This is a genomic window from Cellulosimicrobium sp. EB106-03-01-XG111, from assembly GCF_058792115.1.
The window spans coordinates 219734-275489 of record NZ_JBYTEQ010000002.1 but is presented as its reverse complement, the minus strand read 5'-3'; the positions used below and the strand labels follow the sequence as shown (position 1 = coordinate 275489).

Sequence of the window (55756 nt, the reverse complement as noted above, 5' to 3'; positions counted from 1 at the left end):
GCGTCGATGAGCCCGCGCCGGCCCCGCCTGGGGGTGATGGGTGGCACGTTCGACCCCATCCACCACGGCCACCTCGTCGCCGCGAGCGAGGCCGCGGCGCGGTTCGACCTCGACGAGGTCGTGTTCGTGCCCACGGGCAAGCCGTCGTTCAAGCAGCACCAGACCGTCAGCCCGGCGGAGCACCGCTACCTCATGACCGTCATCGCGACCGCGTCGAACCCGCGGTTCACGGTGAGCCGTGTGGACGTGGACCGCCCCGGGCTGACCTACACGGTCGACACGCTGCGCGACCTGCGGGCCGCGCGACCGGACGCCGAGCTGTTCTTCATCACGGGTGCGGACGCCGTCGAGCAGATCCTCACCTGGAAAGATGCCGACGAGCTGTGGAAGATGGCACACTTCGTGGCTGTCTCCCGCCCGGGTCACCAGCTGAGCGTCGAGGGCCTGCCTCCGGGCGTGGTCACGACGCTCGAGGTCCCCGCCCTCGCGATCTCGTCGACGGACTGCCGTCGGCGCGCGGAGGCCGGACAGCCGGTGTGGTACCTGGTTCCGGACGGCGTGGTCCAGTACATCGCCAAGCACGGTTTGTATCGAGGTCAGCACGATGAGTGACAACGGCAGCAACATGCAGCCCGTCCGCCCGCTCACACGGCGCGAGATGCGCGAGCGCGAGCAGGCGGCCGCCGCCGAGCGGTCCGGGCAGGGCGCCCCGCCCCCGCCGGCCCCGGCACCCGGTGCGGGCGGCTGGCAGCAGCCGGCGCGCCCCGCGGCGCCGTCCGGCCCGCCGCCGTCGCGCCGCACCCTGCGCGAGACGACCGGCCCGGCCGACCACCCGGTGCAGCCCTCCGTCGTGCGGCCCCCGGCCGCCTCGGGCGGCATGCGCGGCCTGGACGAGACCGGGCGCCTCACGCCGGTCCAGGAGACCGCCGAGCGCGTCGCGATCCGCCCTCCGGCGCCGACGCCGGTCGTGCCGACGCGCACGTCCTCCCGCCCGCCCGCCGGGACCCCGCGCCCGTCGGTGCCCGGCGCCACCGGGCCCGTGCGTCCCGCGACGCCGTCCGCGCCCGTCGGCGGCCTCGGCGCGGGTGCCGCACGCCCCGAGCCGACGCAGCCGCCGCGCCTGTCGGCGTTCTCGGCCCCGCCGACCAGCCCGGCCCCGCCGGGGACGCCCGCGCCGGCGCCGGCGCCCTCCCCGTGGGGAGGCACGCCCGCGCCCGCTCCCGAGCGGACCCCCGCTCCCGCGCCGCCCGCCGAGGCGGCCGGCGCCGCCCTGCCGTGGTCGGCGATCACGGCCGGCTCGGCGCCCGAGCCCGCGAGCGCGGCGCAGCAGACGTCGCCCTTCGGCGGCGTGCGCGAGACCGCGCCCGCTCCCGCCGGCGGGTCGGACGAGCTCTTCCCCCGCGTGCGCGGTCGTGCCGCCGAGCCCGAGGAGTCGGCCGACGACGACCTCGAGGACGAGCGGCGGGGCCCGTCGTACACGTGGCTGCACTACCTGATCCTCGTCGCCGTCGCGTTCGTCCTCGGCCTGCTCGTCTGGACGCTCGTGTCCCGCGACGACCCGGGCCTGGCCGTGGAGGACGCGAGCGCCTCGGCCGCCGCCGTGCGGACGTGGGACGACCCCGGCACCCTCGACACCGGCCGCTGAGCGGCCGCACCACGAACGGAGACACGTGACCGCCACCGACCGAGCCCTCGAGCTCGCCGTCATCGCCGCCCGGGCGGCGTCCGACCGCAAGGCCGAGGAGATCATCGCGCTCGACGTGAGCGAGCAGCTCGTCCTCACGGACGTGTTCCTCATCGCCTCGGGATCGAGCGAGCGCCAGGTCTCGGCGATCGTCGACGCCGTCGAGGAGGCCATGCACAAGGCCGGGTCCAAGCCGATCCGCCGCGAGGGCAAGCAGGAGGCCCGCTGGGTCCTGCTCGACTTCGGGGACGTCGTCGTGCACGTGCAGCACGCCGAGGACCGCGTCTACTACGCGCTCGAGCGCCTGTGGAAGGACTGCCCGGTCGTCGAGCTGCCGGAGGACGCGCGCGGCGGCGACGGCACGGCCGACGACACCGACGACACCACGCGCGGCGACGGCGCCATCCGCCTCTCGGGGGAGCCCCTGGCGTGAGCGCCGGCACCCTCGTCCTCCTGCGCCACGGCCGCACCGCGTACAACGCGACGATGCGCCTGCAGGGGCAGGTCGACATCCCGCTCGACGCCGTCGGGCAGTGGCAGGCGGAGCAGGGCGCGAAGGCCCTCGCGAGCGCGCACCGCGCGACGCGCGTCGTCGCGTCCGACCTCGTGCGCGCCGCCGACACCGCGCGCGCGTACGCGGCCGCGATCGGCGCGGACGTCGCGTACGACCCCCGTCTGCGCGAGCGCGGCTTCGGGGAGTGGGAGGGCCTCACGGGGCCGGAGATCGCCGAGCGCTGGCCCGAGGAGTACGCGGCGTGGCGCCAGGGCGAGGAGCCCGCACGCGCGGGCGCGGAGTCCAAGGCCGACGTCGCGGCTCGCCTCGTCGCGTGCGTCACCGAGCACGTGGAGTCGCTCGAGCGAGACGACACGCTCGTCGTCGTCTCGCACGGCGCCGCGATCACGCTCGCGGTCACCGCGCTGCTCGGCCTCGACCCGGAGGGCTGGCGCGGGATCTCCGGGCTGCACAACGTCCACTGGTCCCACCTGCACCGCTCGGCACCCGCCGCGACGCCCGCGTGGCGCCTCGTGGCGCACAACGTCGGGGCGGGGTTCCCGCTCGACGAGTGGAACGCGGGACCGGATTGGAATCTGGAGCCGGTTTCTGCGTAGACTAGCGACGCTCCGCAGGACGGGAAACCGCCCGGAGGAGTGCATGACCTGGATCTTCACGGATCCACGGGGCTGTGGCGCAGCTGGTAGCGCACCTGCATGGCATGCAGGGGGTCAGGGGTTCGAGTCCCCTCAGCTCCACCATAAGAGGCTTACTGCAATCGGCGTCCTCGTAAACGCCGCCAGGCAGGTCAAGCCAGAGATTTTGTAGTTCAGCCAGGCCGCCCTTCGGGGCGGCTTTTGGCGTTTCTGGGCCGGTGTGGCGGCCTGCGCGGCATGACGGGCCTGGCCGGGTGTTGCGCCCGCTGTGAGGGCCTCCCAGCCGCGTTGAGCGGCGAGGAGTTCCCGGAGCGGCGAGCGGATGTCGTCTCCGACGACCTCGTCGTGGGCGACGTAGACGTGGGCGAAGATCGCCTGGTTGAGCTTGCGGCGGGTGGCTTCGCTGGCGTGGAGGTACAGCTCGTAGGGGTTCTCGAGCAGGTTCAGGTGCGCGTCGAGGAACGCGCGGCCGCTGGAGAGGTCGCCGTGTACCTGGCTGAGCTGGTCAGTGACGCGCTGCCGGTCGCGGGCGATCTCGCGGAGCCGCTGCCGGATGCGCTCCTGCGGGAGTGAACCGTCGGCGGCGAGGTCGAGGAGGTTGTCCTCCTTGGTTGCGAGCTGCGCCAGCTGATCCTCCAGGTTCTTGCGGAGCAGTTGCTGCGCGGCGACCTGGTCGTTCAGCGCTGCCTCGATGTGGCTGCGGACAGCTGTGACGAATGCCGGGCTGAGGCGGATGGTCTTGTAGTGCTCGGCGACGGCGTCCTCGACGCGGTCGATGCTGGAGTACGGGGCGTCGCAGACGTGGTCTTGCACGCCTCGGCAGAAGAAGTACCCGTAGTCGGCGGTGCCGTGCCTGCCGGTGGTGCGCATGAGGATGGGGCTGCTGCACGATTCCGTGACAGTTGGTTAGGCAGCTTGGTCGGCGGCCTGGCTCATGATGATCTCGAACTCGATCGGGGTCAATCGTGCGAGTCTGGCCTGGCGTCGGCGACGGTGGTAGGTCCGTTCGATCCAGGTCACGATCGCGATCCGCAGCTCCTCTCGGCTGGTCCATCTCTGCCGGTCCAGGACGTTGCGCTGAAGCAGGCTGAAGAAGCTCTCCATGGCGGCGTTGTCACCGGCTGATCCGACCTGGCCCATGGATCCGCGCATCTGGTGGCGCCAGAGGGACTGCTGCAGCTTTCGGCTTCGAAACTGGCCGCCGCGGTCCGAGTGCAGGGTGCAGCCGGCCACGCGCACCCCGCGGCGCGAGACCGCCGATTCCAGGGCGTCGACGGCCAGCTGGGACGTCATGCGATCGGCGATGGAGTACCCCACGATCCGGTTCGACCACACGTCCTTGACCGCACACAGGTAGACCTTGCCTTCGCCGGTGGGATGCTCGGTGATGTCCGTCAACCACAACCGGTTCGGGCCAGGCGCCGTGGATTCGCGACGCACCAGGTCATCGGGCGCGCCGGGCCGCCCATTCTTCCCGCGGCGCTTCTTTCCGAACGCGCACCACCACTGGTTCGCCGAGCAGATCTTCCACACCGTGTGCTCACTGACCTTGTTCCCGGCGGCGTTCACCTCGTCGAACAGCAGCCGGTAGCCGAACTCGGGGTCCTCACGGTGGGCATCGAAGACCGCGTTCGCGAGGTACGCCTCCTTGAGCTCGCCGCCGGTGACCGGCTGGGCGAGCCAGGCGTAGTAGTGCTGGCGGTGGAGCTTGAGCACCCGGCACGCCACCGCGACCGGCACCCTGATCGGGGCACCGGCCGCGGCGAGCTCTCTCACGAGCGGGTAGAGCCTTTTCCCGGCAGCTGAGCCTGGGACAGGTGCGCCGCCGCCCGCCGCAGGACCTCGTTCTCCTGCTCCAGCAACCGAATCCGACGTCGAGCCTCACGCAACTCCCGTGCGTGCTCCGAGGTGACGCCGGGCTTCACGCCGTCCTCGACATCGGCGGCACGCAACCACTTCGTGATCGTCATCTCATGGACCCCGAAGTCCTGGGCGATCTGCGCCAGCGTCACACCGGGACCACGGTTCCGGGCGACCCGCACGACGTCCTCACGAAACTCACGGGGATAGGGCTTGGGCACAGCAACATCCTTCCAGCCTGCTCGGCGAGCAAGCGATCTCAGATGTCACAGATCCGTGCAGCAGCCCCGTCAGGATCAGGAGCACCATCGCCCCGAACAGAAACCAGCCGACTGGCGTGAGATCGGGCGCGAGACGCACTACGCGCGGACTCCCGAATCACCCCCTCGTGAGACGAGGATGCATGAACTGCTGGAGATGGTGTGGTGGAAAGCCAGACGCATTACTGCTCTGGAATATAACACGAATCGATTACTGAGAAAATACTGAAAGCGCCTTTCGTCAGGCATTTATCCGTGGCTTTGCGATATTCCTATTCCGGCAAATTGCGGATTATGAGAGAATAGAAGGTAGATCGCAGCGTCCCGGTCGAGCCGTCCGGCTCCCGCCTGCGACAGCTCGACCCGCCCGAGCGGCGCGGCACCCTAGCAGTGTCGGAGGCTGCCGGTAGCGTGGGACACGGCACTATGAGCACAACTTAAGACGCGCCCTCGGCGCGGAGGAGCACAACCCGATGAAGCGCAGAGCGGCACGATCACCCCGCCGCGGCGACCGGCTGGTCGCCGCGGCTTCGTTGCGCTCCGAGGGCGTCGAGCGGAGGTCTCATCGATGAACCTCCCGTTGACCGACTACCAGGCGAAGTATTACGCGCACGAGCTGCAGCGTAGCTACGCGAACGATCACGTCGGCAAACTCGCCGGGCTCCTGTTCGACGCCCAGGTGGAGCCGAAGCCGCACCAAATCGACGCCGCCCTGTTCGCTCTGCAGACACCGTTCCTGCCGGGCGTGATCCTCGCTGATGAGGTTGGCCTCGGTAAGACGATAGAGGCGGGCATCGTCATCTCGCAGTACTGGGCGGAGCGCCGCCGCAGCATCCTGATCGTTGCCCCGTCAAGCCTGCGGCAGCAATGGCAGCAGGAGTTGTACGAGAAGTTCCTGATCCCGTCCGCCATCCTCGATCCGAAGTCGAAGGACTCGCTGCTTGCTGCAGCAGGCGGACGCTCGGCACAGGTGCTGATCTGTTCCTACGAGTTCGCGCTCCGCCACGAGACCTCGCTGCTCAGGGCGTGGGATCTCGTCGTCGCAGACGAGGCGCACCGGCTGCGCAACTACTGGACGGGCAAGACCAAGGCCGCTGAGGCGGTGGCACACGTCGTGTCAGGTGCGCACAAGACGGTGCTGCTGACGGCGACGCCGCTACAGAACAAGCTCGAGGAACTGTACGGGCTGGTGTCGATCTTCGACCCGAACTACTTTTACTCGCTCGATGCGTTCCGCGAGCGGTACGTCAAGAACCGCGACCTGGGTGGCGATGACGACCTGGTGGAGCGTGTCGCGACCGTCTCGAAGCGCACGCTGCGGCGCGACGCTGACAAGTACATTCACTTCACCAAGCGCCTGCCCCTGACGGTCGAGTTCACGCCGTCGCCGGATGAGGCGCGGCTCTACGACCTCGTGAACGACTACCTGCAGCGTGATGAGCTGTTCGCCTTCGCGGGCAGCCAGCGTCACCTCTCTGCCCTGATCATCCGTAAGCGCCTCGGATCATCGACCTACGCGGTCGCGAGCACGCTGGAGAACATCGCGAACCGCCTGGCTGACGAGGTTGCGGTCGGGCAGCGCCGCGATGGTCGTGGTGGCCTCGTGGCAGCCGACTTCGCCATCGACGATGAGATCACCAGCGAGGAGCTGGAGGAGGCCGAGGAGATCGAGGGAACCGCCAACGGCTCCCGCCCGTCGTCGTTGCCGCTTGACGAGTCGCTACTGGAGGCGATGCGTGCTGAGGTTGCCGAGCTGCGCGAGTACGCGGCGCTTGCCCGTTCGATCACGGAGAACCAGAAGGCCGTCAAGCTCGGTGAGGCACTCGACCTGGGCTTCGAGCGGCTCCGCGAGTTGGGCGCTCCCCAGAAGGCCATCATCTTCACCGACTCGACCAAGACGCAGGAGTACATCGCTCGTTCCCTGCGTGAGGCCGGGCGTGGCGACGGACTCGTCTTGTTCAACGGCTCGAACAATGGGCCGGAGCAGACCGCGATCTACCAGGACTGGCTCAAGGCCAACCAAGACGGCGACCTGATTACCGGCATTGCCGCCGTGGATCGCCGCAAGGCGCTGGTGGATTACTTCCGCACCGAGGGAACGATCATGATCGCGACCGAGGCCGCTGCCGAGGGCATCAACCTGCAGTTCTGCTCGATGCTCGTCAACTACGACCTGCCGTGGAACCCGCAGCGCGTCGAGCAGCGCATCGGTCGCGTGCACCGTTTCGGGCAGAAGCACAACGTCGTCGTCGTGAACTTCTCGAACAAGGGCAACATTGCCGAGCAGCGCATCCTGGAACTGCTGACGAACAAGTTCCAGCTGTTCTCCAGCGTGTTCGGTGCAAGCGACGAGGTGCTCGGCGCGATCGAGGACGGGCTGGACTTCGAGAAGACGATCAGCGACATCCTCACCCGCTGCCGAACCGCCGACGAGCTGGACGCCGCGTTCCGCGAGCTCGAGGGGCAGTACGCGGGCGAGATCTCGCGCGAGATGGCCAGCGCCAAGGCGAAGGTCTTCGACAACCTCGACCCGCACGTCCAGGATCGCCTCAAGGCGTATGACACGCAGTCCGGCGAGGTGCTCAACAAGTTCGAGCGCCTGCTGCTCGCGGTAACCCGGTATGAGCTGGATCGATTCGCCACCTTCGAGGGCGACGGCCGCACGTTCGTGCTGACCGAGGCGTCGGTCAGGGAGGCGCCGACCGGGCGCTACTTCTTCAAGTCGCAGCCGCTCGACAACGCCCACCAGTACCGCTACGCGAGCCCACTGGCCCAGTACGTCGTCGACACGTCGAAGGGACATGAGACCCCGGCACGTGAGCTGACCTTCTCGCTTGGACAGTCAGACCGCGTCAGCAGCGCGATCCGGGCACTGGAGGGCACCAGCGGCGAGCTGACTGTGAACCTCGCGACCTTCCGCATGAAGGCCCGCGACGAGGATGTCTCCGAGTCCTACATGCTGGCCGGTGCCCTGACCGATGACGGCCAGTGGCTCGACGAGGAGTACGTCGCGGACATCCTCGACCTGGCCTGCATCTCAGTCGGCGAGCAGCCCGTTGCGATCGACGCGGCACGCTTCGCGCCGCACCTTGATGCACGACGGGCGGAGCTGGAGAAAGAAGTCCAGGGCCGCAACTCCCGCTACTACGACCAGCAGGAGGAGCTGCTCTACCGCAACCAGCAGGATCGCAAGGCCGAGCACGAGGGTGCCATCCGCGACTACCGGGCGAAGGAGAAGGAAGCCCGCAGGCTCGCCCGGCAGGCCGATGATCCGATGGAGCAGCTGCGGTTCAAGAAGGAAGCCCGCAAGTGGGAGCAGCGTGCCGAGGAGGCCGACGAGGACTTCCGGGACACGCGCAAAAAGCTCCGCGCCGAGGCTGACAAATACCTGGAACTGATCGAGCAGTCGCTCCAGGGAACCCAGGAGACCGAGCACCTGTTCACGATCCGATGGCGGATCGCCACATAGACCACCGGGCATTCACAAACCCGACACGAATTGTTAAAATCATGAAAGAGAATCACCCGAATGACTGACGAGATCTACGAAACACCATCCACCACTCCGAACTTCCAGACCGAGCTGGCAGCGCAGCTTGCCGATCTGATTCCCGAGGCCATCGCCGACGGCAAGGTGGATGTCGAGAAGCTCAAGGAACTGCTCGACGGTGACGCCGCTGACGGCAGCGAGCGGTTCGGGCTGTTCTGGCCCGGCAAGAAGCGTGCCCTCCGCGCAGCGCAGGAGCCGACAACTGCGACGCTGAAGCCCGATTTCGACAATTCGAAGGACTGGGACACGACACAGAACGTCTTCATCGAGGGCGACAACCTGGAAGTGCTCAAGATCCTGCAGAAGCACTACCACGCCAAGATCAAGCTAATCTACATCGACCCTCCGTACAACACCGGCAAGGACTTCGTCTACCCGGACAACTACAAGGAAGGTCTCGACACCTACCTCGAATGGACGCGCCAGGTCAACGAGGAGGGCAAGAAGGTCACGACCAACGCCGAGACCGAGGGACGCTACCACTCCAACTGGCTCAACATGATGTATCCGCGGCTCAAGCTGGCGCGGAACTTGCTCACCGACGATGGTGTCATTTTTATTTCAATCGATGACCATGAGATCGACAATCTACTTCGGCTAGCGAAGGAGGTATTCGGTGAGTCGAACGTGTCGACGACCTTCATTCGTCAGAAGAAAAAGAAGCCTTCGTTCCTGCATGCAAATGTTGGCTCAATGACTGAGTATCTCGTTTGCATCACTCGAAACAAGGCCTTTACTTTTCCATTCTCAGTCGACACGACGACTGCAGGAAAGAAATATCCAATCAACAATGCGGGGAACTCGCTCGGCAAGTTGACCTTCCCGGCAGGCGCAGTGCGCTTCTCTCAGCAGCTCGCCGAATATGAGCCGCAAGACATGAGTGAGGGGAACATCGTTACTCGGCTTCTTGATCGTGTTGTGGTCTCGGAGGGGTTCAACCGGGACGCCTTCACTCTTGAAGGAGAGTGGCGATACAGTCAGGCAACGCTCGACGAGTTCATTGCTGCCGGAGACTCGATCACCATCTCTAAAGCACCATTCCGGCCGAATCATGTGAAGGCGGGCGGTGAGATCAAGAAGATGCACAATCTTCTGACCCCGTCTACCTATGGAGTCGGGACCAACGAGGATGGGACTGCCGAGTTGGAGGATTTGATGGGAGGCTCGTACTTCGACAACCCCAAACCCACCAGCCTCGTTCGCGTACTCGCTCAGGCAGTCACCTACGACGATCCGAGCGCGATTGTGTTGGACTTCTTCGCAGGTTCAGGGACAACTGCTGACGCAGTGTTCCAGCTGAATGCACAAGATGGCGGAAGCCGCCGAACTATCTCTGTTCAGCTCCCCGAGCCTCTTGACGATGGGACCGAAGCATGGGCCGCGGGGTATCGCACGATCTCGCAACTTGCAAAGGAACGAATCCGGCGGGCTGGAGCAAGGGTCTCGGGTCGTGAGGCACTACTCCTTGAAGGGCGTGGAGTTCCGCTCGACATCGGCTTTCGGTCCTACAAGCTCTCCGACACAAACTTTTCCAAGTGGCGGTTGTCCAGTGATGTTGACGAGGACGCGCTCCAGCAGCACCTGCTTAGCCTTCGTGACAGCGCAACTGACGATGCGACTGCCGATGAGCTGCTCACCGAGATCCTGCTCAAGCAGGGCTACTCGCTGACCGAGGCCGTCTCGCCTGCCGAGGTCGCTGGGCTCGACGTCCGGTTTGTGCGTGACCGTGATGGCGACGTTGCCGTGCTCGCCTATCTGAATGAGCACGTCAAGCCGACACTCGAGCAGCTCCGCGCGCTTGTCGATGAGGCGCCGACGCGGATCATCGTGCTCGAGGACGCCTTCCAGGGCGACGACGAACTCAAGACCAACCTGTCCCAGCTCGCGAAGAGCAAGGGCATTGAGCTCTGGACGGCGTGATGAGCGGATCAGGGTTTCAGTTCGACGCCAGTCAGCCGTATCAGCTGGATGCGATTGCGTCCGTGGTCGACCTGTTCGACGGGCAGCCGAAGGATGCAGAGAAGCTGGTCACGACGCTGCGCGGTGCAGCGGTGCTGCCTGAGTCCGATCAGGCCGCGCTCGACATTGACCTCACGCAGGAGGTCGGAGCGGTCGGTAACAGCCTCGTGCTTGACCGCGACCTGATCCTCGCGAACCTGCAGCGCGTGCAGGACCGGAACGGCCTTGAGGTCGCGCTGTCGCTTGCGGGCGACGCGCTCGACTTCGATATCGAGATGGAGACCGGTACGGGCAAGACGTATGTCTACCTGCGCACGATCTTCGATCTGGCCGTCCGATACAACTTCACGAAGTTCGTGATCCTCGTGCCGAGCGTGGCGATTCGCGAGGGTGTCAGCACGAGCATCCGGCTCATGCGCGAGCACTTCGAGAACCTCTACAAGCCGCAGGGCATCACCTTCGATGCCTCGATCTACAGCGGCAAGAGCGCCGAGGAGGTGCAGTCGTTCGCGACCTCGACGAACGTGCAGATCCTCATCATGACGATCGACTCGATCCGTGGCAATGCGAACACTCGCATCATCCACCAGACGCGCGACAAGCTGAACGGTCTGCGCCCGATCGACTACCTGAAGGCGACCCACCCGGTCGTGATCATGGATGAGCCGCAGAACATGGAGTCGCAGCTGTCGCAGTCGGCCGTCGGTGAACTCGACCCGGTGTTCACGCTGCGCTACAGCGCGACCCACAAGAAGCAGCGCAACGTCGTCTACCGGCTCGACCCCGTCGACGCCCACGACCTGGGCCTGGTGAAGCAGATCGTTGTGGCCGAGGTAGCCCAGCAGGGTGCCGATGCGACGCCGTATATCAAGCTGGTCGAGGTGCGGCGTGAGCCGTCGTGGTCGGCCCGACTGGAGCTGTCCTGCCGCAAGGCCGATGGCTCGCTTGAACGGCGCATCGTGAGCGTGAAGCAGCACCAGGAACTGTCGGATGCCCGACTCACCAACAACCCGATCTACGAGGGCTGGCGTATCAACGAGATGAGTATTGAGCCTGCCTACGTCGACCTCACCTTGCACGGTTTCCTCTATGAGGGCGAGAGCATCGGTGCCTCGGCCGGCGCGATCTACAAGGAGATGATCCGAGAGACCGTCCGCGAGCACCTCCGTAAGGAGTCGATGCTGCGCGCCAAGGGCATCAAGGTGCTCAGCCTCTTCTTCGTCGATAAGGTTGCCAGCTACTTGGGTGACGGCACGAGCAACGACGACGCGAACGGTGACTTCGTGCAGTGGTTCGATGAGGTCTTTGTCGAGGAACGCGCGAAGTCGGCGCGCTACCAGGAGTTGCTGCCGCAGGCGCCGAGCGAGCTTCGCCGGGCGTACTTCTCCCAGATCAAGCGCGGCAAGACGACGACCTTCCAGGACTCGTCCGGCACGACGAAGGCCGATGACGACGCCTACGAACTGATCATGCAGCAGAAGGAACGGCTGCTCGACGAGAACGAGCCTGTCCGGTTCATCTTCAGCCACTCTGCCCTGCGCGAGGGCTGGGACAACCCGAACGTCTTCCAGATTTGCACCCTGCGCGAAATGGGCGCGGAGACCGAGCGCCGCCAGACCCTCGGACGTGGCCTGCGCCTCCCTGTCGCAAAGACTGAGGACGGCTACACCCGCGTCGCTGACCGCGGCGTCGCGACGCTGACGGTCGTGGCGAACGAGTCGTACACGAAGTTCGCGGACGCGCTCCAGCGTGAGTACAAGGAAGCCGGGGTCGAGATCGGTCGGGTGCGTAGGGCTGAGTTCTCGAAGATCCCGTTGCAGGACGCGAACGGCGCGCTCACCGATGACCAGTTCGGCTATCAGCGCTCCGTCCTCGTGTGGGAGCATCTCAAGGACAAGGGCTTCATCGACAAGGACGGCGCGGTCACCTCGAAGTTCCAGCCGAACCAGCTCGGCTTCGATCTCGGCCTGCCGGTCGACTTCGCATGGGCCGAGTCGATCATCATCGAACTGGTTGAACGCGCGAACATTGGCAAATACGTCAAGCCGGTCAGCAAGCGTCAGCCGCGCGTGCTCAACAAGCAGCTCTACTCGAACCCGGAGTTCGAGGAGTTCTGGGAGACCATCAGCCAGAAGACCACCTACCGCGTCAAGGTTGGTCGCGACCAGCTGATCGAGAACGCTGTCCGTGCGATCCGGGAAGCGCCGCAGATCGATGCGCTGCGTGTCCAGGTGACCCGTGCCGGAGTCAAGGTGCTTCGAGGCGGCGCAAAGGGCGAGGAGCTCGGTACTCGCTCGGCGGATCTCAAGGGCAGCTACGACCTGCCCGACATCATCACGGAACTGCAGGAGGCCACTTCCCTCACCCGCAAGACCATTGTCGACATCCTGATCGGCAGCGGCCGGCTGGGCGAGTTCATCGGTAACCCGAACGACTTCATCGCCGTGACCAAACGCACCCTCCAGAGCGAGCTGGCGAAGATCGTGGTCGACGGCATCCAATACGAGAGGATCGCAGGCTCGGTCTACGAGCTGCGCGAGTTGCAGCGGGACGGCGAGGAGGAGAAAGAGCGCTTCCTCGACCAGATGTACAAGGTGCAGCACACCCAGAAGACCGACTTCGACTACGTCGTCTTCGACTCCGACGTCGAGCGCCAGTTCGCGGAACTGCTCGACTCTCGCGAGGACATCAAACTGTTCATGAAGCTGCCAGCCAAGTTCAAGATCGACACCCCCGTCGGCCCGTACAACCCCGACTGGGCGATCATCAAGCAGGCGGACGGCGAAGACCGGATCTACATGATCCGTGAGACGAAGAGCACGCTCGACGACTCGAAACTCCGACCGACCGAACTCGCGAAGATCAAGTCCGCCAAGCGCCACTTCGAGGCCATCGGCATCGACGACTACGCGCGGGCAGCGCCGGGAGCGTGGAAACTATGACTTCCTCTTACCCGCTCTGGTCAGATGAGCCTGCAACCCAGGATCTGCTAGCCTTTCGTGCGGTCGCAGAGACGGCTGCGGATGCGATCTTCGATGACGGACTCGACCCCGTGGCGATCGGTCTCTCCGGTGCTTGGGGTAGCGGCAAGACGAGCGTCCTCGAGCTGATCAAGTCCGAGATCAAGGAGCGCTCCTCGGGCGAGCGTGAGGTGCTGGTCATCCCGACGCAGCCCTGGCTCTACGACCCGGCAGTTGGCCCCAAGGAGAGCCTCATCGCTGAGGTGCTGGGTGCGCTCAGTAAGGAGTTCAAGGAGACGGATCCGGTTGGCGAGGCTGGCCTCGAAGCGTTCAAGAAGCTCGTCCGCAAAGTGAACTGGTCGAAGGCGGTCAAGATGGCCGCCAAGACCGCTATCACGATGCAACTGCCGAACATCGATGACGTCTTCGGCCTAGTTAGCGACGAGCCCGACAGCCTCGACAGCGAGAAAGGCATGGCTGCCTTCCGCGAGGAGTTCGAGGCGTTGTTGGCCGATCCTGCACTGGCCCATCTGTCACGTGTGGTTGTGCTCGTCGATGATCTCGATCGCTGCCTGCCGGACACCGTGGTCGAGACCCTTGAGGCGATCCGGCTGTTTCTTTCGGCCAGGGGAATGTCCTTCGTCATCGCAGCCGACGAGGATCGCGTGGCGGAAGCTATTCAGCAGAAGCTCACGACGGCTGCACCAAAGAACGAGGACGAGGATCCAGCGAAGCTCTACCTGCATAAGATTGTCCAGACGACGATCCCGCTCCCTGCGCTGAGTCGATTCGACACCGAGGCATATCTCTTCCTGCTGCTTGCGAAAGCGGAGATGGGTGACGATGAGGCGGTATATACAGCCTTTGTCGCCAAGTGCGACGAGCTCCGCATCGGGGGAGGCAGCCTGGACGATCTGGAGATCGAGGACGGCACTCCACTGGCTGAGCATCTGGTCACAGCCACACGCCTGACACCGATCCTCTACGAGAAGTTCCACGGCAACCCGCGACGGATCAAACGGTTCCTAAACGATCTGAACGTGCGTCAGGCGGTTGCTCGGCGTCGTGGGTTTGAGCTGGAGGCAGACGAGGTTGCGAAGCTCATGGTGCTGGAGCGAATCCTCACCGATGACTTCGAGACGGTACTCGGCTGGCTTGCGTCTAACCAGCTGCGCGACAAGCTCGAAGCTCTCGATGTTGCCGCCAACGGCCGCGTTGAGGAGGTCGAGGAGACAACACCCGAGGCGACCGGGGATGATGGGCAGGACGAGGGGCGCGCTAAGAAGAAGGCGGTCGCTCCGGTACCGGAACAGGAGTCAGCCCGCGATGATGACTTCAGCGACACGCTTCGGCGCTGGGCGAAGCTCCCGCCTGCACTCGACGCCTCTGCTATCTCGGGGTACCTCTATCTGGCAGCCTCGTTCGCCAAGATCGAGGTCATTGACACAGGGCTACCTGAGCGTCTCCGTGACCTGGCGGTCGCGCTGACGTCGAGCCTGAAGCTCGACCGAGCGGGTGTCACCGATGAGACGCTGAGACTGCTGCCCGAGAGTGACGCCCAGATTCTGGTCGGACATCTCGGACGCCGTACTCGCGACCAGCCCGCTCTGCAGAAGTTCACGATCGAGAGCCTGCTTCGCCTTGCGGCCCAGCAGCCGACAACCCAGCCGAACGTGGTGGCGGCGCTACGAGGTCTCCCTGCGGGAGACGTTGAGCCAGCAACGATTATCAAGCTTCGACCGCTGGATCAGGCGATCTATCGGCCGGTGCTTGAGGCATGGAGAACGGGGTCGGACGACCAGCAACTCCAGCAATCCGTGAGCATCGTCGAAACTGCATGGGGTGGGAATGGGAACTAGCGGCTCTTTCGGTGGCAGCGGCGGTAAGGACGCGGGGGATCTTCGCGACAACATCGCGGCATGGCTCGACGCGACTGGAGACACCGGTGGCGCTGATACAGGCAGCGTTGACGGCTCTGATCAACCTTCGGAACCGACACGTCCAGGCACTCCCGGGCAATCTTCGAGGGTTGACCTCGGGCCGGCGCTTCGCGTACTACTCAACTCGCGCGGACGCGGTGGCCGTAGTGATGGCCCGGGAGCTGGCGGAGGTGGTGGTTCCCGAGGTGGGGGTGGTGGTCGTTCATCAGGGGGCGCGACCCGATCTGTTGGGCGGGTATCGAGGGCTGCAGGGCGGGCTGGGCGACTGGCGCTTGCCTATTCGTCCGGTAACCGCGAGGTACTGAGCGAGGCCGGGCTCAACTACGACGAACTGCAGGCACTCGGTGATCCCGTTGCCATCGGGCTCAAAATCATTGAGACCGCCTTCGAGGCCCAGGCCGACAGCACGCTGGCAGATGCCGAGGAACGCGACATCGTGGCAACCGTCGTCGAGTGGATCCTTGAGCAGCCTGCGGACCATCCGCCCACGCCGGAGGATGTGGTCAGGAAGTCGATCGAGACGACGATCGCAGAAACCGCGCTGACCGAGGTATCCGCGACGGTCTACGCGAAGGAAGCCAGCTTCGAGAAGCGCCGCAGCCTCGAGCGCCAGATTCGTGACGTCGCGGCGGAATACGCGGCCCAGGCGACGCTGAACCCAGGCGGAGCCACCGAGCAGCAGATGGCGCAGGCCATCGAGAACGGCATCCGCGACATCGGACAGATCTTCGGAGTCACATCATGAGTCGGCTCCTACTCACCCTCTCCGAGGCCACCGCTGACGCTGCCCTGCTGGACGGCAACTTCGACGAGGTGTTTCTCTGGACACGCAACGGCCGGACGACCTTCACCGGAGGCGTTGATCCGCACCTGGCTGACCTTGGCGTGGTGAATCCGCGTAACGTCGACCTTGTCCGAATCGCCCTGGGAGTACTTGCCGCCGATCGCTCCGTACTTCGAGAGGGCGGCGGCTCGAGCTGGAACGCGAGGGAGTTCGACCTCACCGTGGAGGTGGGTGATCCCTATGTCTGGGCGTCACACGCCGAGCAGATGGCCAGCACAGTCGGCTTCCTATCGGGCGACCACTGGTCGTTCCGTTTCACACAGGCGCCTGAAGCCGGTGAGGCCGGCCTTCCAATCGAGGAGCAGCACCACGACCGGACAGTACTCCTGAGCGGTGGTGCCGACTCAGCTGCCGGTGCACTCTTGTCAGCGGTTGATCTGGGCAAGGACCGCTCGCAATCGCTGGTGTCGCAGTACAGCTCAACCGCGATCTCCCCGGTACAGCAGGGCATCGTCGGCGCGATCACTGAAGTAGTGCCCGGCATCCGACAGGTACACCGTCAGTTCCATCTTCATCGCGGCTCGAAGCGTCTGGGCGGCTCATCGTTCCGCAGCGAGACATCGACCCGATCGCGCTCGCTGCTATTCCTGGCGCTGGGACTCGCCGTCGCTGAACGCGCTGGCTCGACCCTCTGGATCCCCGAAAACGGCTTCGCATCGCTCAACCCGCCACTTGGCCCTGATCGTCGTGGCAGCCTGTCGACGCACACAACTCATCCGCGCTTCCTGCGCGAACTGTCCGCCCTGATGCAGAGCGTCGGCGGACATAGCATTATTGAGAATCCCTTCGAGGCCCTCACGAAGGGCGAGATGTTCCGCCGGGTAGCGGACGCGGTCGGAGTCGACGCCGCCTCGACCTACCTCAGTGACACCAACTCCTGCTCGCACACAGACGCGCGCTACAGCGGTGCTCCCGCGGGATCATCTTGTGGCGTGTGCTTCGGCTGCCTTGTTCGGCGTGCGGCCTTCGTAGCTTCTGGCGTCCCCGACACGACCACCTACCTCGTGAATGATCAGAGCGGTGGCTACAACACGTTTGTCCGGCAGAAGTCGATCGTCGAGCCCCTGCGAGACTTCGTCGCCCGGGGCATCCGTGCGCGCGACGTGATGGCCATGTCGTTACCCGAGGGCTACGCAGCACAGGATGCTCTTGCCCTGTCGCAGCGGGGAGTCGATGAACTTCGAGGTCTCTTCTGATGACGCCCCAGCTTCCCCCTCTTGATCTGCACGCGCATATCAGTCCGAAGACCGGGCTGGCCGACCTCGAACGGCTCGGTGCGGTCGTGTTTGCAGCCACGAGATCCCTGGATGAGTACGAGTCCGTCAGGGGCCGTCATGACCAGGTCACGATCTGGGGCGTGGGCTGTCATCCGGGTGTGGTGCAGGCGCAGCAGGAGTTCGACGCCGAGAGATTCGCTTTGCAGCTCGCCTCAACGGCCTTCGTGAGCGAGATCGGGCTCGACCGACGTTCCAAGGTGCCGCTCGACGAGCAGGAATCGGTGTTCGCCTCAATCCTCAGCGTGCTGCAGGGCACGCCTCGCATCGCCTCCATTCACTGCTCCGGTGCGCCGGGGCGCGTGCTCGATGCCCTGGAGCGGACACCGATTAGAGGTGCGGTGCTTCACTGGTGGCGCGGCGACGAGGCGCAGACGCATCGGGCAGCTGAGCTTGGCTGCTGGTTCTCAATCAACGCGGCGGGTATGAAGTACCCCGCCGATGTAGCGCTGATCCCGCTTGAGCGGATTCTCACTGAGACCGATCACCCTTCTGGCGACCGAACCTCGGCGGTGCCGCGACAGCCGGGAGCTGTCGCTGATGTTGAGAAGGCTCTTGGGGAGGTCTACAAGATCGGTGTGCGAGCCGTTCGTGCACAGGTCTGGACGAACCTGGTTGGCCTTGTGGACGAGACGAACGTTGTCGGGCTTCTTCCGGCTGCCGTACAGCGGATGATCGCGTTCGCGCGGACGAACGAGGCGACGCGATGAAACCTGCCAAGGAGACTTCGGCTGTCAAGCTCCCGTTCGAGACGGGCGAATACCTCATCACGTGGCAAGTGCCGGATCGTAAGGGTGGACACGCCGGGATCCCGGGGCTCCTCACTGTCGAGCAAGGGAAGTACCCGAGCGGCATTCTCTACGGTGACCTGCCGATCGAGTGGGTGTCCGAGGGTGCCACGGGCGTTGCCTCGTTCCCGCAGCGGCACCGCTTTGATACCCTCACGGGCCGACTCTCGAGTGGCGCTTACGTCGCCCTGATGAATGGAGAACTCAGCTACAGCTTCCCTGGAAACGGTCGGGCGATCGGTGCATTTGCCGTCCTGTCCCTCGATAGTTTCGACTCTTCAGAGCAACGGAAGTACGCCTCGATTGAGCTTCAGATCGAGGGGTTGGAGTCGGTTGCAGGAGTAGCCCCGATCTCGCACGTGAACATGCCGATGAAAGCCGGCGATGAGCCAGTCTGGACGGCCACAGTCGACAAGGAAGCGAAGCTCGTCTGGGATACGGGCGGACAGTCGATGACGTTCAGCTACGACTATTCCGTTCGTGCACTCGACGGCTACGAGTTTCGGATGGCCTTCGGCCCTGTCCTGCGCCTGACCTCGGAGGAACCTCTGACGGTTGTCGATTGGTGGCTTGAGTGGGTTCGACCCCTTCGACAGCTCATTTCGCTCCTGACAGGTTCCCCGCGCGAGATTCGGTACCTACTTGCGGTGGTCAATGAAGCCGCGCCCCGCTCGCACCGCGACCAGGTGTTCGGCTGGGATATCACCCACGCACCCGTGAACTCGACGCGCGCGGCAGTTGAGGAGATCCGTTCAGCGGTCAGTCTGGCGGGCGACAATCTGAGCCTGCTCGACCTGTTGCACGCCTGGCAGCGCCAGGTAGCTGCCAGGCATCCGCTCTTTGAGACCTACGGTGCGATGGCGACGGCCAGTGACCAGCACCCCCGCTCACGCTTCCTTCTTCTGTTGCAGGCACTCGAAGGATCGTATGGCTTTGAGAATCGAGCCAAACACGAAGCGGACAGGGAGAAGTTCGGGGTAAAGCGAGAGGGCGTGATCGCACGAGCTCAGGAGCTGTTGGAGAAAGCAGATCTCTCCTTCATCAACAAGCACCTCCGCAAGGAAGCGCAGCAGGGTCTCGATTCAGCGCTTGCCGATCTGCTGAAGCGGTTGCCCGATGAGATCTCCGACGGACTCGCGAAAAGCGAACTCGTCAAGATCGTCCGCGCGCAGCACAACGGCAAGGACACGCTGCCACTCCAAACTGCGCTCACGAGAGCACGAAACATGCTGTCCCACGGCTCAGGATCGTTCGATCCCGAGCACCTGGCAGTCGTGGCTGACATCCTCGAGCGGGCGGTGCGTTCTGAAGCCATCCGACTGATTGGTGCTCCGCTCAGCGCGCAGGAACGCGCAGCTGAGAATAAGCCTCGCTGAGGTCCTGATGAGGATGACCTGTCGGAGGGCCATCTCGCGACTGCCCAGTACCCTCTCTTGCTCAGCGCACGGAACACTTCGCTCAAGAACAGTCGATCATCATCGGCTGCGTCCATGCGAATCTCTCGTGCGGACCCCTCGGCTCCTGAGCTTGTTGAGAACAGTGCTGGCGTCGAAGCCGACGCGATCCCCGACCTTTTGAAGCGAGAGACCCTGGTTGTAGAGGCGGATCATCTCTTTCACCTGTTGCTCCGACGGCGGATTGCGGCGCATGGTTACGCCCGCCCGCTTGAGAACTACGCTCGCGGTGGCTCGATGGATGCCGTGCTCGTCCGCGATCTCATAGACGGTTCGACCTGCGCGGTAGCCTTCAAGAATCTTCTCTTCGATATCGGAAGCGAGCTTCTTCCCCAAACGTGCGGCTCGTGGCGGCTGGTTCGACCGCTTCAGTGCCGTGCTTCCGATCTGTCCCCGAGCTTCTGCTACTAGACCATCGACTTGACGGGTCGTCTGGTTTCGATTGCAGTAAGTCCGTAGGAGCCCCACCCGTAGAGCCGGACGGGAGCACGCACCATCGAGAGATGGGCGGGCTCATGTCCGGCTTTTCTGCGTCCTGCGCGCCGCCCGGTGGTCGTCGGTGGAGGCCGCGGGTCTTGGCGCGGCCTCGCGCGCCTGCCACGCTGGTGCGGTGCGACGGCGCTCCGCTCGTCGCGCGGGTACCCGGGGAGGGCACGCGATGAGGCCACTGCGCTACGCGATCAACGTCACGCTCGACGGCTGCTGCCACCACGAGGCGGGACTGCCGCCCGACGAGGAGTCGATGCGGTTCTGGACCGAGGAGACGGAGCGCGCGGACGCGCTGCTGTTCGGGCGGGTCACGTACCAGATGATGGAGGCGGCGTGGCGTCGTCCGGCGTCGGGCGCGTGGCCGGACTGGATGGGGGAGCGGGACGTCCCGTTCGCCGAGGCCATCGACGGGGCGAGGAAGCACGTGGTGTCGAGCACGCTGCGCGAGGTCGACTGGAACGCCGAGCTCGTCGAGGGCGACCTGGGGGACGCGGTGCGGCGGCTCAAGGAGCAGCCGGGCGGCCCGCTGTTCGTCGGTGGCGTGACGCTGCCGCTCGCGCTCGCGAACCTCGGCCTGATCGACGAGTACGCGTTCCTCGTGCAGCCGGTCCTGGCGGGGCACGGGCCGACGCTGCTGTCGGGATTGCGCGAGCACATCACGCTCGAGCTGGTGGACCGGCAGGAGCTGCGCTCGGGCGCCGTCGCGGTGCGGTACCGGCCCGTGCCGGCCACGACCTGACCGGAGGACGACGACGCCCGGCGCGGCAGGGGCCGGCCGGGCGTGCGTGCGGGAGAGCGGGGACTACGACGTGCTGACGTGCACGTGGTCGAAGTGGTTGGCGGTCGCGCCGCCGCGGTCCTCCATGCCGGACCACGCGCTCGCCGGGTCGCCGGCCATCCAGATCTTCTGCTGGTAGATGAGGTACGTGATGCCGAGCGAGCCCGCGTTGGCCTGCAGGTAGCGCGCGATGTCCCACCCCGTCTCGCCGCTGATCATGATGTCCACGGCGCGGCCCGTGCCGTGGTCGCCGTCGTCGCCGGGGCGGATGCCGCCGAACGTGGTGACCTGGGGGAAGTTCGCGCACACGGAGCGGTAGACGGCGCGCGCGTTGGCACGCAGCGACGACTCGATCCCGGTGCTCACCGAGCACGCGGCGTCCGAGACGCCCCCGGCGCTCGACCCGCCGGCCGCCGCGGCGGCGACCTGCGGCGCCTCGGGCTGCGACTGGGCGAGGAAGCTCGACTTGATCCACGCGGCCGCGCCGTCCCACACGACCTGGCTCCAGTCGCCCTCGGTGACGCCCGTGACGTCGACCGCAGCGGCGAACTCGGTCGTCGCGACGCGCTCGGCGTCCGCGGACGGAGCGGACCGCACGTTGACGGCGTCGGTGGTCCAGAGCTGGCCGGTGACGGGCGGCAGGGGCGGGGGCGTCGGGGCGGCCTGGGCGGCCGGCACGACGGCGATCTCGGCCGCGGTCTCGACGACCAGCGGCTCCTGGGGCGCCGTGGGCGGCGCGACGCGCTCGGACGAGCGGCTGGCGGCTCCCGTGCCACGCTCGACGCTCGCCCCGGCGGTGGGCTCGACGCTCAGCGGAGCGAGGTCGGGGTTGCCCTCGGCGGGCTGGGGGCCCGCACCCACGGCGCCCGCGCCCAGCAGCGTGACGAGCGCCAGCGCGGGGAGCTTGAGCGACCGGACCGGCAGCGTCGGCAGCGCCGGGAGCCGGAAGGAGCGCGCGGTGGCGGGGGCTGCGCTGTGGCGGCCTCGGGACATGGTGCGCTCCGGTTCTTCGTGGGTAGGACGCGCCAATGTAACCAAACCGTGATCTGAGAAGTCCAGTCGGACATTCCGCGCAGCGCGCACGTTCGACTCATGAGCGGCAGCGCTGAGTCGTATGCGCCGCAGTCGTTGGACGCGTCCGGGGCGGGTTCCTACGCTGGAAGCATGACCGTTCCCTCTGTACCGACCGTGACGCTCAACTCCGGTCACACCATCCCGCAGCTCGGCTTCGGCGTCTTCCTCGTGCCGCCGGACGAGGCCGAGAAGGCCGTGAGCGAGGCCCTCGAGGTCGGCTACCGCCACATCGACACCGCCGCGATCTACCGCAACGAGGAGGGCGTCGGCGCCGCCATCGCGAAGAGCGGGATTCCCCGCGACGAGCTCTTCGTCACCACGAAGCTCTGGAACGACCGCCAGTCGGGCGAGCAGCCGCACGACGCGATCCGCGAGAGCCTCGACAAGCTCGGCCTCGACCACGTCGACCTGTACCTCACGCACTGGCCCGCGCCCGAGCAGGACCAGTACACGAACGCGTGGGCGAAGCTCGTCGAGATCCGCGACGCGGGCCTCGCGCGCTCGATCGGCGTCTCCAACCACCTGCCCGAGCACCTCGACCGGATCGTCGCGGCCACGGGCGTCGTCCCCGCCGTCGACCAGATCGAGCTGCACCCGGCCTACCAGCAGCGCGACGTGCTGGCATGGGCTGACGCGAACGGCATGAAGATCGAGGCGTGGGGCCCGCTCGGGCAGGGCAAGTACCCGCTCTTCGAGAAGCAGGCCGTCGTCGACGCCGCGGCCGCCCACGGCGTGACCCCCGCCCAGGCGGTGCTGCGCTGGCACCTGCAGCGCGGCTTCATCGTCTTCCCGAAGTCGTCGCGCAAGGAGCGCATGGCGGAGAACTTCGACCTCTTCGGGTTCGAGCTCACCGCCGACGAGGTCGCCGCGATCGACGCCCTCGACACGGGCGACGGCTCGGGCCGCGTGAGCGCCCACCCGTCCGAGGTCAACTGACCCGGTCGCCTGCGGACTCCCGCGAGGCAGCACGCACGACGAGGGGCGCCGTCCGGTCGGACGGCGCCCCTCGTCGTGCGCAGGTGGAAGGTCGGCTCAGCCGCACTCGTCGCAGATGCCCGTGGCGGGCAGGACCGTGAAGCACGTGGGGCACACTGCCGGCGGCTTCTCCGGCTCCGCGGAGCGGGCCGTCGTGCGGCGCGGCGTGCGCGTCGCGGGCGCGGCCTTCGCCGTGGCCCGACGCGCGGGCGCGGGCGCCGCCGCGGGGGCGGCACCGGGCACGTCGAACCCGCGCTTGCGCAGCAGGTCCGCGACGCCGACGGGGCTGCTGCGGAACTCCTCGGCCGTCGCGACACGGCCGGTCGCGTACCGGTGCGCGACGCCGAGGATCGCCTGCGCGTCGTAGACGCGGTCCTCGTGGACGAGCGGGGTGCCGGGGGACGCGGTGAACCCGTAGACCCCGAGGAACGCGTCCCGGCCCCGGTCGTCCCAGTCCGCGAGGGCCTGGAGGATGTGCTGCCGGGTCACTGCCGAGAAGGTTGCCACGGCACGAGCCTAGACCGCCCCGCGGGACCCCTCGGACGACGGGCGCGTGACCTTCCGCACGCGCTCGCGCCGGGCCCTGGGTGCCCGTGGATCAGGGCACGGTATAGCCCGCGGCGCGGAACATCTCGTACCACTCGGCGCGCGTGAGCGGGACCTCCGAACCGAGCGCGGCGCCGGCGACCCGGTCGGGGCTCGTCGTGCCGAGCACGACCTGCATCCGCGCCGGATGCCGCGTGATCCACGCCGTCGCGATCGCGATCGGCGGCACGTCGTACCGGGCGGCGAGGCGGTCGATCACGGCGTTGAGCTCGGGGTACTTCTCGGACCCCAGGAACACGCCCGTGAAGAACCCCGCCTGGAACGGGGACCACGCCTGGACGGTGATGTCGTGCAGGCGGCAGTAGTCGAGCGTCCCGACGTCACGGCTGACCGACTGGTCGAGGGCCTGCATGTTCGCCGCGACGCCCTGCGCGACGAGCGGGGCGTGCGTGACGGAGAGCTGGAGCTGGTTCGCGACGATCGGCTGCTCGACGTACCGGCGCAGCAGCTCGATCTGCCCCGGCGTGTGGTTCGAGACCCCGAACGCTCGCACCTTGCCCGCGGCGTGCAGGTCGGAGAACGCGCGCGCGACCTCCTCGGGCTCGACGAGGGCGTCGGGGCGGTGCAGCAGCAGGATGTCGAGGTAGTCGGTGCGCAGGGCCTCGAGCGAGCCCTCGACGGACGCGACGAGGTGCTCGTACGAGAAGTCGAAGTACGGGCCCTCGGGCACGATGCCGGCCTTGGACTGGATGACCCACTCCGCGCGCTCGGCGGGCGAGAGGTCGAGCGCCTCGGCGAAGCGGCGCTCGCAGCCGTGGAGGTCGGAGCCGTACACGTCGGCGTGGTCGAGGAACGTGATGCCGGCGTCGCGCGCGGTGCGCACCAGGGTGCGGACCTCGTCGTCGGTCTTGTCCTGGATGCGCATGAGGCCGAGCACGACGTTGGGCACCACGAGGTCGGTGCCGGTCAGGGTGAAGGTCTTCATCGGTGGAGCTCCTTCGCGGGGTAGGCGGTCCCGCCCGGGGGCGGGGTGCCGAACGGCCCCGGAAGGCCGGTCGGGGACTGCGCGAGCCTAGGAAGCGATAACCTAGAAGTCCAACAACTAGTAGTTGTCATATAGAGAACTGTGAGTGGTCAATGGATCTTCGTCAGATGGAGTACCTCGTCGCGCTCGCGGACGAGCGCCAGTTCACGCGGGCCGCCCAGCTCGTCGGCGTCTCGCAGTCGGGGCTCTCCGCCGCGGTCCGCAGCCTCGAGGAGGAGCTCGGCGCGAGCCTGTTCACGCGGACGACGCGGCGCGTCGAGCCCACCGAGGCCGGTCTCGCGCTGCTGCCGCACGCCCGTTCCATGCTCGCGCAGGCGGCCGCCGCTCGCGACGCGGTCGTGCGGGCGACGCACGCGCTGTCCGGCTCGCTGCGCGTCGGCTCGGAGCAGTGCCTCGGCGTCCTCGACGTCACCGCCCTGCTCGAGCGCTTCCACCGCCGGTACCCGCAGGTGGAGATCCACTTCGCGCAGGCAGGCTCCCACGACCTCCTCGCGCGCGTGCGGGAGGGCGACCTCGACGTCGCGTTCGTCGCGACCACCGAGCACCTGGGGCCGCTGTCCCAGACGGTCCTGGGCAGCGAGCCGCTCGTGCTCGTGTGCGCACCCGAGCACCCGCTCGCCGGGAAGGGCCGGGTCGAGTGGTCCGACCTCTCGGGCCAGGAGTTCGTCGACTTCGACCCCTCGTGGGGCGCGCGGCCGGTCAACGACGCGACGTGCGCCGCGCACGGCGTCCACCGGCGCGTGCGGTGCTCGGTCAACGACGTGCACACGCTCCTCGAGCTCGTCGACCGCGGGCTCGGCATCGCGCTCGTGCCGCGCCACGTCGCGGGCAAGCCGCAGGCCGAGCGCCTCGTGACGCTCGCGCTGCCCGAGGGTGGCGCGCCGAGCTGGGTCGTCTCCGTCGTCACGGGACGCTGGGACCGCGGCGCCTCGGCCGCGCCCCAGCTCCTGGAGCTCCTCGCGGACGCCCCCGCGTGCCGCGGCGTCGAGGTCGCCCGGGCCGACACCGCCGCGTCGCGCGAGGGCGTCGAGGTGCCGAACCCTGCCGTCGAGGCGCCGAGCCCTGCCGTCGAGGCCGTGGCGGAGGCCCGGTGACCGCCCCCGCGGGCACCGACGCACCGCTCTTCCCCCTGCGCAGCGTCGTCCTCGGCGCCTTCCTGCCCACGCTCGTCCTCGAGATCGGTGTGGGGGCCATGCTGCCGGTCGTCGCGGTCACGGCCACGGGCCGGGGCGCGAGCCTCACGGTCGCCGGTCTCGTGGCCGCGCTCGTGCCGATCGGCAAGATCCTCTTCGACCTGCCCGCCGGGGCGCTCGCCCAGCGCCTCGGCGACCGCGCGGCCATGCTGCTCGCCGGTGGCGTCGCGGCGGTCGCCTTCGCGACGATCGCGCTCACGCCCAGCCTGGGGGGCCTCGCGGCAGGGGTCCTCGCGCTAGGCGCGTCGACCGCCGTCTTCAACCTCGCCCGCCAGGCGTACCTCACCGAGATCACGCCCCCGCTGCGCCGGGCGCGCGTCCTGTCCACGCTCGCGGGCGTGCACCGCATCGGGCTGTTCCTCGGCCCGTTCGCGGGCGCGGCGGTCATCGCCGCGACCGACGTGCGCGGCGCCTACTGGCTCGGGACGGGCGCCGCGCTCACCGCGGTGGTGGTGCTCGCCGTCGTGCGGCCGGATCCCGCAGAAGCGCGGCCCGGGCGCGCGCGGCTACGCGGCGCGCGGTCCGTGCCGCGGGTCGGCATCGCCCGCGTGGCGCGCGACCACCGGCACCTCTTCGCGACGCTCGGCGTCGCGATCCTCCTGGTCAGCGCGGTCCGCGGCGCCCGGCAGACCGTCATCCCCCTGTGGGGCGAGCACCTGGGGCTGGACGCCGAGGTGACGTCGCTGATCTTCGGCGTCTCCGGCGCGCTCGACATGCTGCTCTTCTACCCGGCGGGCAAGGTCATGGACCGGTTCGGGCGCCTGTGGGTCGCCGTGCCGTCCATGCTCACGATGGCCGTCGGCCTCGCGGTGCTGCCGCTCGCGCACACCGCCCCCGCGCTCGCGGTCGTCGCGGCGGTGCTCGGCATCGGGAACGGCATGGGCTCGGGCATCGTCATGACGCTCGGCGCCGACGTCGCGCCCGCGGACGTGCGGCCGACCTTCCTCAGCGTGTGGCGCCTGTTCCAGGACACCGGCGACGCCCTCGGTCCGCTCGTGCTGTCGGCCGGTGCGGCGCTGGGGTCGCTCGCCGCGGGCGTCTGGGCGACGGCGACGCTCGGCGCGGGCTCCGCGGCCGCGCTCGCGCGGTGGGTGCCGCGCCACTCGCCGCTCGCGAACCTCGTCCGACGGCGCTAGATCCAGTCGTGCTCGCGGGCGTAGCGGGCCGCCTCGTGCCGCGTGCGCGTCTGCGTCTTCTGCATCGCGCTCGAGAGGTAGTTGCGGACCGTGCCGGGCGCGAGGTGCAGGCGGGCGGCGATCTCCGCCACGGAGTAGCCGTCCCGCGTCACGCGGAGCACGTCGAGCTCGCGGTCCGTCAGGGGCACGTCGTCGATGAGCGCGGCGGTCGACACGTCCTGGTCGACCCAGCGCCGGCCCGCGTGCAGCGCCGCGACGACCTCGGCGATGTGCGTCGGGTCCGCCGACTTGCTGACGAACCCCTGCACGCCGAGCCGCAGCGCCTTGCGCAGCACGCCCGGGCGGGCGTGGCGCGTGAGCATGAGCACGACCTGGTCGGGTAGCGAGCGGCGGACCTCCGCGACGGCGGCCAGGCCGTCGACGCCGGGCATCTCCAGGTCGATGACCAGCACGTCCGGGCGGTGGGCGAGCGTGGCGCGCACGGCGTCCGCGCCGTCGACCGCCTCCGCGAGCACCGTCACGTCGCCCTCGAGGGGGAGCAGCGCGGCGAGCGCGCGGCGCAGCAGGGCCTCGTCGTCGGCCAGCACGACGGTCGTCACGACGGCGCACCTCCCGGACCGGGCAGCCCGCCCCCGTCCGACGGCGGGAACGTCGCGGCCGTGCGGAACCGGCCGTCCGCCACCTCCGCGGTGAGGACGCCGCCCGCGTCCGCGACACGCCGTGCGAGCGTCGCCAGGCCCCGCAGGGTCGGAGGCTCGTCCGTCGGCACGCCGTCGTTGACGATCGTGATCCCCCGCTCGGTGAGCGCGACGTGCACGAGGGTCGCGCGCGCGTGCCGCAGCACGTTGGTCGTCGTCTCGCGCAGCACCTGGCTCACGAGGTCGTCCGCCTCGTCGCGGACGTCCGCGCCCCGGTCGACCCGGACCTGGATCCCGGCCGCCTCGAACAGCCGGCGGGCGTTCTCCAGCTCGGCGGAGAGGTTGAGCCGGCGCTGCCCGTAGGCGAGGTCGCGCGCCTGGGCGATCGTGTCGCCGACGAGCGCGTACGTCTCGCGCAGCTCCTCCTCAGCCCGCACCGGGTCCGTGCCGACGAGGCGGCGCGCGAGCGCGATCTTGAGCTTCACCACGTGGAGGGTGTGGCCCTGGATGTCGTGCAGGTCGCTCGCGAACCGCATGCGCTCGCGGACGACCGCGAGCTCCGCCTCGCGCTCGCGCGCCTCCTCGAGCTCGCGCATCACGTCGTAGAAGCCCTTGTTGGGGAACCGCAGGGCCACGAGCACCACCGTGAGGCCCGTCGGGACGATGACGAGGGACACCAGCCCGTCGGTCGTCACCGGGCCGGCCGCGAGCAGCCCCCACGCGCCGACGCCCGCCACGTACGCGACGAGGCCGACGGCGGCCCCGGCCCGGTGCCGGGGCAGCTCGGGGACCACGAGGCAGCCCACCACGGCGACGGCGTAGTACGCCGCCTGCACCTCGCCGCCCACGACGAGCACCCCGTACGGCCAGACGACGGCGGCGACGGCGAGGCACGGCACCGCGACGCGACCCAGGTCGCCCGCCGTCCACCGCTCGAACGCGACGACCACCGCCACGACCCCCAGCGCCAGGACGAGCGCCTGCTCCCACGTCTGCGCCTGCCGGGCCACGAGCAGCACGCCGACGACGACGAGGACGGGCAGCAGGGTGACGAGGTTGAGGCGGCGGAACCGGCGCGGCGTGCCGCGCAGCGCGGGTCGGGGCGTGGCCGGCGGCAGCGGTCCCGTCGGACGGGCCGGACCGGGCGCGGGGCGCGCCGTGGAGGGCGCGCGCGGCGCGGGCAGGTCGTCCATGGGCGGCTCGCAGGTCGGGGCTGGGTCTGGCTCCCAGTATCCGGGCGGTGCCGGGGCCTCGGCCAGTGACACCGTGTCATGCCCGAGGGGGGCAGGACGTCACGGTCCGGACCTGACGGCACGGCACTGGGCGCGCGCCGCCCGCGCGGGTGTGATGGACGCATGACCTCCCACCCCGTCATCGACGTGGACGACCTCGGCGTGCGCTACGGCGACGTCGACGCCGTCACGCACCTCTCGTTCCAGGTCGAGCCCGGCGAGCTCTACGCGCTGCTCGGCACGAACGGCGCCGGCAAGACCTCGACCCTCGAGGTCGTCGAGGGGCACCGCGCGGCGTCGTCGGGCTCCGTGCGCGTGCTGGGGTCCAGCCCCACCGACCGCCGTGCCGTGCGTCCCCGCACCGGGATCATGCTCCAGGAGAGCGGGTTCTCCCCGGACCTCACCGTCACCGAGACCGTCGCGCTGGTCGGTCGGCTCTCCGGCCGCTCCGACGCGGTCGACCGTGTCCTCGGGCTCGTCGACCTGCGCCGCGCGGCGCGGACGCGCGTCGCGCAGCTGTCCGGCGGGGAGAAGCGGCGGCTCGACTTCGCGACCGCCGTCTACGGCCGCCCCGAGCTGCTGTTCCTCGACGAGCCGACGACCGGTCTCGACATCGCGTCGCGCGACGCGCTCTGGGCCGCGGTGCAGGAGCTGCGCGACGACGGCGCGACCGTCGTCCTGACGACCCACTACCTGGAGGAGGCGCAGCAGCGCGCCGACCGGGTCGGTCTCATGCACCGCGGCCGGCTGCGGCACGAGGGGACGGTCGACGAGCTCACGCGCTCCCTGCCCGCCTCCATCCGGTTCTCGCTGCCGGCCGACGCGCCGACGCCGCCCCGGCAGGCAGCGCCCCTGGCGGACCGGTCGTGGGCGATCGAGACGTTCGAGCTCCAGCGCGACCTCAAGCAGCTCCTCGACTGGGCGGACGCGGGCGGCGTCGAGCTGCACGGGCTGTCCGCCGCACCGACCCGACTCGACGACGTGTTCCGCGCCGTCACCTCCGACCCGGCGTCGTCCTCCTGACGGCGCGCCCCCCGAACCCGAGAGGACCCGTACCCATGCTCCCCATCGCGCGCAGCGAGCTGGTCCAGCTCGTGCGCAACCGCCCCGTGCTCGTCACGTCGCTGCTCATGCCCGTGGCCGCGAGCGTGTTCTTCATCGGCTTCCGCGACGTCTTCGCCCGCATCGGCAGCCTCGGCTACGTCGCTGCCGTGCTCGTCACGACGATCGCGGCGTTCAGCCTCTACGCGACGACCGTGACCACCCTGGCCTCGCGGCGTCAGAACCTCTTCCTCAAGCGGCTGCGCTCGACCGCGGCGGGGGACGCGGCGATCCTGTCCGGCCTCGTGCTCCCGGTCAGCGTGATCGCCGTCGTCCAGGTGACCGTGATCCTCGCGGTGTTCGCCGCGGTCGGTGGCGCGCCGCACGACGCGCCCCTCCTCGTGGTCGCGGTCCTCGCGACGTTCGCGATGCTGCTCGCCCTCGGTGTCGCGACCGCCGGCATCACGACCTCGCCCGAGCACGCCCAGGTCACGACGCTGCCCCTGAGCCTCGGCACGGTGGTGGTCTCGAGCTGGGTGGGCATCACCGGGACGGAGAGCCTGCCGCTGCTCAAGCGGCTCCTGCCCGGGGGCGCGGCGACCGAGCTCGTCGTGGACGCCTGGAACGGCGGCGCCGCGCTCTCCGACTCGCTCCTCCTGCTCGCTCCCACGCTCGCGTGGGTCGTCGTGGCCGTCGCGCTCGCGGGCCGCATGTTCCGCTGGGAGCCGCGACGCTGAGCGCTCCGGACCGATCTCGGCCGTGCGCGCACCCGGCGCTCGCGGCCTCGCCCGACGACCCCGTCGCTCGCCGACATCCTGCACGGAAGGACGCACCATGGACGACCGCAGGCCCCGCCCTGTACCCGCCATACCCGCCGACCCGACCGACCCGGCCGGGGGAGCCGCCCGCGACGACCTGCTCGTCGTCGACGACCTCTTCCTGCTCCTCCTGGACGACGACGGTGCGTCGATCCAGGCGGCCGGGACGCTGTACTACACGCTCGGCGGGGCGGTGCTCACCGAGCTCGCGCTGCTCGGGCGCGTGGAGGTCGACGACACGGGCGTCCTCAACGGGCCGCGCGTCACCCCGGTCGGCGACGGACCGTTGCCCGACCCGCTCCTGCAGGCGGCGTTCGACACGGTCGCGGCGAAGACCCAGCGGGTGCAGCCGCTGCTCGTCGCGCTCGGCGCCGACCTGTGGCGCGAGGTGATCGAGCGGCTCGTCGCGCGGGGCCTCGTCCGCCGGGAGGAGCGCACGGTGCTCGGGCTCTTCCGCACGACGCGGTGGCCCGCGGCGGACGCCGAGCACGAGGCGCGTCTGCGGGCCCGGGTCCGGCGCGTGCTGGAGGACGGCGAGGCGCCCGACGCGCGGACGGCGGCGATCGTCGGGCTGCTCTCGGCGAGCGGGGCGCTCCCGTCGCTCCGGCCGCCCCTGCCCTGGAACGCGGTCACCGCAGCGCGGGCGCAGGAGCTCCAGCGCGGTCAGTGGGGGCCGGAGGCCGTCGCCACGGCGGTCGCGCGCACGGCCGCGGCGATCACGGCGTCGACGGCCGCGGCCGCCGTCGCTGCCGCCGCAGCGGCCGGGCGCTGACCCGGCGGGTCCGTCGTCCGCCCGGCGGCGCGGCCCGGCGACCGTCTCGGGCGACCCGGCGCGGGCGCCCAGGCGCGGCCGGGTCGCTCAGACGAGCGTGAGGACGCCGAGCACGCCGACCGCGAGGGCGAGGAGGAGCGAGACCGCGATGAGGACGACGTGCACGGTGAGGAAGCGCGTCGCGCGGCCCTCGGCGTCGCGCGAGCGCGGGTCCTTGGCGATGCGCTGGAGGAAGCGCGGCCAGATGAGCAGGTTCCACGCGGCCGTGACGAGCAGGACCACGGACCAGACGACGGGGATCTCCACGTCCCGAGCATGCCAGGCGGCGGCGGGGGCCTCGGTCGGGGCGACCGCGGGCAGGGTGTGGGATCCAGCACATCGACGCGGCCGTGAGGTGAGGCTAACCTTTCCCCTGGTCGACGCGCTCGCGGGGCCGCCGTTCCGCCCGGGGACCCGGGCGCCGCACGAGGAGCCGCCCGTGTCCGTCAAGACGGTCAAGCCCCAGGACGCGCACGTCGTCACGCTGAGCGTCGTCGGGAGGGAACGGGTCAGCCCGAACGTCGTCCGGGTCACGCTCGGGGGACCGGAGCTGGACCTCTTCACCCCGCTAGGTTTCGACCAGTGGTTCCGGCTCTTCCTCCCGCGCGAGGACCAGGACGCGCTGCGCCTGCCGACCCGCGCGTCGGGCCTCTGGTACGTCCAGTACCTGGCGACGCCCAAGGCGCGGCGGCCCTGGGTGCGGAACTACACCGTGCGCGCGGTGCGCCCGGAGCTGCGCGAGCTCGACGTGGACTTCGTCGTGCACGGAGACGCGGGCCCCGCGTCGTCCTTCGCGCTGTCGGCCGAGCCGGGGGACCGGGTCGGACTGCTCGACCAGGGGGTCGGCTACCACCCGCGCGTCCCGCACGACTGGACGCTCGTCGTCGCGGACGAGACCGGGATGCCCGCGGTCGCGGGCATCTGCGAGTCCTTGCCCGACGACGCGCGCGGCCTCGCGGTGGTCGAGGTCCCGGAGGCGGCGGACGTCCAGGAGTTCCGCGTGCCCGCAGGCGTCGAGCTCCGCTGGCTCCCGCGGGACGGTGGCCGTCCCGAGGGCGGCGACCCCCACGACCTGCTCCCGGGCCGCCTCGCGCTCGACGCCGTGCGGTCGGCCGACCTGCCCGCCGGCCCCGTCTACGCGTACGCGGTCGGCGAGTCGGCGCTCGCGACGGGCGTGCGCCGCCACCTCGTCAACGACCGGGGCGTGCCGAAGACGCACGTCGACTTCGTCGGGTACTGGCGCCACGGTCACGCGGCGTCCGCCTGACGGGCCCCGCGCGCACCGTCGCGCGCCGGGTCGTCGTGCGGCGGGTCGGGTTGCGGGCCGGGTCGGTCAGACCCGGCGGAGCTGGCGGAACATGGGGCAGTCGAACGGGTCGCGCGCCGAGAGCCCCACGCGGTTGAGGTACCGGACGACGATCGCGTACGACTGCACGAGGCTCGTCTCCGTGTACGGCAGGCCGAGGTGCGCGCAGTGCTCGCGCACGATCTCGCGCGCCCGGGCGAGGTGCGGGCGCGGCATGCTCGGGAACAGGTGGTGCTCGATCTGGAAGTTGAGCCCGCCCATGAGGATGTTCATCCACCAGCCGCCGCGGATGTTGCGCGACGTGAGGACCTGCTTGGACAGGAAGTCGATCTTGCTGTCGGCGGGGATGATCGCCATGCCCTTGTGGTTGGGGGCGAACGACGCCCCCATGTAGACGCCGAAGACGGCGAGCTGGACGCCCAGGAAGGCGGCCGCGAGGCCGAGGGGCAGGAACCAGACGACCGCGCCGACGTAGAGCGACAGGCGCAGCGTGATGGTGACGATCTCGATGACGCGCGTGCGGATGTCGCCGCGCGCGCGGCCGCCGGCGAGGAGCGACCGGAACGCCTGCACGTGCAGGTTCACGCCCTCGAGCGTGAGGAGCGGGAAGAACAGCCAGCCCTGGTAGCGGTTGATGACGGCCCGGACGCCCTTCGCGACCTCCGCGTCCTCCTCGAGGAACACGACGACGTCGGGCGCGATGTCCGGGTCCTTGCCGCGGCGGTTCGGGTTCGCGTGGTGGCGCGTGTGCTTGTTCATCCACCACGAGTGGCTGATGCCGACGACGCCGTTGGCGAGCACCTTCCCGAGGCGGTCGTTCGCCGGGCCGGACGCGAAGACCTGGCGGTGGGACGCCTCGTGCGCGACGAACGCGAACTGGGTGAGGATCAGGCCGAGCGCCCCGGCGACGAGGAGCTGGAACCACGAGTCGCCCAGGAGCACGAACCCGGCGACGGCGCCGCCGAGCGCGAGCGTGAGGATCCCGAGGGTCCACAGGTAGTAGGCGTGCGTGCGGCGGAGCAGGCCCGCGTCGCGCACCGTGCGCGACAGCGCGCTGTAGGTGCTGGTGACGGCGCCGGGCTCGTCGGTCCGGGGGCGGGTGGCCCGGAAGCCCGGGCGCACTGCGGCAGAGGTCATGTGTCCTCGCAGGGGTGTCGGTGTCGACTTCCCAGCCGCGGAGGTGAGCAGGTGCCCGTCGTGCAGATGACCCCACCCTACGGGACCGTAGGTTGCGCGCGCGAGGGGGGCGGGTGAAGGAGTCGCGAAGGAGCGACACGTCTCCGACGGCGTCAGGCGGCGAACCGGAAGGTCTGGCGGTACTCCGTCGGCGTGATCCCGACCGCCCGGCGGAAGTGGTGCCGCAGGAGCGCGGCCGACCCGAAGCCGCTGCGGCGCGCGACCTCCTCCAGGTCGAGCGACGACTCCTCCAGCAGCGACTGCGCGTGCGCCACGCGCTGCGACGTGAGCCACGCGAGGGGGGTCGTCCCGGTCTGCGCGACGAACGCGCGCGCGAACGTGCGCTCGGAGGTGTGGGCCCGGCGGGCGAGGTCGCGCACCGTCAGCGGCTCGTCGAGGTGCTCGGTCATCCACTCCAGCAGCTCCCCGAACGAGTCCTCCTCGCACTCCGGGACCGGGCGCTCGATGAACTGGCGCTGCCCGCCGTCGCGCTGGGGCGGCACGACCATGCGGCGGGCGATCGTGTTGGCCACCCGTGCCCCGAGCTCGCGGCGCACGAGGTGCAGGCACGCGTCGATGCCCGCCGCCGTGCCCGCGCTCGTGATGAGGTTGCCGTCGTCGACGAAGAGCACGTCGGGGTCGATGTCGAGGCTCGGGTAGCGGCGCCGCAGCTCGTCGGCGTGCATCCAGTGCGTCGTCACCCGCCGCCCCTCGATGACGCCCGCGGCCGCGAGCACGAACACGCCCGAGCACACGCTGAGCAGCAGGGCGCCGCGGTCGGACGCGCGGCGGACGGCGTCGAGCACCTCGGGCGGGTAGTCGGTCCCGATGCGGATCGCGGGCACGACGACCAGGTCGACGTCGTCCGTCGCGGACAGGTCGTGGTCGGGCACGACGTGCGCGCCCACCGACGTGCGGACCGGGCGTCCCGCGACCGGCCCGCACACGCGGAAGTCGAACGACGGGACGCCGTCGTCGCTGCGGTCGAGGCCGAAGACCTCGCACACGACGCCGAACTCGAACGGGGCCAGGCCGTCGCACACGACGGCCGCGACGGATCGCACCATGACCGGCACGCTACGCCGCTGGCAGGATCTTGTCGAGAGGTGTCAGTGCTGCCACTCGTCGGTCCGCTCGTGCGCCGGGAGGGTGGAGCCATGGACATCTTCTGGGGTGTGGTGGTTCTTCTCCTCGTCGTCGGCCCGACGGTCGCGGCCCTCGCGGTCCGACGTGAGGATCCCGCGCGACCATGGTTCCCCGCCGGGTCCGACGGCGCGTGGCCGGGCGGCGCCGCGTGGGACGCGCGTGAGGACCGGTCGGTGCACGGCGAGCGCTGGGACCGCGACGCGCAGCGGCTCGACGCCGACCTGCGCGCCGCCGCGTCGCGCCCGGTCGAGCCGGGGGCCGTCGTCGACCCGCACGAGGTCGCGGCCGAGGTCGTGCTGCGGCGCGTCGTGCCGAACCCCGCCGTGCGCGACGGCGTGCGCGCCGCGCCTGCCGTGCCGGGCGGTCGCCCCGGCGCGAACGCGCCGCGGCGGCCGGGGACCCGGGGCACGCCGCTCGCGCAGTGAGCCCCCGCGCAGTGAGCCCCCGCGCAGTGAGCCCCCGCGCGGAGTCGTGCAGCGCGGTCGTGCGCGGCGACCGCGTGCAGCGGCTCCGGGCGCACGAACGGCCCGGACCTCGCGGAGGTCCGGGCCGTTCGTGGGGGAGAGGGTGTCGCTCGGGTCAGGCGCGAGAGCCGACCGCGTCGACGTCCGCGTCGCCCGTGAGCTGGTCGAGGCCCTCGAGCTCGTGCGCCTCCCACGGAGCGTGGCCGAGGCTCGGGATCATCGTCGCGAGCTCGGGGCGCCACTTGGTGAAGCGGGCGGGGAAGCAGCGCTCGAGCAGGTCGATCATCGCGGGGACGGCCGTCGAGGCGCCCGGCGAGGCGCCGAGCAGGCCGGCGATCGAGCCGTCGGACGCCGCGATGACCTCGGTGCCGAACTCGAGGACGCCCTTGCCGTCCTTGTCCTTCTTGATCACCTGGACGCGCTGGCCCGCGGTGATGGTCTCCCAGTCCTTGGGGTGGGCCGTCGGCATGAAGCCCTGGAGCGCGGTGAACTTGGTCTCCGGGCTCGCGAGGAGCTGGCCGACCAGGTACTGGGTGAGGTCGAGGTTCTTCAGGCCCGCGCCGACCATCGAGCCGAGGTTGTGCAGGCGCAGCGACGTGAACAGCCCGAGGTACTTGCCCTTCTTGAGGTACTTGGGGCTGAACCCGGCGTAGGGGCCGAACATGAGGTACGTCTTGCCCTCGACGACGCGCGTGTCCAGGTGCGGGACCGACATGGGCGGCGAGCCGACGTCGGCCTTGCCGTAGACCTTCGCCTGGTGCTGGGCGACGAGCGCCGGGTCGTCCGTGCGGAGGAACTCGCCGCTGATGGGGAAGCCGCCGTAGCCCTTCGCCTCGGGGATGCCGGCCGCCTGGAGGAGCGGCAGCGCGCCGCCGCCGGCACCGACGAACACGAACCGGGCCTCGACCGTCGAGCGGCGCTTCGGGGCGTTCCACGAGCGGTCCTTGACCGTCAGGCGCCAGCGGCCGTCCTTCGTCTTCTTGAGGTTCTTGACCTCGTGCTCGAGGTAGAGCTGCGTGCCCTCCGAGACGAGGTAGTCGACGAGCTGCTCGGTGAGGGCGCCGAAGTCGACGTCCGTCCCGCTCGTCGCGCGCGTCGCCGCGACCGGCTCGTCGCCGTCGCGCTCGGCGACCAGGAGCGGGGCCCACTCGGCGATGACCGCCGGGTCGTCCGTGAACTCGAGCTCGCTGAACAGCGGGTGGCGGCGCAGGGTCTCGAAGCGGCGACGCAGGTAGTCGACGTTCTCCGCGCCGCGCACGAACGTCATGTGCGGGGTGCGGGAGATGAAGCTCGCGGGCTGCGGCAGGGCGCCCGTCGTGAGCAGGTGGTGCCAGAACTCGCGCGACACCTCGAACTGCTCGTTGATCTTCACCGCCTTGGTGATGTCGATCGAGCCGTCCGGCTTCTCCGGCGTGTAGTTCAGCTCGCACAGGGCGGCATGACCCGTCCCGGCGTTGTTCCACGGGTTCGACGACTCCTGCGCCACGGCGTCCAGGCGCTCGTAGATGCGCACCGTCCAGGTGGGCTCCAAGACCTTCAGGAGTGCCCCGAGCGTGGCGCTCATGATGCCACCGCCGATGAGGGCTACGTCGATCTGGTCTGCGCTGCTTGCGGGGTTGCTCGCTCGACTCGACACATGTCGATCCTACGCTTGTGAAAGAGTGCACTAACTGTGCGGTGCGTCACGGGCGTGCGTCACACTTTCGCGGGACCTCGGTCCCGACCCGGGCAGGTCGGACGTCTCGTACCGCGCGATCCGCCGCATCCGCCCAGGTAGAGCTCTGGTCCCGCGAGGTAGAGCTCTGGTCCCGCGAGGTAGAGCTCTGGTCTCGCAGGGTGGAGCCGCGGTTCCCCCGAGGCAGTCGACCACGGCTCCACCTCGGCGTACCGAGGCTCTACCTCGTGGGGGCGGGGGCGTCCTGCGGCGGGGAGTACGGGGAGGGCCAGGGGCCGATCTCGGGGAGGCTCACGGGCTCGCCCGCGAGGCGGGCGGTGGGCTCGGTGGTGGGAGCTCGGCCGGCGAGCCAGGCGGCGACGTCGCTGAGGTTGCCGTGGACGACGACGGCCCCCCGGCCGGGCCCGGACGCGGCCCCAGGCGCGGCCCCGGGTTCGGCAGCCGCACGGCGGCCGCCCGGTCCCGCACGCAGGCCGCCGGGGCCCACGACGAGGTCAGCCGGTTCTCCGGCGAGCTCGACCACGACGTCGTCCGCGAGCCGCACCCCGAGGAAGTCGAGGAGGTGGAGACCGAGCGCGGGAGGCCACGTGTCGAGCCCGACGCCCGCGTCGAGGTCGACGGCGTGGATCCGCACCTCGCGCCACCAGGCCACGAGCGCGTCCGTGACCGTGCCGTCGCGGTAGGTCACCGGCGCCGCCCACCCGGCTGACCCGGCGGCGGGCCACGCGGCGTCGAGGCGGTCCGCCAGCGCGTCGAGCGCCGCGACGTGCTGCGCGGCCGAGCGCAGCGCGCCCGTCCGGATGCCGGCCTCGCGCCCGGCCGCGCCGCCGTCGTACACCTCGACGAGCTCACCGTCGGCGGCGCGCTCGGCCTGCCGCGCCATGGCCTCGCCGATGGCGGTGACGTGCGCGAGCACGTGGCTGCGCGACCACCCGGGCAGGGCCGACGGCGCGTCGAGCCCGGCGGCGTCGAGCCCGCGCGCCGCGTCGGTCACCGCGTCGAGAGCGGCGCGCGCGTCGCTCCGGACCTCCTCGACGTCGGGCGGGGTGAGGGCGGGGGTGTCGGTCAGGGCCACAACAGCTCCTTCGTCCAGGTGGTCGGCGCGCCGGACGCCGCGGTGTAGCGGAGGCGGGTCTGGCCCGCGCCCGACGAGGCCCAGAACTCCACGCTCGTCGCGTCGAGCGCGTAGGCGGTCCACGCGTCGAGGACGAGCCCGGGCTGCGCCCGCACGCGGTCGAGGGCGGCGTCCCACGCCTCGCGGTACGTGGTGCGGGACGGCAGCGGGGCGCTCTGCGACCCCGCCAGAGCGGTCGCGCGGGAGAAGTCGGACCGGTCCCGGAAGTCCGCGGCGGACGTCTCGGCGTCCAGGGGCACGACGGGCCCGCGCACGCGGACCTGCCGCCCGTGCTCGCGCCAGAGGAACGTCAGGGCGGCGTTCGGGTTCTGCGCGAGCGCGACGCCCTTGGGGGAGTCGGCGCGCGTGGCGAAGACCCACCCGTCGCCGTCGAGATCCTTGAGGATGAGGGTCCGGGCGTCCACGCGGCCGCTCGCGTCGGCGGTCGAGAGCGTGGCGGCGTGCGGTGCGGGCAGCCCGGCGTCGATCGCGTCGTCGAGCCAGCGGACGAAGAGCGCGCCCGGGTCGTCGGGTGCGGCGTCGACGTCGAGGCCGGGGAGGTCCGGGCCGAAGACGGGCAGGGCCCGCAGGCGTTCGCGCAGGGACGGGCGGTCGGCGTCGGTCATGCGTCCTCCGGGGTGGTCGTGAGCGGGTCGAGCAGCGCGACGAAGCCCCGCGCGGCGGCGGTCATCGCGTCCGGGTCGTCGAGGGCGCGCGCGAGGACGTAGCCGCCCTGCACCACCGCGACGGCGGCGAGGGCGCGGTCGCGCGCCGCGTCGTCGGGCAGCCCGCCCTCGACGAGGACGGCGGCGGCCAGGTCGACGAGCCCGCGGAAGTAGGTGCGGACCTCCGCGGCGAGCGCGGTGTCGTCCATGACGGCCTGGTCGCTCACGAGGCGTCCGACCTTGCAGCCGGCGAGCGCGGGCCGCGGCCGTTCGAGATAGCGGACGAGACGCTCGACGGCGGAGCCCGGTGCGCCGAGGTCGCGGCGCGCTGCGTCGAGGCCCGCGGTCGTCGTGGCGTGCACGGCCGCCGCGGCGAGGTCGTGCTTCGTGGGGAAGTGGTGGTAGAGGCTGCCCTGCCCGACCCCGCTCGCGGCGAGGACCTGGCGCGGGCTCGTCGCGCCGACACCCTGGGCCCAGAACAGCTCCTGCGCGGCGGCGACGAGGCGGTCGCGGTTCGAGCCGGGCGCGTCAGCGCGCGACTCATGGCTCGTTCCGGAGTGCACGTGAGCAGCCTAGCGTCCGACCATACCTACCGCTAGGTATGGTCCGGGCGAGTCTCGGCGTCCCGGTCTGCGCAGGCCGCGCCTGGAGGATCACGACGGCCGGGCCGCCCCCGCCTTGTGGGCCGCCACCACCACGTCGTCGGGCTCGCTCGTCGGCGGGGTGCGACGTTGGAGAGGCCGTGCACGAGCCCGCGCGGCGCGCGTCGCCACGATCGACCCATGGACCCGGACCTCGCCGCGCTGCTCGACGACCTCGTCTCCGCCACGACGCACGGGGCGGTGCCCTCCGCGGACAGCCTCCTCGCCGTCCTCGAGACGGGTGACGACGACCTCCTCGACGTCGTCGCGGCGGCCGCCCGGGTCCGACGCCGGTGGTTCGGCCGGCGCGTGAAGCTCGCCTACCTCGTCAACCTCAAGTCCGGGCTCTGCCCCGAGGACTGCACGTACTGCTCCCAGCGTCTCGGGTCCTCCGCGGAGATCCTGCGGTACACGTGGCTCCGGGCGCCCGAGGCGCTCGGCGCGGCGCGCGCGGGGATCGACGCCGGGGCGTCGCGCGTGTGCCTCGTGGCGAGCGGGCGCGGCCCCACGGAGCGCGACGTGGCCCGCGTCTGCGGGGTCGTCGCCCGGATCGTCGAGGAACACCCCGGCGTCGAGGTCTGCGCGTGCCTCGGGCTGCTGTCCGACGGACAGGCCGAGCAGCTGCGCGACGCGGGCGCGCACGCCTACAACCACAACCTCAACGCGTCGGAGGACGCGTATCCCGAGATCTGCACGACCCACGACCACGCAGACCGCGTCGCGACCGTCCGGCGCGTCCAGGGCGCCGGGCTGTCGGCCTGCTCGGGACTCATCGCGGGGGCGGGGGAGACCCCCGAGCAGCTCGTCGACGTGCTCCTGGAGCTGCGGGCGCTCGACCCGGACTCCGTCCCGGTCAACTTCCTCGTGCCCTTCGAGGGGACGCCGCTCGCCGCGCGCAACGACCTCACGCCGCAGCACTGCCTGCGGATCCTCGCCGCCGCACGGTTTGCGCTGCCCCGGGCCGAGCTCCGTCTGGGCGCCGGGCGGGAGCTCCACCTGCGGGCCCTGCAGCCGCTCGCCCTGCACGTGGCGAGCTCGCTGTTCCTCGGTGACTACCTCACGGCCGAGGGGCAGGACGCCGCCGCGGACCTCGCGCTGATCGCGGACGCCGGCCTCGAGGTCGAGGAGGTTCCCGGGCCCGCCGGGCCGACGGCGACGGCGCGCGTCGTGCCGCGCCGCCGAGGGGCGGGGACGGGCGTCGCGCCCAACGCCTGATGCCCGTCCGCCGCGTCCGTCGTAGCGTGAGGGCGTGACGGTGCAGCAGCGGGTGCTGGTGGTCGCGGTCCTCGCGTCGTTCGTGTCGTTCCTGGACGGCTCGGTGGTCAACGTCGCGCTGCCCGCGATCTCCGCCGAGCTCACCACCGGGCCGGTCACGGGTCTTGCACTGCAGCAGTGGGTCGTCGACGCCTACATGATCACGCTCGGCGCGCTGATCCTCCTGGCCGGGTCGCTCTCCGACGTCCACGGGCGACGCCGCATCATGGCGATCGGCCTCGTCGGGTTCGCCGTGACGTCCGTGGCGTGCGCGCTCGCACCCGACGGCCTCGTCCTCGTCGTCGCGCGCGGCCTCCAGGGCGTCGCGGGCGCCCTGCTCGTGCCCAGCTCGCTCGCCATGATCATCTCGACGTTCGACGGCGAGCGGCAGGCCCGGGCGATCGGCTCCTGGACCGCGTGGACCAGCACCGCGTCGCTCGTCGGGCCGCTGCTCGGCGGCATCCTCATCGACGCGATCTCGTGGCGCTGGGTCTTCTGGATCAGCGTGCTGCCCGTCGCGGTCACGCTGTGGCTGCTGCGCGGCGTCCCGCGGTCCGCGGCGGAGGAGCCGGGCTCCGCGGCCGGCCCGGGCGGACGACGGCGCATCGACACGCTCGGGGCGACGCTCGCCGCCGTCGGGCTCGCGGGGACGGTGTTCGCCCTCATCGAGCAGGGCCGCTTCGGGTGGGCGAGCCCCGTCGTGTGGGCGCCGTTCGCCGTCGGGGTGGCGTGCCTGGCCGCGTTCGTGGGGTGGGAGCGTCGTGCTCCGGACCCGATGCTGCCGCCGCGCCTGTTCCGGGTGCGCAACTTCGCGTGGGGCAACCTCGCGACCGCGGCGATCTACGGCGCGCTGTACTTCGGCGGGTTCGTCGTCACGCTCTTCCTCCAGCAGGTCGGCGGGTACAGCGCGACCGCCGCCGGGCTCGCCCAGCTCCCCGTCACGCTCGTGCTCCTCGCGCTCTCGACGCGCTTCGGGGCGCTCGCGGGCCGCTACGGGCCGCGCCTGTTCATGACGCTCGGCCCGATCGTCGGCGGTGCGGGCTACCTCCTCCTGCTCACGACGACCGACGACGCCGTCTACGTCGCCCAGGTCCTGCCGGGTCTCGTGCTCTTCGGCCTCGGCCTCGCGATGACGGTCGCGCCGCTGACGTCGGCGATCCTCGGCTCGATCCCCGCGGCCGACGCCGGCATCGGCTCCGCGGTGAACAACGCGGTGTCGCGCGTCGCGGGGCTCGTCGTCATCGCGTTCGCGGGGGTGATCGTGGGCGGCGTGCTCGACCTCGACGGCTTCCACCGCTCGCTCCTCGTCACGGCGGCCCTGCTCGTCCTCGGCGGCGTGCTCAGCTGGGTCGGCATCCGCAACGACCGCGTGCGCGCCGCCGGCGCCGGTCAGGCCGGGAGCGGCTGAGGCGGGGGTGCCGACTCCACGTACCGAGCCCGCCGTGCCGTCGGCTAGCGCACCGTCTGCAGGTCGTGGGTCGAGGTGTTGAGGCGACGTGCGCCGTCGGGCACGTCCGGCGGGAACGCGACGACGATGTCCTCGATCCGGACGCCGAAGCGGCCGGGCAGGTAGACGCCCGGCTCGACGGAGAAGCACATGCCGGGCTCGACCGGGCGGTCCTCGCCCTCCACCATGTACGGCGGCTCGTGCGTCGTCGTGCCGATGCCGTGACCGGTGCGGTGGACGAACTGCTCGCCGTAGCCCGCGTCGACGATGACGGCGCGCGCGGCGCGGTCGACGTCCTGGCACGTGGCGCCCGGGCGCACCGCGTCGACCCCGGCCTGCTGCGCGCGCCGGACGACGTCGTAGACCTCGCGCTGCAGGGCCGCGAGGCCGTCGTCCGTGCCGCCCGCGACGAGCACCGTCCGGGAGGTGTCCGACCCGTACCCGTCGCGCAGGCCGCCGAAGTCGAGCACGACGAGGTCGCCGGGCTCGATGACGCGGTCGCCCGCGTCGTGGTGCGGGTCGGCGCCGTTCGGGCCGGAGCAGACGAGCGTGAAGTCGACCTGCTCGTGCCCGTGCTCGCGCAGGAACCGGTCGAGGTCCGCCGCGACGTCCCGCTCGCGCCGACCGGCGAACGCGACGCCCAGGACGTCCGCGAACGCGGCGTCGGCGGCCGCGCCCGCCGCGGCGAGGCGCTCGACCTCCGCCGCGTCCTTGACGGCCCGCAGCGTCGGGACGGTGTCGGAGAAGGCGGTGAAGCGGGCGCCGGGCAGCGCGCGCTCGAGCCCGAGCACGTGCAGCGCCCACGTGGCGTCCGAGACGGCGTAGGCACCGTCCCTGGCGAGGAGGCGCGCCGCGGCGTCGTGCTCGTCGTCGCCGTCGCGCCACGTCACGACGTCGAGGCCCTCCGCGCCCGGGGCGGAGGCCAGGTCGCCCCGCTCGAGCAGCGGCACGACGACGGACGCACCGCCCGCCGTCCCGGTCCCCTCGGCGGGGATCGTGAGCAGCGTCAGCCGCTCCGTCTCCGGCGGCGCGTACCCGGTGAAGTACGCGAGGTCGGGGCCGGGCGAGACGAGCAGCCCGGCGAGCCCGGCCTCCCGCGCGTGCGCGGCGGCGCGCTCGCGGCGCGCGGCGTAGACCTCGGGACCGAACGCGGCCCCCGGACGTGCGGCATCGGTGCTCGACATGAGCCCAGCGTGGCACCGTGCGCCGCCGAGATCGACCCGAGCGGCCCGACGTCGCCCCCCGCTCGGCCCGCTCGGGCGGCCGGGTCGGTCTCGGTCGTGGCGGTCCGGGTCGGGCCGCGAGTGGCAGGGTGGTCGCATGACCGACGTGCGCAACCTCCTCGCCGCCCTCGACACGTTCGACGGGCACTGGCAGCCGCACCGCGTGGCGAGCCTCAACGACGCCGACGTCAAGGTGGTGAAGGTGCTGGGCGAGTTCGTCTGGCACACGCACCCCGAGACCGACGAGCTGTTCCTCGTGCTCGACGGCGAGCTGACGATCGACCTGCGCGACGGCGGCGTCGAGCGGGCGGTCGTGCTGGGGCCGCACGACCTGTTCGTGGTGCCGCGGGGCGTCGAGCACCGGCCGCGCGCCGTCGTCGAGACCTCCGCGGTGCTCGTCGAGCGGCAGGGGACGGTCAACACGGGCGACGCGGGCGGCGACCTCACGTCGCCGCTGCGGGAGCTGAGGGACGAGCCGCGGACCGCCTGAAGGGTCGCAGCCCGACCGACCCGGGCGTGCGGGACCGGCCCGCGGCGGGTCGATCGGGCGTCGCCCGGGCCGGTCGCGCGGGGTCAGACCCGGACGACGACCTTGCCGCGCACGTGCCCGGACTGGCTCGCGCGGTGCGCGTCGGCGGCGTCGGCGAGGTCGAAGACCTCCGCGACCTCCGGCCGCAGCAGGCCCTCGTCGCCGAGCCGCGCGAGCTCGGCGAGGTCGGCCGCGTCGGGGCGCACCCACACGTAGTGCCCGCCCAGCTCGTCGCGTGCCCGGGCGTCGGTGATCGAGGCGACCGTGCCGCCGTCGCGCAGCACCTGCGGGACCGAGTCGAGCGCGTCGCCGCCCACGTAGTCGAGGACGACGTCCACGCCGTCGGGCGCGAGCGCCCGGACCCGCTCCGCGAGCCCGTCGCCGTACGTCACCGGCTCCGCGCCGAGCGACCGCAGGAAGTCGTGGTTGCGCTCCGACGCCGTCCCGAGGACGCGTGCCCCGAGCGCCTTCGCGATCTGGACGGCGAACGACCCGACCCCGCCCGCGGCGGCGTGCACGAGCACCGTCTGCCCGGCGGCGAGACCGGTGCGCCGGATGGTCTGGTACGCCGTGAGGCCCGCGAGGGGGACGGCCGCCGCCTCCTCGAACGACCACGCCGCCGGCTTGCGGGCCAGCGTCCGGACGGGCGCCGCGACGAGCTCGGCGAACGTGCCGCCCGAGACCTCGCCGCCCACGACGTCCTTGCGCACGTACCCGTACACCTCGTCGCCGACCTGGAGCTCGGGGGTGTCGAGGCCCACGCGCTCGACGACGCCGGCGACGTCCCAGCCGGGCACGACGGGGAAGACCGCGTCCATGACCTGGTCGAGATATCCCTCGCGGACCTTCCAGTCCACCGGGTTCACGCTCGCCGCGCGCACGCGCACGAGGACGGAGTCGGGCCCGACCTTCGGGGTCGGGAGGTCGGTCGTCTCGAGGACGTCGGGGCCGCCGTAGCGGGAGTAGGTGATGGCTCGCATACGGGCGGCAACCCCGCGGACGCTCGACGGATTCCCGCGGCGCGGTCAGCCCTCGAACGCCGTGGGGTCCATGAAGAGGACCTCCCACTGGTGCCCGTCGAGGTCGGCGAAGCTCCGCGAGTACATGAAACCGCCCTCCTCCTGCGGGTCCTTGACCGCCGTCGCACCGGCGGCGAACGCGGCGTCGGCGAGCCGGTCGACCTCGGCGCGCGAGCCCACGCTCAGCGCGTTGATGACCTCGGTCGTGGCGGTCGCGTCGGCGATCGCCTTGTTCGTGAACCGCTGCGCGAACTCCGCGGTGAGGAGCATCACGTAGATCGTGTCGCTGAGGACGATCGAGGACGCGTTCTCGTCCGTGAACTGCTCGTCCACCGTGTACCCCAGCGCGGTGTAGAACGTCTTGGCCGCCTCGAGGTCCTGGACGGGCAGGTTGACGAAGATCTGGGTGCTCATGCGGTCCTCCGGTGTCGCGGGCGCCGGGCCCGAGGGGTGTCGCGGGGTAGACGCACCCGAGCCCGCAAACTCATCGACGCGGTGGGGCCCGGGGGTCTGTCGCGCGGCCCCCGGCGACCGGTAGCGTCCGACGCAGGGCTCCGCGCACAGTTCTCGAAGGACAGGTCGGCGGGGTGCCGGCCGGGGGACGCGACGTGGCGTCCCTGCTCTTCTCCACCGCCACCGAGCCCGAGAGGAACCGGCCATGACCGACGTCGACCGCTCCCAGACCCCCGCCGAGGCACCCGCCGGGTCGCCTCCCGACCCTCGCCCGGACACCGTCGTGCTCGTGCACGGACTCTGGATGACTCCCCGGAGCTGGGAGGGCTGGGTCGCGCACTACGAGCAGCAGGGGCTCACCGTCCTGACCCCCGGCTACCCCGGTTTCGAGATCGAGGTGGAAGCGCTCCGGGAGAACCCGCAGCTCATCGCCGACCTCACCGTCCCGGAGACGCTGGACCACCTGGCCTCCGTCATCGAGGCGCTCGACGCGCCGCCGATCATCATGGGCCACTCGTTCGGGGGCACGCTCACCCAGCTCCTGCTCGCGCGCGGCCTCGGCGCCGCCGGCGTGGTCGTGGACTCGGCGCCCACCGAGGGCGTGCGCGTCAGCCCGGTGTCCCAGGCGCGCTCGCTCTTCCCGGCGCTGCGGAACCCCGCGAACCGGCACCGCGCCGTCGGCTTCACGCCCGAGGAGTTCCACTACGCGTTCACGAACACGCTCAGCGAGGAGGAGTCGCACGCCGTGTGGGAGCGGTACGCCATCCCCGCGCCGGGCCACTGGGTGTGGGAGTACGGGCTCATCGCGAACTACAAGCCCGGCCACCAGGACACGTGGGTCGACTACTCCGCGGACCGGGCGCCCCTGCTCTTCGTCGCGGGGGAGCAGGACCACATCATGCCGCCGTCGGTGAACCGTTCGAACGCGAAGCACTGGGAGGCCTCGCCCGCGCTCACCGAGTACTACGAGTTCGCCGGCCGCGACCACTGGACGTGCGCGGCACCGGGGTGGGAGGCGGTCGCGGACCACGCGCTCGGCTGGGCCCTCGCGCACGCGAGGGCCCAGCGGACCTGACGGCTCCGGGCCCGCGACGGCGTCAGACGAGCACGTCGCCGTCGCGGGCCACGACCCGGCCGCCCGCGACGACCAGCGCGCGGCGCGGGGCGCGCACGACGGCGTCGGGCACGTTCTCCGCGTCGACGAGCACCACGTCCGCGGGCGCGCCGACGACGAGGTCGTGGACGTCGCGGCCGACGAAGCGCGCGGCGTCGGACGTCGCGACGCGCGCGGCGGTGACGAGCTCGTCGTCGTGCCGGAAGCGCGAGAGGCGGGCGAGCTGGGTGGTCAGCGCGAGGAGGTCGCCGGTCCCGTAGGGGGCCCACAGGTCGCGGATGCCGTCCGTGCCGAGGCCGACCGCGACGCCCGCCGCCCGCAGCGCGTGCACCGGGAGGGGAGCGGCGCCGATCGGTGCGACGGTGGTCATGGTGATGCCCGCCTCGCCCATCGCGGCGACGAGGTCCGCCTGCCGTGACGGCGGGACCTCGCCGACCGCGAAGCCGTGCGCCACGTTGACCTTGCCCTGGAGACCGGCGCGCAGGGTGCGGTCGATCATGAGCTCGACCTGGAACGCGCCGAGGTCGCCGCCGTCGTGGAGGTGCACGTCGATCCCGACCCCGCGCCGCTCGGCGATCGCGAACAGACCGTCGAGCTGGCCGACGGGGTCGCGGTCGATCGACGCCGGGTCGAGCCCGCCGACGTGCTCGGCGCCCGCGGCGGCGGCCGCGTCGAGCAGGTCGAGCACGCCCGGTCGGCGCAGCACGCCGTCCTGCGGGAACGCGACGATCTCGGCGTGCACGGCGCCGCCCAGCGTGGCGAGCGCCTCGCGCACGACCTCGATGCCGCGCAGCCCCAGGCCGAGGTCGACGTCGACGTGGGTCCGGATCGCCGTCGTGCCGTGCCGCACGAGCTCGCGCAGCACCGTGAGCGTCACGTCGACGCCCGGGATGCCGAGCTCGTCGCGGTGCGCGCGCTCGTGCGCGATGCGGCCCTGCGTCGTCGCCTCGCCGCCGTAGCTCACCCAGGGCCGGCCCCACCAGCTCTTGTCGACGTGCGCGTGGGCGTTGACGAGGCCCGGGAGCGCGAGCAGGCCCCGACCGTCGACGACGCCGTCGTCCGTCGCCGTGCCCGACGACGCGCCCGACGACGCGCCCGACGACCGCGGTGCCGCCGGGTCGTGCGGCGTCACCGCCGCGATGCGGCCGTCCGCGACGTGCAGATCGACCGGCTCGCCGCCCCAGGGGCGGACGTCGCGCAGGACGGTGACGGTCTCGGGGGTGCGGGCGGTGGTCATGCGGCGGGTCCTTCCGGGAGCGGGACGACGACCTGGGGTCGCCCGGGGATCTGGATCTCGTACGTGTCGAGCGTGGCGAGGTCGACGACGGTCGCGCCGTCCCACGCCTCGGCCTGCGTGTACCCGCCGGCGAGCACGGCGCTCGGTCGGCCGGTCGCGGGGTCGGTCCACGTCGTCACGGTCTCGTGGCGGCGCGTGAGCGGGGCGACTTCCTCGGTGCCGGTCGCGGGGTCGAGCACCGTCACGTTCGGCCCGCCCGTGGCGTTGCCGAACGGGCCGTTGCCCACGACGACGACGCGGCCGTCGGGAGCGCGCGCGACGCCGTGCTGGTGGCTGTCCGCGGCCGAGGGCGCGGTCGTCGTCGTGCCGGTGGCCGGGTCGAGGCGGACCAGCACGCGGCCCTGGTAGGGCAGCAGGAGCGAGCCGTCGTCGTCGAGCACCGCGTAGTGGGGCTTCTCGAACGACGCCAGGCCGTCGTCCGTGCCGAACGGCGCGACCTCGATCCGCCGCGCCTCGAACGTCGTGGTGTCGACGACGTGCACGGAGAACGTGTCGTGGTCGACGGTGTAGACCTCGCCGCCGTCGGCGGCGACGAGCACGTCGAACGGCCGCAGTCCCACGGGGGTGCTCGCGACGACCTCGCGCGACGCGACGTCGATCGTCTCCAGCGTCGACGAGTCGCCGCGGTGGACGGCGACGTGGACGCGGGTGCCGTCGGGCGAGACGGCGATGCCCATGCCGCCGCGGCGGTACTCGCCGAACGCGACGCGCGCGGGCGCGTCCCGGTAGGGGAGGAGGTCGACCCGCTCGCGCGCCGCGAGGTCCACGACGGCGACGCCCTGCGCCGTCGAGACGTAGGCGCGCATCGTCGGGGCGTGCACGGTGACGCCCCAGGGCGCCGCCCCGACCTCGATACGGTCCACGACGGCGCTGCCCTCCCGGACCGTCGGGTCGACGACCGCGAGACCGTCGGACTCCGCCTCGGTCGCGAGCAGGAACCGCGGGGTCTCGGCGGCGGGGGCGGTGCCGGCAGGGGTGTCGGGCGCGGGGGCCGTCGGCTCGTCCCCGGGCGTCGTCTGCGGACCCTCCGCGGAGGCGGTCGGGCTCGGGGGTGCGGAGGGCGTGGCGTCCGCGCCCGTTCCGCCGGGCGTGCACGCGGCGAGGACGGCGACGCCGAGCGCGGCGACCCATGCCGCCGCACGTCGCGGCCGACGGCTCCGGGGCCGGCCGGCACCGTGGAGGGAGGACGGGACGACCATGGCCAAATGGTATACCAATCGCTCCCGCGTCCCGGGCGCTGCTCCCCCTCCCGTGCGAGGGAGCCGGTCAGCCGTCGAGCGTCGCGGGCGCCTCCAGCACGACGTCGTCCGGCGACCTGTCCCGGCGCCATCCCTTCCACACGGGGTGGCGCAGCTTGCCGAAGGGGACCTCGTCGCCGTCGCCCTCCCCGACGCCCGTCCACTCCGCGTAGACGACCTCAGCGACCCGGCGCGGCGACACCCAGTGCGCGTCGCGCGCGTCCTCGCGCGGGACGCCCACGGCGGGCGGCGTCGAGCGCCCGATCCGGTCGAGCTCGGCGACCAGGTCGCGTCGCTCGGCGTCCGTGAAGCCCGACCCGACCCGGCCCACGTAGACGAGCCGGCCGTCGTCGGGCACGGCGAGCAGCAGGGACCCGACGAGGTGCGTCCGCTCGCCGTGGCCCGGCCGCCACCCCACCACGACGACCTCCTGCGACTGCGCGTGCTTGAGCTTCAGCCACAGCGCCGAGCGACGGCCCGACGAGTACGTCCCGTCGCGCCGCTTCGCGACGACACCCTCCAGCCCCAGCCGTTTCGACGTCGCCATCGCGGCCTCCAGGTCGCCGTCGAAGACGGGCGGCACGTGCACCGGGGCGACGGCCTCGCGCAGCACGTCCTCCAGCACCTCGCGTCGCTCGTCGTACGGGCGCTTCGCGAGCGACCGCCCGCCGGTCTCCAGGACGTCGAACACCATGAGGTCGACCGTGACCCGCCGCCGTGCCGCGGCGACGTCCCCGGGCTTGGCGATGTTCGCGCGCTGCTGCAGGCGACGGAAGCTCGGCCGCCCCCGCGCGTCGAGCGCGACGATCTCCCCGTCCAGCACCACCGGCAGCGCGTCGGCGGGGACCTGCTCCGCGAGCGCCTGCAGCTCCGGGTACGTCACCGTCATGTCCTTGCCCGAGCGGCTCACGAGCCGTACCCGCCCCTGCGACACGTGCGCGAGCGTCCGGAACCCGTCCCACTTCATCTCGAACGCCCACGCGGCGCCGTCGTGCAGGTCGCCCGCCGACGCGGGCGACGCGAGCATCGGCCGCCAGTCCGTCCGCGCCGGCCGCGGCTCCGGCGTCTCGTCGTGGTCGGGCGAGGACGCGCCGCGAGCCGAGCGCGAAGCCGGGGGTGGGGAGGAGGTGCCGGGTCGTGGCGGGTCTGGCGGGAGCGGCGAGGGACGAGCCGCGGATGGTAGACCCGGCGCCTCCTCCCGAGCCCCGGCGCCCCGACCCCGCGGGCTCTCGCCCGGCCGCCCCGGCTTCGGTGCCATGAGGTGGATGAGCCAGTTGTCCTCGTCGCGGCCGTCGCGGCCGCCCGTGTGGATGAGCGCGAGGCGGCGGGTGCCGTGCTGCTCGCCGTGGAGCGTGACGATGACCTCCTCGCCGTCGCGCCACTTCTCCAGCTCGTACGTGCCGGCGTCCCAGATGGTCACCTCGCCGGCGCCGTACTCGCCCTTCGGGATCGTGCCCTCGAAGGACCCGTAGGCGAGCGGGTGGTCCTCGGTCTGGACGGCGAGGTGGTTCTTCCTCGGGTCGGTCGGCTCGCCGCGGGGCAGCGCCCAGCTCACGAGCACGCCGTCGTGCTCCAGCCGGAAGTCCCAGTGCAGGCGGCGGGCGTGGTGCTCCTGGATGACGAAGCTGTTGCCCGCGCTCGGCGGCGGCGGCTCGTCCGGGACGGGCTCGGGCGTGCGCCCGGCGTCGCGCATGGAGCGGTACCGGTGCAGGCGGTCGGGCCGCTCGTCGTCGTCCGGCCCGCCGTCCGCGGTGCCGCTGCCCGACGCCGCGCCCCCCTTGCGCTCGAACGTCGCCATGCGCTCGGGCGTGGGCTCGAGCGCGGAGAGGTGCCCCTGCGTGAGCGCGGCGAGCGGGTCGCCCAGGGTGCGGACGCGCTCGACGACCTCGTCGAGGTCGAGGTGGCGCAGGTCCGGGTCGTCGAGCTCCTCCCAGGTGCGCGGCGCGGCGACGGTGGGGTGCTCGCGCCCGCGCAGCGAGTACGGCGCGATCGTCGTCTTGTTGCCGTTGTTCTGGCTCCAGTCCACGAGCACCTTGCCGCCGCGCAGCGACTTCTTCATGTCGCTCACGACGAGGTCGGGGTGCTCGGCCTCGAGATAGCGCGCGAGCTCGTGCGCGACGGCGGAGACGGCCGCCGCGTCCTGCTTGCCGTCGAGCGCGGCGTACAGGTGGATGCCCTTGGACCCGCTCGTCACCGGCAGGGGGTCCAGGCCCATGCCCCGGAGGATCTGCCGCGCCTGGCGGGCGACCTCCGCGCACTCGGGCAGCCCGGCACCCGGGCCGGGGTCGAGGTCGAGGACCAACCGGTCGGGGTCGAGGTGGACCCCGGTACGACCGAACTGCCACTGCGGCACGTGGAGCTCGAGCGACGCCGTCTGGCCGAGCCACGTGAGGGTCGCGAGGTCGTTCACCAGCACGTAGTCGTTGGAGCTGCTCTTGTGCTGGATGCGGCGCGTGCGGACCCAGGACGGGACGCCCTGGCCCGCGTTCTTCTGGAAGAACACCTGGCCGTCGACGCCGTCGGGCCAGCGCTTGCGCGTCGCGGGCCGGTTGGCGCAGTGGGGGAGCATGACGTCGGCGACGGCCGCGAGGTACGCGAGGACGTCGGCCTTCGTCGTGCCGGTGGCGGGGTAGAGGACCTTGTCCAGGTTGGTGAGCCGCAGGCGGTGACCACCGACGTTCACCGTCTCGCCCGCCCGGCTGGATGTGGTGGCCATGGGCCCATCGTGGCGCGGGCCCGACGGCGTCGCCCGCCGTGGCGGGAACTTCTCGGCGTCCTCGACCGTGGACACTGGGGGAGGCTCTCCGACCGGCCGGGCAGCCCGCCCGGGGTCGATGCCGGACCGAGAGGATCACCGTGACGCACCTGACGACCGACGACGTACCGCTCCCCGCGGAGATCGGTCCCCGCGTCCGCGAGTTCCGTCGCCTGATGATGAACTACAAGTTCGGCATCGACGAGGTGATGACGAAGATCACCGTGCTCCGCGACGAGTTCCGGCACGTCCACGACGACAACCCGATCGAGCACCTGGGCTCGCGCCTGAAGTCGCTCGAGTCGATCGTCGCGAAGGCGCGGCGCAAGGGGATCCCGCTCACCCCGGAGGGCGTGCGGGAGAACATGTTCGACGTCGCGGGCGTCCGGGTCACGTGCGCGTTCGTCTCCGACATCTATCGCGTGCGGGACCTGCTCGTGGGCCAGCGCGACCTCACGGTCCTCGAGGAGCGCGACTACATCGCGCACCCGAAGGGCAACGGCTACAAGAGCCTGCACCTCATCGTCCAGGTGCCCGTGTTCCTGTCCGACCGCGTCGAGGACGTCGTGGTCGAGATCCAGCTCCGCACGATCGCCATGGACTTCTGGGCGAGCCTGGAGCACAAGATCTACTACAAGTACCAGCGGGACGTGCCCCAGCACCTGACGGACGCGCTCAAGCTCGCGGCGGACGTCGCCGCGACCCTCGACACGACGATGGAGCGCATCCACGACGAGGTCCGCAGCCTCGACGGCGTGCCCGAGCCGGTCGAGAACACCGACGAGCTCGCCACGCCGCGTGAGGTCATGGAGAGCTTCATGCGGACGGCGCAGGTCGCCGACGAGGCGTTCCACGAGCGCCGCCACGACGGCTGAGACGACGCGCCCGCGCGTTCTGAGCCTCGGCGCCGGGCCGCTCAGACCAGCGTCTCGACGCCGATCCGCACCCGGTCGCCCACGTCGACGCCCTCGGCGCGGCGGACCGCGGCCTTGATGGGCACGACGAACGTCTTGCGCTGCGCGTCGGGGAACACCGACGTGGACCAGCGCTGCGCCCCGAGCGTCACCTCGACCTTGACCGAGCCGAACCCGGCGGGCGGGAGCGGCAGCTCCGCGATCTCGTCGCTCACGTCCTCCGGGAGCGCGGCGAACACCCAGCTGTCGGTGCGCGCCTCCCACCGCCACAGCTCGGCCTCGAACTCGAACCTCGTCCCCGCCACCTGTCCATCGTGCCGCGGGCCACCCACACGCGGGTGCCGTCGTCGCGCGCTCGCCGAGGCGGCCCGGGCGCCGGGGGCACGCCGTGCGCCCCCGTACCCCTCGCGGGCGGGCGCCGGGGGCGCCACCATGGACGGATGAGGGCCATCTGGAAGGGCGCGATCACGTTCGGCCTCGTCAACGTGCCGGTCAAGGTCTACTCCGCGACGGAGGACCACGACGTGCCGCTGCACCAGGTCCACGACAAGGACGGCGGCCGCATCCGCTACCGGCGCGTGTGCGAGATCGACGGCGAGGTCGTGCCGTACGAGCACATCGACAAGGCGTACGACGACGGCGAGCGGACCGTCGTGCTGACGAGCGAGGACTTCGCCGCGCTCCCCGCCGAGCGCAGCCGCGAGATCGAGGTCGTGGAGTTCGTGCCGAGCGAGCAGATCGACCCGCTCCTGCTCGACCGCAGCTACTACCTGGAGCCCGACTCGAAGTCCAACAAGGCGTACGTGCTCATGCGGCGCACGCTCGAGGAGACCGACCGCACGGCGATCGTGAAGTTCGCGCTGCGCCAGCGCACGCGGCTCGCGGCGCTGCGCGTGCGCGACGACGTGCTCGTCCTCCAGACGCTGCTGTGGGCCGACGAGGTGCGCGAGGCCGCGTTCCCGTCGCTCGACGACGAGGCGAGGGTGACCGACAAGGAGCTCGCCATGTCGGCGCAGCTCGTCGCGAGCTTCGAGGCCGACTTCACCCCCGAGGAGTACGAGGACGACTACCAGGCGCAGCTCCGCCAGCTCATCGAGGCGAAGCTCGAGCAGGGCGACGCGCTCGACACCGCCGAGACGTTCGGCGAGCAGCCCGAGGAGAGCGAGGGCGCCGAGGTCATCGACCTCATGGAGGCGCTGCGCAAGTCGGTCGCGTCGTCGAAGAGCTCGCGCGCGGGCGGGGGGAAGGATTCAGGTTCAGGTTCAGGTTCAGGTTCAGGTTCAGGTTCCGGGTCCCGGTCCGGGTCGAGGTCGACGTCCGGCTCCGGCCGCGCGAGCACGTCGTCGGGCAAGGGCTCGAGCGGCTCCCGGTCGACGAGCACGAGCAAGAGCTCGGGCACGAAGGAGAAGACGGCGTCGAAGCCGGCCGCGAAGAAGAGCACGAGCCGCGCGGCCTCCACGAAGGAGAAGACGACGACCTCGAAGACCACCCGGAAGAAGGCGTCCGCCTAGAGCCGGGCCACGGGCGGGGCGCGCACCGCGCGACCTGCGAGGCGCTGGACGAGGGCCGGTGCGCGATGAGTTCCGCACCCGGCACCCGTCGGAACCGGTGGGCGGTCGACCGGCCGCCCGCGAGACCCTGCGGAGGAGACGACGATGCGCGCGATCGTGCCCAGCCTGTGGTTCGACGGCAACCTCGAGGAGGCCGTCACCTTCTACTCGAGCGTCTTCCCCGACGCGAAGGTCGGCGACGTGTTCCGCCAGCCCGACGGCACGGCCGTGTCGGCGGACTTCGAGCTCGCCGGCCAGCGGTTCGACGCCATCAACGGCGGGCCGCAGTTCCCCTTCACCGAGGCGGTGTCGTTCGTCGTCGAGTGCGAGTCCCAGGACGAGGTCGACGAGTACTGGGCGGCGCTCACCGACGGCGGCCAGGAGTCGCAGTGCGGCTGGCTCAAGGACCGGTTCGGGCTGTCGTGGCAGGTCGTGCCGCTCGAGTTCCTCGCGATGCTGCAGGACCCCGACCCGGCGCGCGTGCAGCGCGTCGTGGACGTGATGATGACGCAGTCCAAGCTCGACCTGGTGCCGTTGCGCGCTGCCTACGAGGGCTGAGCCGGGTCAGGCCGCGTCGGGCAGGGACGGCCCGGGACCGGGAGTCACGGGGCGAGGCCGAGGACCGTCGCGCCGCGCGCCCGAGCGGCGTTCGCCAGGCGGGAGTCGAAGGTGGCGAGAGGGACACCGAGGAGCTCGGCGAGCGCGAGGACGCAGGCGTCGGGCATCTTCAGCGCGGCGGTGGCACGGACGAGCGCGAGGTCCTCGGGCGTGGGCTCGCCCTGCGCGGACAGGCCGAACCCGGCCGCCTCCAGGCGGTGACGTGCCTGTACCTGGGCGCCTGCTCGCGCCGGACCGACCAGCACCTCGGCGAGGGTGAGGGAGTGGAGGACGATCCCGTTCTGTCCGTGCTCGAGGACGAGCGACGTCGCCTCGGCGTGGTGCGCGTCGGAAGGGTTGGACGCCGCGATCACGACGTTCGCGTCGGCGACGATCACTCGTCCCAGCCCGCCCGGACGTCGTCGAGGTAGTCAGCCGCCGCGTAGTGCTCCGAGAGCGTCGTGAGCGCCGCCACCGCCCGGCGGTGCTCGGCCTCGGCGACGTCGTCCTCGTGCTCGAGGGCCGAGGCTCCCTCCTCGATCAGGTGGGTGAGGAGTCGCGTCGCGGGCTCACCGGGCCACCGGCGTCGGGCGACAGCCAGCGCGCGAGCGACGGAGTCCGTCTCCGTGATCGCGTGGCGGGGCTTGAGCGTGGGCATGGATCGAGAGTAACACCGAGCGG

The 55756-nt window shown here is 71.0% G+C and carries 52 protein-coding genes and 1 tRNA gene; 29 read left to right on the top strand and 24 right to left on the bottom strand.

Going from position 1 to position 55756, the window contains the following annotated elements:
• The first annotated feature begins 6 nt into the window (after positions 1 to 6).
• The 5 genes from nadD (at position 7) to AC3WT4_RS03255 (ending at position 2938) form a co-directional block, all read left to right on the top strand.
• Positions 7 to 612 carry a nicotinate-nucleotide adenylyltransferase gene (nadD, locus tag AC3WT4_RS03275; protein ID WP_031316993.1) on the top strand — a complete coding sequence of 202 codons (606 nt, stop codon included), beginning with the start codon at positions 7 to 9 and terminating at the stop codon, positions 610 to 612.
• The gene (locus tag AC3WT4_RS03270) at positions 605 to 1645 is read left to right on the top strand and encodes a hypothetical protein (protein ID WP_400112831.1); all 1041 of its coding nucleotides are present in this window, start codon (positions 605 to 607) and stop codon (positions 1643 to 1645) included. Before nadD ends, AC3WT4_RS03270 begins: the two co-directional genes overlap by 8 nt.
• A gap of 25 nt (positions 1646 to 1670) precedes the next feature.
• Positions 1671 to 2117, top strand: coding sequence for a ribosome silencing factor (gene rsfS / locus AC3WT4_RS03265; RefSeq protein ID WP_021482244.1), 447 nt, complete (start codon positions 1671 to 1673; stop codon positions 2115 to 2117).
• Complete coding sequence (locus AC3WT4_RS03260; protein ID WP_074809791.1) at positions 2114 to 2794, top strand: histidine phosphatase family protein; 681 nt, start codon at positions 2114 to 2116, stop codon at positions 2792 to 2794. The genes rsfS and AC3WT4_RS03260 overlap by 4 nt, the downstream gene beginning before the upstream one ends.
• 68 nt (positions 2795 to 2862) lie before the next feature.
• Positions 2863 to 2938: transfer RNA gene (locus AC3WT4_RS03255), tRNA-Ala, on the top strand.
• Here AC3WT4_RS03255 and AC3WT4_RS03250 read toward each other — a convergent pair.
• Both AC3WT4_RS03250 and AC3WT4_RS03245 read right to left on the bottom strand, forming a co-directional pair.
• Positions 2927 to 3703 (bottom strand): hypothetical protein, encoded by a 777-nt coding sequence (locus tag AC3WT4_RS03250; protein ID WP_492314709.1) that lies wholly within the window; start codon positions 3701 to 3703, stop codon positions 2927 to 2929. The genes AC3WT4_RS03255 and AC3WT4_RS03250 overlap by 12 nt on opposite strands.
• 36 nt (positions 3704 to 3739) lie before the next feature.
• A protein-coding gene (locus AC3WT4_RS03245) for an IS3 family transposase (RefSeq protein WP_492314708.1) occupies positions 3740 to 4914 on the bottom strand; the annotation gives its coding sequence in 2 pieces (ribosomal slippage) (positions 3740 to 4627 and positions 4630 to 4914; 1173 coding nt in all).
• 607 nt (positions 4915 to 5521) lie between these two features.
• Between AC3WT4_RS03245 and AC3WT4_RS03240 the strand changes: the two genes are divergently transcribed.
• The 8 genes from AC3WT4_RS03240 (at position 5522) to AC3WT4_RS03205 (ending at position 19644) form a co-directional block, all read left to right on the top strand.
• Entirely contained in the window at positions 5522 to 8422 is a 2901-nt protein-coding gene (locus AC3WT4_RS03240) for an SNF2-related protein (RefSeq protein ID WP_492314707.1), read from the top strand.
• 60 nt (positions 8423 to 8482) lie between these two features.
• Positions 8483 to 10423 carry a site-specific DNA-methyltransferase gene (locus AC3WT4_RS03235; protein WP_492314706.1) on the top strand — a complete coding sequence of 647 codons (1941 nt, stop codon included), beginning with the start codon at positions 8483 to 8485 and terminating at the stop codon, positions 10421 to 10423.
• Positions 10423 to 13404: a restriction endonuclease gene (locus AC3WT4_RS03230; protein WP_492314705.1), complete on the top strand. Its 2982-nt coding sequence runs from the start codon at positions 10423 to 10425 to the stop codon at positions 13402 to 13404. Before AC3WT4_RS03235 ends, AC3WT4_RS03230 begins: the two co-directional genes overlap by 1 nt.
• Positions 13401 to 15281: a KAP family P-loop NTPase fold protein gene (locus AC3WT4_RS03225; protein ID WP_492314704.1), complete on the top strand. Its 1881-nt coding sequence runs from the start codon at positions 13401 to 13403 to the stop codon at positions 15279 to 15281. The genes AC3WT4_RS03230 and AC3WT4_RS03225 overlap by 4 nt, the downstream gene beginning before the upstream one ends.
• Before the next feature lie 517 nt (positions 15282 to 15798).
• Positions 15799 to 16107 carry a hypothetical protein gene (locus tag AC3WT4_RS03220; RefSeq protein ID WP_492314703.1) on the top strand — a complete coding sequence of 103 codons (309 nt, stop codon included), beginning with the start codon at positions 15799 to 15801 and terminating at the stop codon, positions 16105 to 16107.
• Positions 16104 to 17402: an adenine nucleotide alpha hydrolase family protein gene (locus AC3WT4_RS03215; protein WP_492314702.1), complete on the top strand. Its 1299-nt coding sequence runs from the start codon at positions 16104 to 16106 to the stop codon at positions 17400 to 17402. Before AC3WT4_RS03220 ends, AC3WT4_RS03215 begins: the two co-directional genes overlap by 4 nt.
• Complete coding sequence (locus AC3WT4_RS03210; RefSeq protein ID WP_492314701.1) at positions 17402 to 18190, top strand: TatD family hydrolase; 789 nt, start codon at positions 17402 to 17404, stop codon at positions 18188 to 18190. The genes AC3WT4_RS03215 and AC3WT4_RS03210 overlap by 1 nt, the downstream gene beginning before the upstream one ends.
• On the top strand, positions 18187 to 19644 hold the full coding sequence (locus AC3WT4_RS03205) for an ApeA N-terminal domain 1-containing protein (RefSeq protein WP_492314700.1): 1458 nt from the start codon (positions 18187 to 18189) through the stop codon (positions 19642 to 19644). The genes AC3WT4_RS03210 and AC3WT4_RS03205 overlap by 4 nt, the downstream gene beginning before the upstream one ends.
• A 99-nt stretch (positions 19645 to 19743) precedes the next feature.
• Here the strand turns inward: AC3WT4_RS03205 and AC3WT4_RS03200 are convergent, their stop codons facing one another.
• Complete coding sequence (locus AC3WT4_RS03200) at positions 19744 to 20058, bottom strand: hypothetical protein (RefSeq protein ID WP_492314699.1); 315 nt, start codon at positions 20056 to 20058, stop codon at positions 19744 to 19746.
• Positions 20059 to 20380: 322 nt separating this feature from the next.
• Between AC3WT4_RS03200 and AC3WT4_RS03195 the strand changes: the two genes are divergently transcribed.
• Positions 20381 to 20950 (top strand): dihydrofolate reductase family protein, encoded by a 570-nt coding sequence (locus AC3WT4_RS03195; RefSeq protein WP_492314698.1) that lies wholly within the window; start codon positions 20381 to 20383, stop codon positions 20948 to 20950.
• 63 nt (positions 20951 to 21013) lie between these two features.
• Here the strand turns inward: AC3WT4_RS03195 and AC3WT4_RS03190 are convergent, their stop codons facing one another.
• Positions 21014 to 21982, bottom strand: a complete 969-nt coding sequence (locus AC3WT4_RS03190; protein ID WP_492314697.1) for an SH3 domain-containing protein — start codon at positions 21980 to 21982, stop codon at positions 21014 to 21016.
• A 171-nt stretch (positions 21983 to 22153) separates the two neighbouring features.
• Between AC3WT4_RS03190 and AC3WT4_RS03185 the strand changes: the two genes are divergently transcribed.
• Positions 22154 to 22999, top strand: a complete 846-nt coding sequence (locus AC3WT4_RS03185; RefSeq protein WP_108050198.1) for an aldo/keto reductase — start codon at positions 22154 to 22156, stop codon at positions 22997 to 22999.
• A 96-nt stretch (positions 23000 to 23095) separates the two neighbouring features.
• Here AC3WT4_RS03185 and AC3WT4_RS03180 read toward each other — a convergent pair whose 3' ends face one another.
• Positions 23096 to 23545 carry a ScoMcrA-related endonuclease gene (locus AC3WT4_RS03180; RefSeq protein WP_034651120.1) on the bottom strand — a complete coding sequence of 150 codons (450 nt, stop codon included), beginning with the start codon at positions 23543 to 23545 and terminating at the stop codon, positions 23096 to 23098.
• Positions 23546 to 23636: 91 nt separating this feature from the next.
• Positions 23637 to 24569, bottom strand: coding sequence for an aldo/keto reductase (locus tag AC3WT4_RS03175; RefSeq protein ID WP_074809787.1), 933 nt, complete (start codon positions 24567 to 24569; stop codon positions 23637 to 23639).
• 152 nt (positions 24570 to 24721) lie between these two features.
• Here AC3WT4_RS03175 and AC3WT4_RS03170 point away from each other — a divergent pair, with 152 nt between their 5' ends.
• Together AC3WT4_RS03170 and AC3WT4_RS03165 are read left to right on the top strand one after the other, a co-directional pair.
• Positions 24722 to 25723 carry a LysR family transcriptional regulator gene (locus AC3WT4_RS03170; RefSeq protein WP_492314696.1) on the top strand — a complete coding sequence of 334 codons (1002 nt, stop codon included), beginning with the start codon at positions 24722 to 24724 and terminating at the stop codon, positions 25721 to 25723.
• Positions 25720 to 26958 (top strand): MFS transporter, encoded by a 1239-nt coding sequence (locus AC3WT4_RS03165; protein ID WP_492314695.1) that lies wholly within the window; start codon positions 25720 to 25722, stop codon positions 26956 to 26958. The genes AC3WT4_RS03170 and AC3WT4_RS03165 overlap by 4 nt, the downstream gene beginning before the upstream one ends.
• Here AC3WT4_RS03165 and AC3WT4_RS03160 read toward each other — a convergent pair.
• Together AC3WT4_RS03160 and AC3WT4_RS03155 are read right to left on the bottom strand one after the other, a co-directional pair.
• Complete coding sequence (locus tag AC3WT4_RS03160; RefSeq protein WP_492314694.1) at positions 26955 to 27557, bottom strand: response regulator transcription factor; 603 nt, start codon at positions 27555 to 27557, stop codon at positions 26955 to 26957. The genes AC3WT4_RS03165 and AC3WT4_RS03160 overlap by 4 nt on opposite strands.
• Positions 27554 to 28789 carry a sensor histidine kinase gene (locus tag AC3WT4_RS03155; RefSeq protein WP_492314693.1) on the bottom strand — a complete coding sequence of 412 codons (1236 nt, stop codon included), beginning with the start codon at positions 28787 to 28789 and terminating at the stop codon, positions 27554 to 27556. The genes AC3WT4_RS03160 and AC3WT4_RS03155 overlap by 4 nt, the downstream gene beginning before the upstream one ends.
• 162 nt (positions 28790 to 28951) lie before the next feature.
• Between AC3WT4_RS03155 and AC3WT4_RS03150 the strand changes: the two genes are divergently transcribed.
• The 3 genes from AC3WT4_RS03150 (at position 28952) to AC3WT4_RS03140 (ending at position 31459) form a co-directional block, all read left to right on the top strand.
• Entirely contained in the window at positions 28952 to 29851 is a 900-nt protein-coding gene (locus AC3WT4_RS03150; protein ID WP_400112847.1) for an ABC transporter ATP-binding protein, read from the top strand.
• A 35-nt stretch (positions 29852 to 29886) separates the two neighbouring features.
• A complete protein-coding gene (locus AC3WT4_RS03145) occupies positions 29887 to 30606 on the top strand; it encodes an ABC transporter permease (RefSeq protein WP_400112849.1) in 720 nt (239 codons plus the stop codon).
• Positions 30607 to 30703: 97 nt separating this feature from the next.
• Positions 30704 to 31459: a GOLPH3/VPS74 family protein gene (locus tag AC3WT4_RS03140; protein ID WP_492314692.1), complete on the top strand. Its 756-nt coding sequence runs from the start codon at positions 30704 to 30706 to the stop codon at positions 31457 to 31459.
• Between the two features lie 87 nt (positions 31460 to 31546).
• On the opposite strand, the gene AC3WT4_RS03135 is transcribed toward AC3WT4_RS03140, so the two are convergent.
• A complete protein-coding gene (locus tag AC3WT4_RS03135) occupies positions 31547 to 31765 on the bottom strand; it encodes an SCO4848 family membrane protein (RefSeq protein ID WP_074809782.1) in 219 nt (72 codons plus the stop codon).
• Between the two features lie 172 nt (positions 31766 to 31937).
• On the opposite strand from AC3WT4_RS03135, the gene AC3WT4_RS03130 reads away from it, so the two are divergent.
• On the top strand, positions 31938 to 32765 hold the full coding sequence (locus AC3WT4_RS03130; protein WP_492314691.1) for a siderophore-interacting protein: 828 nt from the start codon (positions 31938 to 31940) through the stop codon (positions 32763 to 32765).
• A gap of 66 nt (positions 32766 to 32831) precedes the next feature.
• Here AC3WT4_RS03130 and AC3WT4_RS03125 read toward each other — a convergent pair whose 3' ends face one another.
• Together AC3WT4_RS03125 and AC3WT4_RS03120 are read right to left on the bottom strand one after the other, a co-directional pair.
• Entirely contained in the window at positions 32832 to 33941 is a 1110-nt protein-coding gene (locus AC3WT4_RS03125; protein WP_492314690.1) for a fatty acid desaturase family protein, read from the bottom strand.
• 152 nt (positions 33942 to 34093) lie between these two features.
• Complete coding sequence (locus AC3WT4_RS03120) at positions 34094 to 35047, bottom strand: helix-turn-helix domain-containing protein (RefSeq protein WP_257418788.1); 954 nt, start codon at positions 35045 to 35047, stop codon at positions 34094 to 34096.
• Between the two features lie 90 nt (positions 35048 to 35137).
• Here AC3WT4_RS03120 and AC3WT4_RS03115 point away from each other — a divergent pair, with 90 nt between their 5' ends.
• On the top strand, positions 35138 to 35551 hold the full coding sequence (locus AC3WT4_RS03115) for a hypothetical protein (RefSeq protein WP_492314689.1): 414 nt from the start codon (positions 35138 to 35140) through the stop codon (positions 35549 to 35551).
• Positions 35552 to 35705: 154 nt separating this feature from the next.
• On the opposite strand, the gene mqo is transcribed toward AC3WT4_RS03115, so the two are convergent.
• The 4 genes from mqo to AC3WT4_RS03095 all read right to left on the bottom strand — a co-directional run bounded on the left by mqo (position 35706) and on the right by AC3WT4_RS03095 (position 39607).
• Positions 35706 to 37226 carry a malate dehydrogenase (quinone) gene (mqo, locus tag AC3WT4_RS03110; protein ID WP_074809777.1) on the bottom strand — a complete coding sequence of 507 codons (1521 nt, stop codon included), beginning with the start codon at positions 37224 to 37226 and terminating at the stop codon, positions 35706 to 35708.
• Between the two features lie 259 nt (positions 37227 to 37485).
• On the bottom strand, positions 37486 to 38340 hold the full coding sequence (locus AC3WT4_RS03105; RefSeq protein WP_492314688.1) for a maleylpyruvate isomerase family mycothiol-dependent enzyme: 855 nt from the start codon (positions 38338 to 38340) through the stop codon (positions 37486 to 37488).
• The gene (locus tag AC3WT4_RS03100) at positions 38331 to 39005 is read right to left on the bottom strand and encodes a pyridoxine/pyridoxamine 5'-phosphate oxidase (RefSeq protein ID WP_400112862.1); all 675 of its coding nucleotides are present in this window, start codon (positions 39003 to 39005) and stop codon (positions 38331 to 38333) included. Before AC3WT4_RS03100 ends, AC3WT4_RS03105 begins: the two co-directional genes overlap by 10 nt.
• Positions 39002 to 39607: a TetR/AcrR family transcriptional regulator gene (locus AC3WT4_RS03095; RefSeq protein ID WP_492314687.1), complete on the bottom strand. Its 606-nt coding sequence runs from the start codon at positions 39605 to 39607 to the stop codon at positions 39002 to 39004. The genes AC3WT4_RS03100 and AC3WT4_RS03095 overlap by 4 nt, the downstream gene beginning before the upstream one ends.
• Before the next feature lie 219 nt (positions 39608 to 39826).
• Between AC3WT4_RS03095 and bioB the strand changes: the two genes are divergently transcribed.
• Together bioB and AC3WT4_RS03085 are read left to right on the top strand one after the other, a co-directional pair.
• Positions 39827 to 40900: a biotin synthase BioB gene (gene bioB / locus AC3WT4_RS03090; protein ID WP_492314686.1), complete on the top strand. Its 1074-nt coding sequence runs from the start codon at positions 39827 to 39829 to the stop codon at positions 40898 to 40900.
• 34 nt (positions 40901 to 40934) lie between these two features.
• Entirely contained in the window at positions 40935 to 42347 is a 1413-nt protein-coding gene (locus AC3WT4_RS03085; protein WP_492314685.1) for an MFS transporter, read from the top strand.
• Between the two features lie 44 nt (positions 42348 to 42391).
• Here the strand turns inward: AC3WT4_RS03085 and AC3WT4_RS03080 are convergent, their stop codons facing one another.
• On the bottom strand, positions 42392 to 43570 hold the full coding sequence (locus AC3WT4_RS03080; RefSeq protein WP_492314684.1) for a M24 family metallopeptidase: 1179 nt from the start codon (positions 43568 to 43570) through the stop codon (positions 42392 to 42394).
• 136 nt (positions 43571 to 43706) lie between these two features.
• On the opposite strand from AC3WT4_RS03080, the gene AC3WT4_RS03075 reads away from it, so the two are divergent.
• The gene (locus tag AC3WT4_RS03075) at positions 43707 to 44099 is read left to right on the top strand and encodes a cupin domain-containing protein (RefSeq protein ID WP_492314683.1); all 393 of its coding nucleotides are present in this window, start codon (positions 43707 to 43709) and stop codon (positions 44097 to 44099) included.
• 83 nt (positions 44100 to 44182) lie between these two features.
• Here AC3WT4_RS03075 and AC3WT4_RS03070 read toward each other — a convergent pair whose 3' ends face one another.
• Positions 44183 to 45118 (bottom strand): NADP-dependent oxidoreductase, encoded by a 936-nt coding sequence (locus tag AC3WT4_RS03070; RefSeq protein WP_074809770.1) that lies wholly within the window; start codon positions 45116 to 45118, stop codon positions 44183 to 44185.
• A gap of 45 nt (positions 45119 to 45163) precedes the next feature.
• Positions 45164 to 45571, bottom strand: a complete 408-nt coding sequence (locus tag AC3WT4_RS03065) for a VOC family protein (RefSeq protein ID WP_074809769.1) — start codon at positions 45569 to 45571, stop codon at positions 45164 to 45166.
• A 244-nt stretch (positions 45572 to 45815) separates the two neighbouring features.
• Here AC3WT4_RS03065 and AC3WT4_RS03060 point away from each other — a divergent pair, with 244 nt between their 5' ends.
• On the top strand, positions 45816 to 46685 hold the full coding sequence (locus tag AC3WT4_RS03060; protein WP_492314682.1) for an alpha/beta hydrolase: 870 nt from the start codon (positions 45816 to 45818) through the stop codon (positions 46683 to 46685).
• A gap of 22 nt (positions 46686 to 46707) precedes the next feature.
• Here AC3WT4_RS03060 and AC3WT4_RS03055 read toward each other — a convergent pair whose 3' ends face one another.
• The 3 genes from AC3WT4_RS03055 to AC3WT4_RS03045 form a co-directional block, all read right to left on the bottom strand.
• The gene (locus AC3WT4_RS03055) at positions 46708 to 47961 is read right to left on the bottom strand and encodes an amidohydrolase (protein WP_492314681.1); all 1254 of its coding nucleotides are present in this window, start codon (positions 47959 to 47961) and stop codon (positions 46708 to 46710) included.
• On the bottom strand, positions 47958 to 49220 hold the full coding sequence (locus AC3WT4_RS03050) for a YncE family protein (RefSeq protein ID WP_492314680.1): 1263 nt from the start codon (positions 49218 to 49220) through the stop codon (positions 47958 to 47960). The genes AC3WT4_RS03055 and AC3WT4_RS03050 overlap by 4 nt, the downstream gene beginning before the upstream one ends.
• A gap of 67 nt (positions 49221 to 49287) precedes the next feature.
• The gene (locus tag AC3WT4_RS03045; RefSeq protein ID WP_492314679.1) at positions 49288 to 51975 is read right to left on the bottom strand and encodes an ATP-dependent DNA ligase; all 2688 of its coding nucleotides are present in this window, start codon (positions 51973 to 51975) and stop codon (positions 49288 to 49290) included.
• A gap of 215 nt (positions 51976 to 52190) precedes the next feature.
• Here AC3WT4_RS03045 and AC3WT4_RS03040 point away from each other — a divergent pair, with 215 nt between their 5' ends.
• Entirely contained in the window at positions 52191 to 52889 is a 699-nt protein-coding gene (locus AC3WT4_RS03040; RefSeq protein WP_074809919.1) for a GTP pyrophosphokinase, read from the top strand.
• Between the two features lie 41 nt (positions 52890 to 52930).
• Here the strand turns inward: AC3WT4_RS03040 and AC3WT4_RS03035 are convergent, their stop codons facing one another.
• Complete coding sequence (locus AC3WT4_RS03035; RefSeq protein WP_031315545.1) at positions 52931 to 53233, bottom strand: DUF1905 domain-containing protein; 303 nt, start codon at positions 53231 to 53233, stop codon at positions 52931 to 52933.
• Between the two features lie 135 nt (positions 53234 to 53368).
• Between AC3WT4_RS03035 and ku the strand changes: the two genes are divergently transcribed.
• Together ku and AC3WT4_RS03025 are read left to right on the top strand one after the other, a co-directional pair.
• Complete coding sequence (gene ku, locus AC3WT4_RS03030; protein WP_492314678.1) at positions 53369 to 54439, top strand: non-homologous end joining protein Ku; 1071 nt, start codon at positions 53369 to 53371, stop codon at positions 54437 to 54439.
• A gap of 144 nt (positions 54440 to 54583) precedes the next feature.
• Positions 54584 to 55036 (top strand): VOC family protein, encoded by a 453-nt coding sequence (locus AC3WT4_RS03025; RefSeq protein ID WP_074809763.1) that lies wholly within the window; start codon positions 54584 to 54586, stop codon positions 55034 to 55036.
• A gap of 44 nt (positions 55037 to 55080) precedes the next feature.
• On the opposite strand, the gene AC3WT4_RS03020 is transcribed toward AC3WT4_RS03025, so the two are convergent.
• Both AC3WT4_RS03020 and AC3WT4_RS03015 read right to left on the bottom strand, forming a co-directional pair.
• Positions 55081 to 55473, bottom strand: coding sequence for a type II toxin-antitoxin system VapC family toxin (locus AC3WT4_RS03020; RefSeq protein ID WP_257416846.1), 393 nt, complete (start codon positions 55471 to 55473; stop codon positions 55081 to 55083).
• Positions 55470 to 55733, bottom strand: coding sequence for a hypothetical protein (locus tag AC3WT4_RS03015; protein WP_074809761.1), 264 nt, complete (start codon positions 55731 to 55733; stop codon positions 55470 to 55472). Before AC3WT4_RS03015 ends, AC3WT4_RS03020 begins: the two co-directional genes overlap by 4 nt.
• Between the last annotated feature and the right edge of the window lie 23 nt (positions 55734 to 55756).

Coding starts and splice junctions, on each gene's coding strand:
- nadD (WP_031316993.1), top strand. CDS start 7: ATGAGCCCGCGCCGGCCCCGCCTGGGGGTGATGGGTGGCACGTTCGAC.
- AC3WT4_RS03270 (WP_400112831.1), top strand. CDS start 605: ATGAGTGACAACGGCAGCAACATGCAGCCCGTCCGCCCGCTCACACGG.
- AC3WT4_RS03250 (WP_492314709.1), bottom strand. CDS start 3,703: ATGCGCACCACCGGCAGGCACGGCACCGCCGACTACGGGTACTTCTTC.
- AC3WT4_RS03240 (WP_492314707.1), top strand. CDS start 5,522: ATGAACCTCCCGTTGACCGACTACCAGGCGAAGTATTACGCGCACGAG.
- AC3WT4_RS03235 (WP_492314706.1), top strand. CDS start 8,483: ATGACTGACGAGATCTACGAAACACCATCCACCACTCCGAACTTCCAG.
- AC3WT4_RS03230 (WP_492314705.1), top strand. CDS start 10,423: ATGAGCGGATCAGGGTTTCAGTTCGACGCCAGTCAGCCGTATCAGCTG.
- AC3WT4_RS03225 (WP_492314704.1), top strand. CDS start 13,401: ATGACTTCCTCTTACCCGCTCTGGTCAGATGAGCCTGCAACCCAGGAT.
- AC3WT4_RS03215 (WP_492314702.1), top strand. CDS start 16,104: ATGAGTCGGCTCCTACTCACCCTCTCCGAGGCCACCGCTGACGCTGCC.
- AC3WT4_RS03210 (WP_492314701.1), top strand. CDS start 17,402: ATGACGCCCCAGCTTCCCCCTCTTGATCTGCACGCGCATATCAGTCCG.
- AC3WT4_RS03205 (WP_492314700.1), top strand. CDS start 18,187: ATGAAACCTGCCAAGGAGACTTCGGCTGTCAAGCTCCCGTTCGAGACG.
- AC3WT4_RS03195 (WP_492314698.1), top strand. CDS start 20,381: ATGAGGCCACTGCGCTACGCGATCAACGTCACGCTCGACGGCTGCTGC.
- AC3WT4_RS03190 (WP_492314697.1), bottom strand. CDS start 21,982: ATGTCCCGAGGCCGCCACAGCGCAGCCCCCGCCACCGCGCGCTCCTTC.
- AC3WT4_RS03185 (WP_108050198.1), top strand. CDS start 22,154: ATGACCGTTCCCTCTGTACCGACCGTGACGCTCAACTCCGGTCACACC.
- AC3WT4_RS03175 (WP_074809787.1), bottom strand. CDS start 24,569: ATGAAGACCTTCACCCTGACCGGCACCGACCTCGTGGTGCCCAACGTC.
- AC3WT4_RS03170 (WP_492314696.1), top strand. CDS start 24,722: ATGGATCTTCGTCAGATGGAGTACCTCGTCGCGCTCGCGGACGAGCGC.
- AC3WT4_RS03155 (WP_492314693.1), bottom strand. CDS start 28,789: ATGGACGACCTGCCCGCGCCGCGCGCGCCCTCCACGGCGCGCCCCGCG.
- AC3WT4_RS03150 (WP_400112847.1), top strand. CDS start 28,952: ATGACCTCCCACCCCGTCATCGACGTGGACGACCTCGGCGTGCGCTAC.
- AC3WT4_RS03145 (WP_400112849.1), top strand. CDS start 29,887: ATGCTCCCCATCGCGCGCAGCGAGCTGGTCCAGCTCGTGCGCAACCGC.
- AC3WT4_RS03140 (WP_492314692.1), top strand. CDS start 30,704: ATGGACGACCGCAGGCCCCGCCCTGTACCCGCCATACCCGCCGACCCG.
- AC3WT4_RS03125 (WP_492314690.1), bottom strand. CDS start 33,941: ATGACCTCTGCCGCAGTGCGCCCGGGCTTCCGGGCCACCCGCCCCCGG.
- AC3WT4_RS03120 (WP_257418788.1), bottom strand. CDS start 35,047: ATGGTGCGATCCGTCGCGGCCGTCGTGTGCGACGGCCTGGCCCCGTTC.
- AC3WT4_RS03115 (WP_492314689.1), top strand. CDS start 35,138: ATGGACATCTTCTGGGGTGTGGTGGTTCTTCTCCTCGTCGTCGGCCCG.
- AC3WT4_RS03100 (WP_400112862.1), bottom strand. CDS start 39,005: ATGACCGACGCCGACCGCCCGTCCCTGCGCGAACGCCTGCGGGCCCTG.
- bioB (WP_492314686.1), top strand. CDS start 39,827: ATGGACCCGGACCTCGCCGCGCTGCTCGACGACCTCGTCTCCGCCACG.
- AC3WT4_RS03080 (WP_492314684.1), bottom strand. CDS start 43,570: ATGTCGAGCACCGATGCCGCACGTCCGGGGGCCGCGTTCGGTCCCGAG.
- AC3WT4_RS03075 (WP_492314683.1), top strand. CDS start 43,707: ATGACCGACGTGCGCAACCTCCTCGCCGCCCTCGACACGTTCGACGGG.
- AC3WT4_RS03070 (WP_074809770.1), bottom strand. CDS start 45,118: ATGCGAGCCATCACCTACTCCCGCTACGGCGGCCCCGACGTCCTCGAG.
- AC3WT4_RS03065 (WP_074809769.1), bottom strand. CDS start 45,571: ATGAGCACCCAGATCTTCGTCAACCTGCCCGTCCAGGACCTCGAGGCG.
- AC3WT4_RS03060 (WP_492314682.1), top strand. CDS start 45,816: ATGACCGACGTCGACCGCTCCCAGACCCCCGCCGAGGCACCCGCCGGG.
- AC3WT4_RS03055 (WP_492314681.1), bottom strand. CDS start 47,961: ATGACCACCGCCCGCACCCCCGAGACCGTCACCGTCCTGCGCGACGTC.
- AC3WT4_RS03050 (WP_492314680.1), bottom strand. CDS start 49,220: ATGGTCGTCCCGTCCTCCCTCCACGGTGCCGGCCGGCCCCGGAGCCGT.
- AC3WT4_RS03045 (WP_492314679.1), bottom strand. CDS start 51,975: ATGGCCACCACATCCAGCCGGGCGGGCGAGACGGTGAACGTCGGTGGT.
- AC3WT4_RS03040 (WP_074809919.1), top strand. CDS start 52,191: ATGATGAACTACAAGTTCGGCATCGACGAGGTGATGACGAAGATCACC.
- ku (WP_492314678.1), top strand. CDS start 53,369: ATGAGGGCCATCTGGAAGGGCGCGATCACGTTCGGCCTCGTCAACGTG.
- AC3WT4_RS03025 (WP_074809763.1), top strand. CDS start 54,584: ATGCGCGCGATCGTGCCCAGCCTGTGGTTCGACGGCAACCTCGAGGAG.
- AC3WT4_RS03015 (WP_074809761.1), bottom strand. CDS start 55,733: ATGCCCACGCTCAAGCCCCGCCACGCGATCACGGAGACGGACTCCGTC.